The organism is Streptomyces zinciresistens K42 (assembly GCF_000225525.1).
Taxonomy (GTDB): Bacteria; Actinomycetota; Actinomycetes; order Streptomycetales; family Streptomycetaceae; genus Streptomyces; species Streptomyces zinciresistens.
On sequence record NZ_AGBF01000003.1, the window covers coordinates 1 to 57,671 of the forward strand.

Genomic DNA, 57,671 nt, shown 5'->3' on the forward strand with positions numbered 1-57,671 from the left:
GCGCCGGTCGGCGACCCCGAGGGCCGACCCGCGACCGCGCAGGAACTCGCCGCCCAGGGCGCGGCCCTGCGCGCGGAGCGCAAGGCGCGGAACGCCACCCCCTTCAAACTCCTGCTGCGCCGCATCGCGAACATCTTCGTCCCGCTGATCCCCGCCCTGATCGGCTGCGGCATCATCGCGGGCCTCAACGGCCTGCTCGTCAACCTGGGCTGGCTGCCCGCCGTCACCCCCGCGCTCGCCGCCATCGCCTCCGGGTTCATGGCCCTGATCGCCGTGTTCGTCGGCTACAACACCGCGCGGGAGTTCGGCGGCACACCGATCCTCGGCGGCGCCGTCGCCGCCGTCATCGTCTACGCGGGCGTGGCCGAGGTGGAGGCGTTCGGCCGGCCCCTCTCGCCGGGACAGGGCGGTGTGCTCGGCGCCCTCGGCGCGGCATGGCTCGCCGTACGGATCGAGAAGTGGTGCCGCCGCCGGGTCCCCGTCTCCGTCGACGTCCTGGTCACGCCCGCCGTCACCGTGCTGGTGTCCGGACTCGCCACCCTGTTCGGACTGATGTTCCTCGCGGGCGAGGTCTCCACGCGGATCGGTGAGGCCGCCGACTGGCTGCTCGCCAACGGCGGCGCGGGCGCCGGTCTGGTCCTGGGCGCACTGTTCCTGCCGCTGGTCATGCTCGGCCTGCACCAGGCGCTCATCCCCATCCACACGACCCTCATCGAGCAGCAGGGCTACACCGTGCTCCTGCCGATCCTCGCCATGGCGGGCGCGGGCCAGGTCGGCGCGGCCCTCGCCGTCTACGTCCGGCTGCACCGCAACACCTCGATCCGTACGACCATCAGGTCGGCGCTGTGGCCGGGCTTCCTCGGTGTCGGCGAGCCGCTGATCTACGGCGTGTCCCTGCCGCTGGGCCGCCCGTTCCTCACGGCCTGCACGGGCGGCGCGCTCGGCGGCGCGTTCGTCGGATTCTTCAACCAGCTCGGCACCGACGTCGGTTCCACCGCGATCGGCCCCTCCGGCTGGGCCCTCTTCCCCCTCCTGAACGGCGACCACGGCCTCGGGCGCACGGTGGCCGTCTACGCCGCGGGCCTGCTCGTCGGCTACCTCGGCGGCTTCCTCGCCACCTACTGCTTCGGCTTCACCGGCACGATGCTCGCCGAACTCAACGCACCGCCCGCCCCCTCCGCGTCCACCCCGCCGCCCGCCGAGCCGACCCGGCCCCCCGCCGAACCGGCCACCGCCCCGACACGGTGACACGAGCGGAACGCGCACCCCGCGACAGGCGCCCGCCCTGCTCGCGGCGGCCGAACTCCCGCCCCGCCGGCCCGTCGGTGGCCTGACGCCCCGGTCCGGTACCGAGCCCTGCACACGGTGGGCGGGACCACTCCGGTGCGGCGCACGCCCGGCCGGTCGCCGCGGGGCGCGGTTCCGGGGCCGAGCGGCCTGCCGCACGCACCCGCAGGTCCGCCGCGCGCGGCGTCTCTCGACGTTTCGGGTCCCTCGTGGAAGGCTGCTGACCTTGAAACGGCCGACCAGGGCCGGCACGGCGGGCCGGGCGGACCGGCGCGGGCGGAGAGGACGAGTTGATGACCACGGCGATGCGACGCTACGGCTTGAGGTGGAACGACCCCGACGGGGCGTCGCAGGCGTCGGCCGCGCTCTTCGAGAAGCCCGCCGCGATCCGCCGCAAGCGCGCCCTCAAAGCCTCCGGCTGCACCCACGTGAAGGTCGTCGAGGTGCCGCCCGGCGAGATCGTCCACCCCGCCACCTGAGCACCCCGCCCGCGGTGGACCGCCCCGTCCGAACCGGCGCCGGGCCGAGGCCGCGGCGAGGCGGATCGGGGCCCCGGCCCGGTCGCGGCATCACCTCCGCCGAGGGGACGAGGGCGCTCCGCCCGCGGTGCCGCGTCCCGCCCGCCCGCGCCCGCCCTCGGCGGCGCCTGGCCTCCCGTGTCAGCCCTGCCGCGAGTGCACCGGGCTGTTGGCGACCTCCTCCGGGCAGGTGCGGCGGGGGTCGTGCGCACGCCGGTCGCGGCGCCAGTCCACGCAGGCCAGGACCAGGGAGGTCAGCATCCCGGCGAGGGCGGTCCCCAGCGAGACGACGAGGGCGTCCCGGTAGTCGTCGGTGCCCGCGAGGACCATGTAGAAGAGGCCGGGCAGTGCGGCCGTGCCCACCGCGGCGCCGAGCCGCTGGCCCGTCTGCAACGCGCCCCCGGCCGCGCCCGCCATGCGCACGGGAACGTCCCGGAGGGTCATCGTGATGTTGGGCGAGACCACGAAACCACCGCCGACGCCGCCGAGGAACAGGACGGGGGCGGCGAGCCACGGCGCCAGGTCCAGGGGAGCGAGGCGCAGCAGCAGCGCGGCCCCGCCCAGGCCCCCGATCACCCCGGCGAGCCCGCACACGGTCAGCAGGCGTCCGTAGCGGTCCACCAGCCGGCCCGCGACGACGGCGGCGCCCGCGGAGCCGAGGGCGAAGGGCGTGACGGCGAGACCGGACCGCAGGGGCGAGAAGCCGAGGCCGTTCTGGTAGAAGAGCGCGAAGACCAGCCAGACGCCGCTGAAGCCGACGAAGTACAGGGTGCCGACGCCCGCGCCCGTCGCGTAGCCGCGGACCGTCGTGAACAGGCGGGGGTCGAGGAGCGGTCCGGTCCCCCGGGCGACGAGCCGGTACTGCCGGCGGACGAAGACGGCGAGGACCGCGGCGCCGACGAGGAACATCCACCACAGGCGGCCCAGGCCGCCCGCTTCCGCCTGGACCAGCGGGTACATGAGCGCGAGGACGCCGACCCCGAGGAGCAGCACACCGGGCACGTCCACGTGCCTCCGCCCGGTCCGCCGGGTGCGCGGCAGCAGTCTGCGGCCGAGGAGCACGGCGAGGACGCCGATGGGGACGTTGACGTAGAAGATCCAGCGCCAGCCCTGGGTGCCGTCGGCCAGAGCGAGGATCAGGCCGCCGGCCAGCGGGCCGGACGCGGAGGAGATGCCGACCGTCGCCCCGAAGTAGCCGAAGGCGCGCCCGCGTTCGGCGCCGCGGAACAACTGCTGGATGAGCGCGGAGTTCTGGGGCGCCATGAAGCCCGCCGCCAGCCCCTGGGCGAGCCGGGCCGCGACGAGCCAGGTGATGCCGGGCGCGGCACCGCAGGCCGCGCTGAAGACGACGAAGCCGCACAGGGCCGTCAGGAAGATGCGGCGTCGGTCCAGGGCGTCACCGAGCCGTCCGGCGGTGACGAGCGCCAGCGCGAAGGTGAGGCTGTAGCCGGACACGACCCACTGCACCTGCGCGGGGGAGGCGCCCAGGTCGTGCTGGACGGTCGGCAGCGCCACCGCCACGATCGTGACGTCGAGCAGGCTCATGAAGCCCGCCACCAGCGTCACCCACAGCGCCCGCCACCGGCGGGGGTCCGGCTCGTACCCGTCCTCGCGGCCACCGGGGTCCCGGTCGCCCGCCGCCGTCGCTGTCACACGGAGTCCTCTCGCCAGGCCCCGGCCCGACGTGTTCCCCGGCCGCGACGCGCGCACACGCACATCGGCCGGGTGGCCCTCCCGTGCCAGGGACGGGGAGGGCCGCCCCTCCGGCTCGTCGGGCCCGCAACCCCTCAGCCCACGCTCTGCGCTCCTACGACGGACAGCAGCCGCAGCTTCTCGTGGCTCTCACTGCCGGGGACCGCCGTGTAGACGAGCAGCAGATGCGGCCCGTCCGGGTCGAGCAGGGACTGGCAGGTCAGCTCCAGGCGGCCGACACCGGGGTGGACGAAGCGCTTCACCTCGTCGGGGCGGACGCCGACCTCGTGGCGGTCCCAGACCTCGCGGAACTCCTCGCTCCGAGCGAGCAGCAGATCGACGTAGTGGGCCGCGCGGGAGCCGGGTCCGCGCAGCGTGGCCACCCCGCGCAGGCCCGAGACGAACATGCGGCCGAGGAAGGGGTGGTCCTCCGGGGCGTAGAGGCGCCGGGTGGCCGGGTCGGTGAACCAGCGGTAGCCGATGCTCCGGGCCGGGCCCGTCCAGGCGGTCAGGTCCCCGGTGAGCGCGACGCCGAGCGGGGTCTGCCGCAGGGTCTCGCCCAGTTCGGTGACGATCTCCGCGGGGGTGTCGTGCAGCCGGTCGAGAATCCGCAGCAGCCCGGGGCTGATGTGCTCGCTGTCCGCGCCCCGCACGGGCGGGGTGTGCCCCGCCAGCCGGAACAGGTGGTCGCGCTCGTCGAGGCCGAGATGCAGCCCCTGGGCGATGGAGGCGATCATCTGCTCCGACGGCTGCGGGCCGCGTGCTCGTTCCAGACGCGCGTAGTAGTCGGTCGACATGTGGCACAGCGCGGCGACCTCCTCCCGCCGCAGCCCGCTGGTCCGACGCCGCCGGCCCCGCGGAAGCCCGACGTCCTCGGGTTGCAGCGCGGCACGGCGGCGGCGCAGGAACTCCGCCAGTCCGCTCCGGTCGATCACCATGGTCCGCCTCCTTCGAGGCCCATTCCTACCGTCCCTTCCGCCTCGGTATCCACGGACCGCCGATCCCCCCTTCTGCGGGGGTCGCCGCCGCGGCGGCGTCGTCCGTGTTCGGTGCGGGCACCCGGACGCCTGGCGTCAGCCGCAGGGGCGCCGCGGAGGCCCGCCCGGCACGGGTCTGCGCGGTCCGCGCGGGACGGAACGTCGGCCGGGGCCGCCCAGCCCCGGATTCCCGGTCAGCGGATCGGCGGGCCCTGAACGGCGCCGCCGATGCCGGTGACAGTGCAGGCAGGCATCGGCACCGTTCACGGGAGTAGAGACATGGCCCGCACACCCCTCGACCTCACCCTTCCCGACCTGCGCGGACAGCGGGCGCTGGTCACCGGAGCCAGCGACGGGATCGGGCTCGGCACGGCCGTGCGCCTCGCCGCGGCCGGTGCCCGGGTCCTCATGCCGGTCCGCAATCCGCGCAAGGGCGAGGCCGCGCTCGCCGCGATCCGGGAGCGGGTCCCGCACGCGGACGTGTCGCTGCGCACGCTGGATCTGTCCTCGCTCGCCTCCGTGGCGGCGCTGGGCAGGACCCTGCGGGAGGAGGGCCTGCCCCTCCACCTGCTGATCAACAACGCCGGTGTCATGACCCCGCCCGAGCGGCAGACCACCGAGGACGGATTCGAGGTGCAGTTCGGCACCAACCACCTCGGCCACTTCGCCCTGGTGGCCGGTCTGCTGCCGCTTCTGCGGGCCGGTCGGGCGCGCGTCACCTCGCAGATCAGCGTCGCGGCCCGGCGCGGCGCCATCAACTGGGACGATCTGAACTGGGAACGCGGCTATGACGGCATGAAGGCGTACGGCCAGTCGAAAGTCGCCTTCGGCCTCTTCGGACTGGAGCTCAACCGGCGCAGCGAGGAGGGTGGTTGGGGCATCACGAGCAACCTCTCGCACCCCGGGGTGGCTCCCACGAACCTCCTCGCCGCCCGCCCCGAAGTCGGCCGCGACAAGGAGACCACGGGTCGCAAGGTCATCAGGGCCCTGTCCGCCCGGGGCATCCTGCTCGGCACCGTGGACAGCGCCCAGCTCCCCGCCCTGTACGCCGCCACCTCTCCCGACGCCCGCCCCGGCGGTTTCTACGGCCCCGGCGGCCCCGGCCACCTCGGCGGCCCGCCGGCCGAGCAGACGCTCTACCCCAGCCTGCGCGGCACCGAGCAGGCCCGGCGCGTCTGGCGGGTCTCCGAAGAACTCACGGGAGTGCGCCTCGCCGAAGCGCGGGACGCGTGAGCCCGACCCCGGCGGACCGGGAACGTCCGCGCGCCCCGGTCCGGACCGCACCTTTCCGTGGACCCCCGCACCCCCGGCTCCACGGCCGACCTCCTCAGGCCGGGTACGCGTGCGTCTCGGCCGCCTTCAGCGCCGCCCAGACCGTGGCTCCGGGGTGCAGGTCCAGTTCGGCGGCGGCGACCGTGGTGAGGTCGGCGGCCAGGGCGAGTTCGCCGGTGAGGGCGGCGCGGATCTGGTCGCCGTGCGTCTCCAGGCCGGCCACCTCGCAGCGCCACAGGTTGCGGGCGCTGGAGCCGGTCGGGCGGTCGCGGTGCAGGGTGACCGCGCTCGGCGGGAACGCCACGAACACCGGGCCGCCGAGATCCTCCGAGGTCGTGATCGCCGGGCCGGCGTCGAGCCGGACCGTGTGCCCTTCGGCCCGCCCCCGGTAGAGGTTCAGGCCGACCAGGTGCGCGATGTAGTCCGTACGGGGATGGCGGGCGACGTGGGTGGGGCTGCCCTCCTGGACGATGCCGCCGTCCTCGATGACCACGAGTCGGTCCGCGAGGACCATCGCGTCCAGCGGATCGTGCGTGACGAGGACGGCCACCGCCTCGAAGTCGGCCAGATGGCGGCGGAGTTGGGCGCGTACATCGAGCCGGGTACGGGCGTCCAGGGCGGCCAGGGGCTCGTCGAGCAGGAGCAGCCGGGGGCGGGTGGCCAGGGCGCGGGCGAGGGCGACGCGCTGGGCCTGACCGCCGGACAGGCGGCGGGGTTTGGCCCCCGCGTGCGCGGTGAGGTCCATGCGCTCCAGCCACTCGGCGGCCAGCGCGCGGGCCCCGGCCTTGGTGGCGCCGTGGCAGCGCGGCCCGAACGCGACGTTGTCGAGGGCCGTGAGGTGGGGGAAGAGCAGATAGTCCTGGAAGACGACGCCGACCGGGCGGGCCTCGGGAGGCGTACGGTCCAACGCGGCCCCGTCCAGCCGCAGGTGACCGTCCGTCAGCGCGACCAGCCCGGCCAGCGCGCGCAGGGCCGTGGTCTTGCCCGCCCCGTTGGGGCCGAGGAGCGCGACCACGTCACCGGGGGCCGCCGACAGGGTCACGTCCAGGCGGAACGCGCCGCGCTCCACCACCAGCCGGGCGTCGAGTCCCGCGTCCGCGGGCCCGGACCGCGCGTCCTCCCCGCGCACCGGCCCGGGTGCGCGACGGGCGACGGCGCCGCGGGCGGTCTTCTCGGCGTCGGTCATGAGGCGGTCATCCATCGGTCGCGCAGCCCCGCCAGGACCGCGACCGACACGGCCAGCAGGACCAGGCTGAGGGCGATCGCCGCCTCCGGGTCGCTCTGCAGCGCCAGGTACACGGCGAGGGGCATGGTCTGGGTCCGGCCCGGGAAGTTCCCGGCGAAGGTGATGGTCGCGCCGAACTCGCCGAGCGCGCGGGCCCAGGCGAGGACGGCGCCGGCCGCGACGCCGGGCGCGATCAGGGGCAGGGTGACCCGGCGGAACGCGGTGAACCGCGAGGCGCCCAGGGTGGTGGCGGCCTCCTCGTAGCGCGGGTCGGCCGCCCGCAGGGTGCCTTCCACGCTGATGACCAGGAACGGCATCGCGACGAACGCCTCGGCCACCACCACACCCGCGGTCGTGAACGGCAGCGTGATCCCGAACCACGCGTCCAGCCACTGGCCGACGACGCCGTTGCGGCCGAGCGCCATCAGCAGCGCCACGCCCCCGACCACCGGCGGCAGCACCAGGGGGAGTGTGACCAGGGCCCGCACCACCCCCCGCCCGGGGAACTCGACCCGGGCCAGCAGCCAGGCCAGCGGCACGCCGATCACCAGGCTCACCGCGGTCGCCGCCGTCGCGCAGACCAGGGAGAGCCGGAGCGCCTGCCACACCTCGGAACTGGTCAGCAGGTCGGGCATGCTCCGCCAGGGCGCGCGGACCAGCAGCGCCACCAGCGGCAGGACCAGGAACGCCAGGCCGACCAGGGCGGGCAGCAGCAGGGGCAGCGGCGCGCCCCGGCTCCCACCGCTCCCGGGCGCGCGGCGGCGCCGCGGGCCACCGGTCAGGGTGTCCGCGGCGCCCGGCCGGTCCGGGGAGTCCGGGGGCGAGGAGGTCACGGGTTGAGGAACCCGGCCGCGCCGAGGACCTTCTGGCCCTGGGCGGACTGCACCAGCGCGATGAACGCACGGGCGGCGTCGGTGTTCTTCGACTCCTTCAGCAGGGCGATCGGGTAGTCGTTGACGGCGTCGGCGGACTCGGGGAACTTCACGCCCTCCACCTTGTCACCCGCGGCCTTCACATCGGTCTGGTACACGACCGCGGCGTCGGCCTCCTTGAGGACCACCTTGTTCAGGGCGGCCTTGACGTCCTCCTCGTAGGAGACCGGCGTCAGCTTCAGCCTGCTCGCGTCGAGGGCCTTCTGGGCGGCGGCACCGCAGGGCACCGCCTTGTCGCACAGCACGACCTTCAGGTCCGCGGCCGTGAGGTCCTTGAGCGAGGCCACCTTGTCCGGGTTGCCCGGCAGGGTCGCGATCTCCAGCTGGTTGCGCACGAAGGTGGCCGGCGCGCCGGAGGCGCCCCCGGCGTCCGTGACGATCTTCATCGTCTTGGGGCTGGCCGAGGCGAACACGTCCGCCGGGGCGCCGCCGGTGATGCTCGCGGCGAGGGCGTCGCTGCCGCCGAAGCTGAAGGTCACCTTCGTGCCGGGGTTCTTCTTCTCGAACTGCTCGCCCAGCGCCGTGAAGCTCTCCTTCAGCGAGGCCGCCGCGAAGACGGTCACCTCGCCGGAGATCCCGTCCGGTGCGGAGCCCGAGGCGGAGGCGTCCGACGCCCCCGCGGAGCCCGAGTCGGAGGACGAACAGGCGCTCAGGGCCAGCAGCGCCGCGGCGCTCACGCCGATCACCTGCGACATGCGGCGGTTCCGGCGCGCGGTACGGGTCATCACGGGTCCACTCCCTCTTGGTCCTGCTCGATCACACATGGTGTTGCTCGGTGTTGCTCGGTGCTGCCTGGTGCGCGCGGGCACCCGCACCGCGGGTCCTCACGCACCGTCTACGGTCCTCTCACTGCCGGTCCGGCCGGCCCGCCACGGCCTTTCGACGACCACGTTGGTCGACTTGATCACTGCCACCGCCGGAACCCCGGGCTCCAGCCGCAGCTCCTCGGCCGACTCGCGGCTGACCATGGCCACCACCCGGAACGGCCCGGCCTGGATCTCGACCTGCGCCGACACATCGCCGAGCACCAGGTGGGTGACGATGCCGGAGAAGCGGTTGCGGGCCGAGGAGCCGGTGGACGCCCGCTCCGCACGGTGCACCTCGCGGGCGTAGGCCGCCAGGGCCGGCCCGGGGATGATCCGGCGGCCCGTGTCGTCGCGTTCGGCGGCGAGTCTGCCGCCGTCCACCAGGCGCCGCACGGTGTCGGTGCTCACGCCCAGCAGCGCTGCCGCCTCACCGATCCGGTAGGTGTGCACGCGCCGATGATACTGCCGCAAGTGCGAGGGGAAAGTCTTCTGTCGCATTGCATGAGCATGGCCCTGTTTGTGTTTGCATGGCATGTGCGTTTGTACGGGAGCGCTCTTCGGGTACGGTCCCCGGGGAGGTGGTAGCCCGTGAGCCAGTCCCTCGCCGCTGCCCGTACGACCACCGGACCGGCCGCCGAGTTCGTCCTCGGCGGAGATCTGGCCCGGCCCGCCCGGCTGACGGTGCCCGGTCTCCTGCCCTGGCCGCAGCACCGGGCCGAGGTGGCCTTCGAGTGCGCCACCAGCGGAGTCCAGCGCCACACCTTCACCGGGCCGCTGCTGCACGACGTGCTCATGGCCGCGGGCCCCGGCTTCGACGCGGCCCGCCGCAAGGACCGGCTGCGCTTCCTGATCGCCGTACGCGGCGCCGACGGCCACCACGCCCTGCTGTCCTGGGCGGAGATCGACCCCGACTTCGGCCGTGCCCCGGTCCTGCTCGCGGTCACCCTCGACGACACCCCGCTCGACCGGGCCGGCTCCCAGCTCGTGCCGCCCCAGGACCGCTGCGGCGCCCGGTACATCAGCGGCATCGAGGCGATCAGGGTGGACGGCGGATACACGGCGTGGAGCTGACGGGCGGGAACGGGAAGAGGTGCGCGCCGCCGCGCGCCGCCACCGTCGACCAGGGCGAGCCGGGCGCCGTTTCAAGAACTTCAGGACGCTTCCAGCCCCGCGGCGGGCGCCGCCCCGACCGTCGCGACGACCCCCACCTCGCGGAGGCCCGTCCGTGCTGCTGCGCCAGCTGGAATACCTCGTCGCACTCGCCAGGGAACGCCACTTCGCCCGCGCGGCGGCGGCCTGCCACGTCTCCCAGCCGTCGCTGTCCGCAGCCGTCCGGCGGCTCGAACACGAACTGGACGTGTCGATCGTGCGGCGCGGCCGGCGCTACGAGGGACTCACCCCCGAAGGCGAGGTCGTCCTGGCCTGGGCCAGCCGCATCCTCGCCGAACGCGACGCCCTGCAACAGGAGTTGTCCGCCCTCAGAGGCGGTCTGACCGGCACGCTGCGACTGGGCGTCGTCCCCACCGCACTGCCGGTCGCCTCCCTGCTCACCACCCCGTTCTGCCAACGACACCCGCGCGCCGCGGTGACGCTCCGGTCGCTGTCGTCCGAGGAGATCCGGCACGGCCTCGCCGACTTCGGCCTGGACGCGGCGATGACCTACCTGGACGACGGCACGCTGCGCCAGGTGCGCCGCTTCCCGCTGTACGAGGAGCGGTACGTCCTGCTGACCCCCGTCGACGGCCCGCTCGGCGACGGCGCCACGGCGAGCTGGTCCCAGGCCGCCGCGCTGCCGCTGTGCCTGCTCCACTCCCGGATGCGCCACCGGCGCATCATCGACGAGTGCTTCGCCGCCGAGGGCGCGAGGGCCGCCCCGGCCATCGAGTCGGACAGCGTCGCCGGGCTCTACGCGCACCTGCCCGGCGGACGCTGGTCCTGTGTCATCTCCCACGCCTGGCTGCACCTGTTCGGCGTGCCGGAGGGACTGCGGGTGGTGCCGCTGGAGGGCCCCGCGCACGGCCCGCGGGTCGGCCTGGTGGTCGCCCGCACCGAACCCGCCTCCGTCCTGGCCGGCGCCCTGGTCGCGGTGGCCCGCGAAGCAGGGGTCCGCGACGCCCTCGACGAACTGCTCCGCTCCTACCTGGACGGACGCGGCTGATAGAAGCGGTCTATCCCGTCATAGCAAAGAACGCTTTGACCTGGGAGAACGACTCCGAGCATCGTAAAAGGCACCTTCCCGTAAGCCAGTTGAGGAGCCGTGACATGGCCAAGGTGCTCTGCGTCCTGTACGACGACCCCACCGACGGATACCCCACCACGTACGCCCGCGACGACCTCCCCGCCATCGGCCACTACCCCGGCGGACAGAGCACCCCGACCCCCGAGGCCGTCGACTTCACCCCGGGCCACCTCCTCGGCAGCGTCTCCGGCGAACTCGGCCTGCGGAGCTTCCTGGAGAAAGCCGGCCACACCCTCGTCGTCACCTCCGACAAGGACGGCGAGGGGTCGGTCTTCGACCGCGAGCTGCCCGACGCGGACATCGTCATCTCCCAGCCCTTCTGGCCCGCGTACCTCACCCCGCAGCGCATCGCCGCCGCCCGGAACCTCAAGCTCGCCGTCACCGCGGGCATCGGCTCCGACCACGTCGACCTCGACGCCGCGATCGCCCACGGCGTCACGGTCGCGGAGGTGACGTACTGCAACAGCGTCAGCGTCGCCGAGCACGTGGTGATGATGACGCTGTCCCTGGTGCGCAACTACCTGCCGTCCCACCGGGTGGTGCTGGACGGCGGCTGGAACATCGCGGACTGCGTGGCCCGTTCGTACGACCTGGAGGGCATGCACGTCGGAACCGTCGCCGCCGGGCGCATCGGACTCGCGGTCCTGCGCCGCCTCGCGCCCTTCGATGTGAAGCTGCACTACACCGACCGCCACCGGCTGCCGCAGGACGTCGAGCGCGAACTCGGACTGACCTGGCACGAGAGCGCCGCCGACATGGTCCCGCACTGCGACGTCGTCACCGTCAACGCCCCCCTGCACCCCGAGACCGAGGGCCTGTTCGGGGACGAGCTGCTGGCGACGATGAAGCGCGGGGCCTACCTCATCAACACCGCCCGCGCGAGGATCGTCGACCGGGACGCCGTCGACCGGGCCCTGCGCGGCGGCCGGCTGGCGGGTTACGCGGGCGACGTCTGGTTCCCGCAGCCCGCCCCCGCCGACCACCCGTGGCGCGGTATGCCGCACCACGGCATGACCCCGCACATCTCCGGCTCCTCCCTGTCGGCGCAGGCCCGTTACGCCGCAGGCACCCGGGAGATCCTGGAGTCGTTCTTCGCCGGACGCCCGCTGCGCGAGGAGTACCTGATCGTGGACGGCGGCGCCCTGGCGGGAACGGGCGCGCGCTCGTACTCGGTCACGAAGTGACCGGCCCGTCCCCCCGGCCATGACCGGCGGAGGCCACCCCCGGACCGCCCGGAGTCCGCTCGGCGGGCGCCCCCGCGGACCCCGTCCGGGCGGTGGCCTCCCCTTCCGGGCCCATCCGGCCGTCGCGGCGGGCGACGGCCGCCGTCGCAGGAGGAACACATGCTCAGCAAGCGGGAAGCCGCCGACGCCGTACGCCTGGCCAAGGTCCGCACGGACGTCACCTGGGGGAGCGCGGGACGCCAGCCCCGACCATTTGCTTGGCCAGCCACATAATCCGTGCTACTTTTATGTGGCTGGCCAAGTAAATGGTCGGCGCAGCGCACCGACCCGAGGAGAGCACCCTCATGAAGGCCATCGTTTTCGACGCGTTCGGCGGCACCGAAGTCCTGCACGAGGCGGAGATCGCCGTCCCGCAGCCCGGCCCCGGCCAGGTCCGCGTCCGCGTGCACGCCGTCGGCGTCAACCCCGTGGACGGCAAGATCCGCTCCGGCACCATGGAGGCCATCTTCCCCACCACGCTGCCGGCCGTGCCCGGCGGGGAGATCGCCGGCGTCGTCGACGCCGTCGGCGAGGGCGTCGACCACCTCAAGGCGGGCGACGAGGTCCTGGGCTGGTCCGACACCGGTTCCTACGCCCAGTACGCCCTGGCCTCCGCCGTCGTCCTCGCCCCCAAGCCCGCGGACCTCGACTGGGCACACGCCGCCGCCCTGCCCGTGGCGAGCGACGGCGCCGAACGGGTGCTCGACCTGCTCGGCGTCAGCGAGGGCGAGACGCTGCTGATCCACGGCGCGTCCGGCGCGCTGGGCACCATCGCCGTCCAACTGGCCGTCGCCCGCGGCGCCCGCGTCCTCGGCACCGCCGGCCCGGCCAACCAGGAGTACGTCACCTCCCTCGGAGCCACCGCCCTCGTCTACGGGGACAACCTGGTCGAGCGGGTCCGCGCGCTCGCCCCCGAAGGGGTGGACGCCGTCTTCGACGCCGCCGGCAAGGGCGCGCTGGAGGACTCCCTCACCCTGCGCGGCGGCACCGACCGGATCGTCACCACCGCCGACTTCCGCGCCGCCGAACTCGGCATCGTCTTCGCCCAGGGCCCCCAGCGCCGCTCCGCCGCCCGCCTCGCCGAACTGGCCCGGCAGGCCGCGGACGGCACCCTGGTCACCACCATCAGCGCCACCTACCCCCTCGCCGAGGCGGCCAAGGCGCAGCAGGCGAGCGACGCGGGCCACAACCGGGGCAAGATCGTCCTCACCGTCGTGTGACGTGCGCGATGCCGTCGTCCGACGCCCGTGACGAAGGAGTGACCATGCCCGACACCACCCCGCCGGAACCGCCGAGAGCGGCGGGAGGAGGACCGCTGAGCTACGCCGTCTTCCAGCTCGCCCGCACCCACCGCGGCCATGCCGCCGCCATGCTCCGCGCCATGAACCTGCACCCCGGCCAGGAACTGCTCCTGATGCAGCTCTACGACCGCGACGGCCGGACCCAGGCCGAACTCCTGGAGCGGGTCGGCCTCGACCACTCCACCGTCTCCAAGTCGCTGCGCCGTATGCAGGAGGCCGGGCTGCTCACCCGGGAACCGGCGCCGCACGACCGGCGCGTCATGGTGGTCCACCTCACCGAGGCCGGGCGCGCCCTGCGCGAGCCCATCACCGACATGTGGCGCACCCTGGAGGAGATCTCCGTACGCGATCTGACGCCCGAGCAGATCGAGACGTTCACCGCGTGCGCATACGTGATCGAGGAATCCGTCAGGAGGCACGCACGGTAGGCACCGGGCTCATCCGCCCGGCCCTCGTTCGCCGGGCCGGCCCGACCGCGCCCACCCCGCGCACGGCGGGGGCACCCCGCCCGCCCCCGCCGCCCGCGCGACAGCCCACTCCGCGAAAGCCGCGGCACCGCTCCCGACCGGCCGCACCGCCGGCGCGGTGGCGGAGCGCCCGCGCGGCGCAGCCCACGTGCCGCGGCGGGACCGCCCGGCGTCAGGCGCCGTCGCAGGTGCCTACCGGCGCGCAGAACCAGCTGACCGCCGCGTCGGCCATGGCGACCTCGTCCTCCCGGCCGTCGTCGTCGCGGCCGTACACCGCCACCGCGTAGAGCGTGCCGTCCGACGCCGCGAAACGCGTGTCGACGACATGCCAGGTGCCGATGTCGGGCTCGCCCCGGATCGAGTCGACCAGGTACTCCAGCCGCTCCGCGCCGAGACCTCCCGCGCCGAAGGACTGCCGGCCCAACTCCCGGAAGCTGGCGGCCTTCGGCGTGCCGGGCGACAGGAACAGATCGAACGACTCCTGCGGGGTCGACTCGGCCACCTGGAACACCTGGATGCGCCGCCGGCCGTCCGGGCTGCGGTAGTTCACGATGTCCATGCCGTACTTGGACGACAGGGTGGTCCGCCCCCAGCCCGCGGGCACGGCCGCCCGGAACCCCTCGGGGTCGTCGAACGACTCGTAGCCGGACGGTGGCCGGGCGGCGGTCGGAGAGGGCGAGGGCGTCTCCTGCGGGACCTCCTCGGTGAGCGACTCCGGCGTCGGCGGCTGCTCCGGGCCGGTGGGGGTCACGGACTCCGCCGCCTGGTCCTGTCCGGCGTGGTCGTCGCCGTCACCGGTCGTCCGCGTCAGCACCAGACCCGCGGTGACCCCGATCACGACGGCCGCGCCCACCACCGCCGCCCAGACGCGCCGCCGGTCGAACCGGGCGGCCGTCGCAGTGGACGGCTGGTCCGCCGGGGGCCAGGACGGACCGGTGACCCACGGCGCCGGGGGCGGCGGCGGAACCGGCGGGGGAGCGGCGGCAGTTGACGGCTGCGCGGCGGCGGGCGGCTCGGTCCCCGGTGGCCCGGAGGCCGGGGGCCGGACGTCCTCGCCGCTGTGCGACGTGACCAGCGTCGGGGCGTGGTCGGGCCGGCCCGGTGGCGGCGGAGTGGTGCGCGCCTCCTCCCGGGTGCCCTCCTCCCAGCGCTGGGTCTCCTCGTTCCAGTACTGCTGTCCCCCGTTCATGGTGTACTCCTCACCTGCCCAGCAGCCCTGCCACGGAACTCGCCACGACCCCCGCCGACGCCAGCAGGCTCACCAGGGCCTCGGAGTCGGTGAGCAGCTGGCGCAGCCGCCGCAGCCTGCTCTCGCCGACCGCGCCGGTACGGGTGATCTCGTCCTCGGCGCCCGCCAGTTCGGCGTCGAGCGCGCGGGTCTGCTCGTCCTCCCGCACGCGCGTCAGATCGGCGCGCAGTTCGCGTACCGCCTTCAGCAGCTCCTCCGCGGCCGCGCCCGCCGCACCGGCACCGGTGCCGTGGTGGCTCTCGGCGTGCGCGTGGCTGCCGATCGCGAAGGTGCTGTGCGCGACGTCGCCGATGCGGACGTCGGGCTCATCCGTTGCCATCGCTGTCGCCCCCTCTCTGATGACGCGGCCCGGAGCCGCTGTGCGTGGTGGAGTGGTGGTGCGGGGTGCCCGGACCGGTCCCGGAGGACGCGCGGGCATGGGAGCCGACGGCGAACGTGCTGCCCGCCACGGAGTCGATGTGCACCCCGCCCCTACTGATGTTGACCACCTTCTGCACGAACTCGCCGGTCTGGTAACCGTGATCGGCCAGCGCCGTGCGCACCCCGTTCGCGATGCGGTCCTGCACGCTCCTGAGGTAGCGGTCGACGTCCATCTGCTGGAAGAGCGACCCGGACCGGGCCGCGGCCAGCTCGCGCACCGAGACCGCGGGGCCGTCGGGCAGCGCGTTGGCGTAGCCGCCGGCGAGCAACTGCCAGCCGTACGCGGCCCCGTGGCCCAGGGTGGCCAGGGAGCGGATCGAGGCGCCCGGCACCTGGCCGACCGCCCAGGTGGCCCTGCCGAACAAGTTGTTGCTGCGGAACCGGTGGGCGGTGCGGTCGGCGTCCTTGAAGTCCGCGCGGATCGGCTGCAGTACATGCGGGGCGATCTCCAGCATCAGCATGCGGCCCTGGGTGTGGATCCGCACGTAGACGGTCACCACCAACTCCTCCTCCCAGCCGCCCACACGGACCCGCAGGAAGTGCCGCCGCTTCTCGGCGCCCTCCTCCACGGCCCGAGCCCGGTGCTCCTCGAACGCCTCCTCGCGGTACGGGGCGTCCTCACGGCGCCCGAGCCCCTCGGCGGGCAGGAAGACGCACTCGTCGACCTCCAGCCAGCGCAGCCGGTCGCGTACGGCGTGCCCGGCGTACTCCGAGGGCAGCCGCAGCCCCTCGACCAGGGGGCGGACGGCGTCCAGGATCGTCCGGTTGCTCATCGGCCGGACCTTCCTCACCCCGTCGGGCCGCAGCTCGACGGCCAGCACCCAGGTGTCGTAGGCCGCACCGGCCCCGCAGAACGGGCGCGCCCCGTGGTACATGATGAGCGGCGCGCGCTGCTCCAGCCGGATGCGCTCCTTCAGCCGCTGGAACCGCCGGCTCTCCGTGTTCTCCGCGGGGTCCGCGGCGGCGTCCGCGAACCGCTCGGGTGAGAGCTCGGCGCCCAGGGCGCGGGCGAACTGGCTGCGCTGGGCGCCCGTGCAGACGGCGACGCCCACGAAGAGCACCAGCGCGAGCCACGCCTGGAGCGGCTCGACCGTGCCGTCACCGCCGACCATCTGCGACAGGCCGGGCAGCAGCCCCTCGAAGAAGCCCCAGAAGCCCGGGGAGCCGCCCGAGGAGTACGACTGGCAGTAGCCGGCGGCGTCGTACGCCTCGCAGACGGGTTCGGACGAGGCGGAGTCGGCGTCGGAGAACGCGAAGACGACCGTGGCGGCCAGGAAGAGAGCGAACACGATCCGGCCGAGCCAGCGGATGGCGAACGCCGCGAGTCGCCGCGCGAACGGCGGCCCGTCGCCGTCGCCCCGGACCGCGGCCCCCATGGCCAGGAGCAGGCTGGGCAGGAGGTAGCCCACGAGCAGGAAGTCGGTCGCGAACAGGCCCACCACCCACAGCCCCACGATCGCGCCGGCCCAGCCCAGCTCCAGGCGCCGGGCCCGCAGGGCGTGCGCGAGGACGCGGGCGGCGTCGTACCCGAGCGAGGGCGCCGCGATCCGCTGGTCGTTGAGGTCCAGCTCCTCGACGACCCGGTCCCGGTAGGCGGCGTCGAGATAGGCGCCGGCGCACAGCAGGCGGCTGGCCTCGCTGGCATGCGGCGCGACGGGCGGCGGAGTCGACGGCATGGGCTCGGCCGCCCCCGCGGACGGTGGCCGTGACGGCACACTGGCGGTACTCACAGCATCTCCCCCGATGTGTGAACTGAATTGCTCTCAAAGACAACTGAGAAACCATCAGCATAGGGGGCCGGGATGACGGCGGAGCCGCGTTTCAAACAACCACCCGGTCACGCACAGACGTTCCATACGGACTCCGGCGGACGACCACAACCGGCCCTGCGGTCCGGCTGGACCACCACCGGACCGGGGAGCGGCCCGACCGCGACGAGCGGGAGTGCCGGACGGCTGCCGGGGCGGCCGGATGGCTCGCGGGCCGGGGCCCGGCCGTGTCAGAGGGAACCGAGCGTGCCGGTCAGAGCGGCGGTGACGAGTTCGGTGCGGGACCGTTTTCCGGTTCGGGCGAACAGCCGGGACAGCCGCCGGGAGACCGCGTCCTCATTGAGGCGCAGGACGGTGGCGATCTGGCGGTTGGTGAGCTGTTCGGCGAGCAGGGCGGTCAGGAGGTGGTCGTTCTCGGCGGTGGCCTGCCGGCGGCCGGGGACGGTGAGTCCGGCCTCTCGCATCGCGGTCCGTGTGTGAAAGCGCCACAGCGTGGCACCGGTCAGGCCGAACAGTTCGTACGCCTCGTTGAGCAGTGCGGGCGGGCCGGCGCCCGTCTCGGCGGCGGCCACCAGGGTGGTTGCCGTCTCGAAGGGAAGGCCCCGGGCGCGCGCGAGCTCCACGGCCTCGCGCAGATCGCGGCGGGCCGGGTCGGGCGCGTCATGTCGCAGGGCGCAGGCCGAGGCCAGCAGGTGCCGCAGGCGGGACCGCTCGCTGCCCGTCCGCCTGGTGATCCGCTCCAGGTGTTGCAGGCAGGCCATCGCCTCGGCGGTGCGCCCCGCCCGGCCCGCCACCTCCGCCAGCAGGGCCCACAGGTCGTCCGTGCCGTAGATCTGGTCGTGCGCCTGTGCCCTGTCCAGTCCGCCGCGCAGTGTCCGCCCGGCACCGTCCAGGTCGCCGAGGGCCATGAGCACTTCCGCTTCCGATGCGTGCAGCGCGCACTGCGGCGGGCTTCCCCCGGGACCGCGCAGGCCCTCCAGCAGCTGGAGAGCGCTGGTGATGCGTCCTCGGGCCAGCAGGATGCCCGCCGTCCACGCGGGCAGCGGCGAGTTGTCCGACACCGGGGTCAACCGGACCTCGTTGACGGCCATCAGACGGCGGGCCGATTCCAGTGCCTGGTCCCACCGGCCCGTGAGGTGGTTGAAGAGGAACTGGCTGAGCGGGGGCAGCACCTGCACGCTCAGGCCGGTCGTCTCCAGCAGGGTTGTGGCCGCCTTGAGGTCGTAGCCGGTGAGCAGGTTGTCGAACATGCCGGCGACCAGCGAGTACATCTTGCCAGGGGGCAGCTCCGGGGCTTCCCGCATGGCGAGTTCGCGCCGGTAGGACTCCGGTCGGCCCATCGCCAGTTCAGCCATGGCGCTGAAACGGGCGGGTGCCGCGCGTGCGCCCGGACCGGTGTTCCACACCGCCTCGGTCCGTGCGAGCAGTTCCGCCGCCTCCGGCCACCGCGACAGATGGCACAGAGCAAGGGCCCGGCCGGTCACCTTGGCCAGGTCGGGCACCGGCAGCTCGTCCCACCAACGGGTCGTTGCGAGTCGGGACATCGTGGCCCAGTCCCGTGCGTTGGCCGTGACCGCCACGACGAGGCAGGCTGCCTCCTGCAGGTCGAGTGCGGTCAGCTTCGGTCCGGGGTTGCGCAGCAGGGACTCCCCGACGGTACGGCCGGTCCGGTAGTCGCACGTCAGATAGGCGGCCGTGGCGTGCCACTTCAGGACCAGGTCGCGGTCGCTGGGCTGCTCGATCAGGTCGGCGGCGGCCTTGAGCCACCGGAGCACCGCATGGTCGTCGGTACCGGGCGGCATCCGCTGGGCGGCGTCCGTCAGTTCGGCCACCGCGCGGTCACGGTCGACCAGGCTGCCCGCGTCCGTGATCCGGTCCGCCCGGTAGACCAACGCGTCCTTCTCCCCGAGCAGGACCGGCGGCGGGGCGACGGCCTCTCCGGCGCTCTCCGCGTCCGCGTGCGCCCAGAGGACGCCGACGGCCGCGGCGGACAGCCGGCTGCGCTCCATCGGCCGCAGCCGCTGCCGGACGGTGTGCGCCGTCAGCGGAAGACGGAAGGTCCAGCCCGCTACCGTGGCGTCGTCCGGGCAGGTCAGCTCGTCGACGATCCCCGCCCCGATCAGGCCGCGCACGCCGTCGCAGACGGCGTCGGCGGACAAGCCGGTCCAGGTCGCGGTCAGCTCCAGGGCCGGTCGGCCGAGCGGCCACAGGACGCTCAGCGCCGCGGCCACCGCACGACACGGCTCACCCAGCGCGTCCAGCGCCGAGACGAACCGGTCGTCGTCCGGCAGAACGGGCACCGGCGCCCTCGCGCCGATGAAGGCGTGGCGCTCGGCGACCCGGATCTCGCCGCGCCTGGCCCATCCGGTGATCAGAGCCTCGACCGCCCCCGGGACACCGCGGGCCAACTCGTCCGTCCGCCGGGTCAGGACGGCGTCGGGCGCCGCCTGCAGCCACCCCGCCACCACCGCGGCAGTGGTCTCCGGTGCCAGCCGGGGCAGCACCACCGTGCGGGCCCCTTCGGAACCGGCCAACTCGTCGACGGTCCCGGGCACCCCCGCACAGCCCGGTGTCCGGCCCCGCCCGGCCTTCCGCCCGGGGAGTGAGGTGCCCACGCCGACGGCGTCAGGGCCGCCCGCCGCCGTGCCGTCCGCGCCCGGTCCGACGTTCCGCACCGCCGACACCACCAGGCGGACATCGGCCGAGAGCGGCGAGACGTCGATCCCGCCCAGCAGGGCCAGGGAGTCGGCGTCGGCATGCTGGGCGTCATCGACCAGGACGGTCACCGGCGCGGAACGGGCCAGGGCGGCGCGGAGCAGGGTGTCCATGGCCGTCCCGTCACGCCGGTCGACGGCGGACCGCGCCCGAGCGACCAGCCCCGCGGCCGGCCGCAGGCGTTCCTCGGCGGACGGGTGCTCTTCGAGCACCGTGACGAGTTGCAGCGCCAGCAGCAGAGGCCGTGCACGGTCGCCCGGAACGCAGTCCACGGCAGCCGTGGCGGTCCCCTGTGCGCGCAGCCGCGCGCCGACCGCCTTGAGGAACGTGGTGCGGCCCACGCCGCGTTCGCCCCGCACGAGCACCAGGCGCGGGCCGGCAGGAGCGCTCAGGCAGTCGTGGACCTCTTCCGACTCACGCGCGCGGCCGAGCAGGCAGTCGTCGGTGCGGTCCACGCGCGCGGCCGTACCCCAGCTGAACAGTTCGTTGTTGCCCGACCACGAAGCCACGGTGCAGTGCATCCTCTTGTTCATCGGTTTGCCCAGGTGGGCTGTGAACATGGGCGTCTCCGGCGGCCCCCGCTGCGGGGGCCGGCTCGCTGACTTTATGAGCGGCGCCGTGGAACGACCACGTCTTCTACGTCAACTTTGCGTTACAGGAGGGGTATTCATCCCTTCCCCGGTCAACGCAGATCATCCGGGAGCCGTCTTCCTTCCGGGTTGGTCAAACGAGCGAGGTGGCATCGTGCAGCAGAGTCATGGAACGGTCATCGGCAGGAACGACGATGTCCGCGAAGTAGCCGATGCCCTGTGCGCCACGGGTGACGCGGCACGTGTCCTGCTCATCACCGCCGAGGCCGGGATGGGCAAGACCGCCGTGGTGGAGCAGGCGAGACGTGCGGCGATCCAGGACGGCGCCGTGGTTCTGCGGCTCGGCTGGAAGGACGAGGACGCCGATGACACGCCCGACGAGATCGTCATCGACTCCGGCTGCGGCCTGTTCGTCGAGGACCCCGGCGGCTGCCTGCCGCCTCTCACCACGGCCCGCCGGGTACGGCTGCGCGCCGCCGCGCGGGAAGGACAGGTGACCGGGCTGTCCGCCTTCTCCGAGGCACTGACCGAGACGTCCCGCCAGACCCCGTTCGCGCTGATCGTCGACGGCGTCGAGCGCATGCCGCGAAGCAGCGTCGAAGCACTGGTGCTGCTGTTGCGGGTCTGCCGCCCGCGCGGCGTACCCGTGGTGCTGGCCGGCCGGCCGCAGCCCGCGGCGGACCCCGGCCGCGCCCGGCTGACGGCCGCGGCCGACCGGATTCTCCGACTGCCGCCACTGCACGCGGCCGACGTCGCCACGCTCGTCCGCGTCAACATCGCCAGGCGGTTCGGCCGCCCGGCCGAACCCGCGCTCGCGGACGCCGTCTCACGGGCGCTGGGCACACTGACGGGCAACCCGCGGGCCGTGCTGTCGGTGCTCCACACACTGGACGAGCGGGACCTGCTGGAACTCGACGGCCAGCTGTGCCTCACGCTTGCCGAGAAGCATCTGCGGCTGACCGCGGGGCTGGCCGAACGCCTCGTGTTCGGTGAGCCCCACGCGCCTGCGGGCTTCGAGATCGTCCGCGCGGCGATCGTCGCCGCCCATGGACTGGACCACGCCGAAGTCCGCGTCGACGACGTGTCCCGGCTGACGCCGGCGGCCGACGCCCAGCACATCGAGCGCACACTGGACCGGCTGGTCGCGGACCGGATACTGGCCATCGACCAGCAGGGCCGCCTGTCCTTCGCCGTCCCGGCGCTCGCGGCCGCCTTACGGACCCTGCCCGGCCGCAGCGGCGTGCGGGACCTTCACGCGCGGCTCGTCACGCCGGTGGTGGACCGGCTCGGAGCCGAAGCCGCCGGCGGTGGCTACCCGGGGCTGGCCGACCACGTCGCAGCCGCCGGGCCGCACCTGGACGACGCCCTCGCCGTGCCGCTGCTGCTGGCCGCGGCCCGGGAGGACGCCAGGATCAACTGGCGAAGACCTGCCCGCGCCTACGCTGCGGCCCTTCGCCGGCTCGCGCCGCAGGACGGGCGCACACGCGGCGTGCTGACCGAGGCGAGCAGTCTGGGCCTGCGGTACGGCGACACCGGCGGGCTTCTGGCGCTCGGCGAGCCGCTGCTCGCCTGCCTGGACCTGCGGCACTCCGGCACCACCGAGGACACCACCGAGGACGCCGAGGACGCCGCCGAGGACGCCGCCGAGGACGTCACCGAGGACGTCACCGAGGACGCCACCGGGACACCGGCGGACCTCCAGGCCGTTGCCGGCGCCTGGGTGTGGGCGGCCGTTCACGAACACCGCTCCCCGTACGCCGACGACACCGACCCCCGCTACCGTGAGGCGCTGGAACGGCTTCCCACCGCGACCGGACTGGCAGCGCTCGGCGGCCTCTACGGCATCGGCCCGGTGACGCTCCGCCCGGCACTCACCGCGAACCCCGCCCCGGACACCGGGCCCCGACCCGGCTCCGCGCCGTTGCCCTCGCCCGCCGAACTGCACCTGATGACCGCCGCGGTGGGCAGCGACACCGAGCTGCGCCGGGCACTCCAGGGCCTGCCCCCCGGCACGATCGACGAGGGGGCCCTGGACTCGCTGCGCAACGCCGCCGCCTACGCGGACCTGGCCGGCGCTCTCACCGCCGTCCTCGGCGACCGGTACACCGCGGCACCCGAAAGCGTCGCCGCCCAGTACCGGGGCATGATGCGCGACTACCTGGCGGGGGACTGGGACGCCGCGCTGGTCGGCGCCCGCCGCATCGAGGTGCGCAGCCGGACCCACGGCGCGGCGGGCGTCCCCCACCTGGCGCGGGCGCTGGCCGCGGAAATCCACTGCACGCGCGGGGACTTCGCACGTGCCCAGGCGTGGCTCGCCCTGATACCCGACACCCTCACCCATCCGCTGGCGGCGCGGGCACGGCTGGCCGTCCGGTACTGGTCGGGAGAGAAGGAGGCGCTGGAAGGGGCCTGGCACGACGTGCGGCAGGCACGAAAGAGCGGCCTGCTCGCCGGTGTCGAGCGTGTGCTGCTGCGCATCCTGTCGCTCGCCGCCCTCGCGGACATGACGCAGACGGTCCAGCGGGCCCTGGAGGAACTGGAAACCCTGCACGAGGAGGCGGCCTCCCCCATGACCCGCGAGGTCCTCCTCATCGCACGCGGCGTCGCACACCACGACGTGGACGGCGCACTGACCGCCGACCGCATGCTCACGAGCCGAGGCGACGTCTACCTGAGCGTCATCTCCAGCCTCTGCCTCGCGTACCTCACCGACGACCCCCGCGCATGGCTGACCGAGGCCATGCGCAAGGCCCACAACCTCGCCCTCGGCCGGCCCTTCCGCACCATCGTGAACCGGATCGCACAGCTGCGCGACATCCCGGTACCGAGACTCCGCCAACCCGACGACAAGCTGACCGAACTCGACATCAGGCTGGCACGCATGGTCAGCGACGGCGCGACCAACCGGCAGATCGCCGCAGAACTCGCCTGCAGCCCCAAGACCGTGGAGCAGCGCCTGACACGACTGTTCCAGCGCACCGGCTGCCGCTCCCGGACAGAGCTCACCGCGGCCTGGCTGAACGGAACCCTCACCCGGCCCACCCCGGGGTGAGTGCACCCGCGCGCAGGGGTCAACAGCTCCCGCCTTTTGTCTAAGGAATTTCACAGAACGCGCCCGCAGGGCCCTTTCGGCGCGCAATCGGGTCGACGGCGAAGCTAGCATCGAGATCGAGCCAGCCGGTGTAGCGGCCGACGACCTCAACGCGTGGATCGTGAATCGATGGAGGAGTCGTGGCCGACGCCCTGCACCCCCCTGTGTCACTGCCTACCCAGCGGAGCTGCCCCTTCGATCCTCCGGATGGCTACAGCCCGCTGCGCGAGCGGGAGCGGATAACACGCATGAGTTATCCGGGCGGCACGCCCGGGTGGCTCGTCACCCGCTATGCCGAAGCGAAGGAACTGCTCGTCCACAAGAGCTTCAGCGCGCGCCAGGAAGGGATCATCTCTCCCGTCCCCACGGAGTTGGCGTACGACGGACCGGCCGCTCCGGGCGCTTTCGCGAAGACGGACGACCCGGTCCACAGCAAGTATCGCAAGCTCATCACCGGCTTTTTCACGGTCCGGCGCACGCGTCAACTCGCCCCCATGATCGAGCGAATCGTCCACGAGCAACTCGACGACCTGGAAAAGGCCGGGCCGGGCGCCGACCTGGTGGAGGTCTTCACCGAGTCCGTTCCCTCGCGGGTCATGTGCGAGATGATCGGCGTCCCCGAATCGGAGCGGAAGAGCCTCCAGCGTCATGTGGAGACCACCGGCCGGCTCTCCGCCACCGTTCCCGAGGCGCTCGCCGCCGTGTCCGCGATGAGCGGGTTCCTGGCCCGCTTCGTCCCCGCCCGGATGGACGACCCCCGGGACGACGTCCTCGGGGACCTCATCCGCGGCGGGCAGCTCACCGAGCAAGAACTCATGGGCATGACCGCCACGTTGATCACCGGGGCCTTCGACACCACGGGCAACATGCTCGCCATGGGCGTCTACGCCCTGCTCGAGCACCCCGGTGAACTGGCCAAGCTCAAGGAGGACCCGGAGCTCATGGGGGCTGCCGTCGAGGAACTCCTCCGCTTCCTCACCATCTCCCACCTCGGGGCCAGCCGGTGGGCGCTCGAAGACGTCGAGTTCGCCGGCCGGACCGTCAGGAAGGGCGAGGTGGTCACTGTCGCCCTCCCCGCCGTCAACCGCGACCCCGAGCGCTACGAGAACCCCGATCAGCTGGACATCGGCCGTACCGACCACGGGCACCTGGGGCTCGGCCACGGCGTCCACCAGTGTCTCGGCCAGCATCTGGCCCGCACGATCCTGCGCGTCGGCTACGAGGCCCTGTTCGACAGGTTCCCCACGCTGCGACTGGCCGTACCGGCCGACGAGATCCCGATGCGGGACGACTTCGTGCACTACGGCCCCGGATCGCTTCCCGTCACCTGGGAGGACTGATCGAGACGCGCCAGCGGTGAACGCGACGGGCGGTGGGAGGTTCTCCCGCCGTCCGTCACCGTCATGCAAGAGGGCCCATGAGACGTAGACATGCCGGCCCATCCCGAACAACCAGGCAGGACTGAGAACCGATGAGGATCACCGCCAACCGTGAGGTGTGCTGTTCGGCGGGCCAGTGCACGCTGATCGCGCCCGACCTGTTCGACCAGAGCGACGAGGACGGCTCCGTCGTTCTGCTCGACGCGCAGCCCGGCGCCGGACGGCTGGACGTTCTGCGCGAGATCGTGTCCCGTTGCCCGAGCGGTGCGATCCGCCTCGAAGAAGACCCTGGCGCGTGAAAGCAGTACGCGAGATCTCGGGGCGCGAATACCGGCGGAGAATGCCGCCGTGGCAAGGATCACACGGATGGTGAAGCGCCGCTGAAACCGAATCCCCGGGAAACACGTCCGGGGTGCTCGCCATGCCTGACCAGATTTCTAGGGTTTCCCTTACGGAACCAGAGCTAACGTGGCCGGTGTCCGTCTGGCAATGCGTGTGTTGATGACTTTCAGGGCCGTTGCGCTCTTCCAGCGAACGACGCGTTAAGTGTGGAGTTTCTCATGCCTGCTACACCCAACCAGAACAAGGCCGTTGAAGCGCTGCGTAAGTCGTTCAAGGAAATCGAGCGGCTCCGGCGTCAGAACCGCCAGATGATCAGTTCGGCCACCGAGCCCATCGCCATTATCGGTATGGCCTGCCGATTTCCGGGTGGAGTGAATTCCCCCGAGGAGCTGTGGCGCCTGGTCGCCGACGGAACGGACGCCATCTCACCCTTCCCGACGAACCGCGGCTGGGACGTGGAGGGGATCTACAATCCGGACCCGGAGCATCCGGGCACCAGTTACGTTCGCGAAGGCGGCTTCCTCCACGACGCGGACCGCTTCGACTCCGCGTTCTTCGGCATCGCGCCCCGCGAGGCCCTCGCCATGGACCCGCAGCAGCGACTGCTGCTGGAGACCTCGTGGGAGGTGCTCGAACGGGCGGGCATCGACCCCGTCTCATTGCGCGGCAGCCAGACAGGCGTGTTCATCGGCGCCATGCACACCACTTACGCCTCCGAGGCCGCACGGATTCCGGACGAGATCGAGCCGTACCTCCACAACGGTGCCACCACCAGCATCGCCTCGGGCCGTCTCTCCTACACCTTCGGTTTCGAAGGCCCGGCGCTGACCATGGACACCGCCTGCTCATCCGCGTTGGTCGCCCTGCACCTGGCCGCGCAGTCGCTGCGTCAGGGCGAGTGCTCCATGGCGCTGGTCGGCGGCGCGACGGTCATGGTGAGCCCCAAGGGCTTCGCCACCTTCAGCCGCCAGCGCGGACTGGCCGCCGACGGCCGGTGCAAGGCGTTCGCCGACGCTGCCGACGGCACCGCGTGGTCCGAGGGTGTCGGTGTGCTGCTGGTGGAGCGGCTGTCCGACGCGCGCCGCAACGGGCACCGGATCCTGGCGGTGGTGCGCGGCTCCGCGGTGAACCAGGACGGCGCGAGCAACGGCCTGACCGCCCCCAACGGCCCCTCGCAGCGCAGGGTGATCCGGCAGGCCCTGGAGAACTGCGAGCTGGCCCCCGGCCAGATCGACGCGGTCGAGGCGCACGGTACGGGCACGACGCTGGGCGACCCGATCGAGGCGCAGGCGCTGCTCGCGACGTACGGGCAGGAGCGGCCGGAGGGACGGCCGCTGTGGCTGGGCTCGCTGAAGTCGAACCTCGGCCACGCGCAGGCGGCGGCGGGTGTTGCCGGTGTCATCAAGATGGTGATGGCCATGCGGAACGGCGTCCTGCCGAAGACACTGCATGTCGACGCTCCGTCGAGCCACGTGGACTGGTCCGAGGGCGAGATCGAGCTGCTGACCGAGTCCAGGCCGTGGCCGGAGACGGGAGAGCCGCGCAGGGCCGGAGTGTCCTCGTTCGGCGTGAGCGGGACGAACGCGCACGTGATCCTGGAGCAGGCGCCGGCGGTTGAGCCGGCCGAGGCCGGGGAGCCCGCCGACGGCGGCGTCGCGGGTCCGGTGGCCTGGGTGGTGTCGGGCAAGAGCGATACCGCGCTGCTGGCGCAGGCGGGCCGCCTGCGGGAGTTCGTGGCGGAGCGCCCGGAGCTGGGCGCCGCCGATGTGGCGCTCTCCCTGGCGACGACCAGGTCCGCGTTCGAGCAGCGGGCCGTGGTGACCGGGACCAGTCGTGAGGAGCTCCTGGAGCGCCTGGATGCGGTGGTCGACGGGACGAAGCTCCCCGGTGTGATCTGGGGGAAGGACGCCGAAGCACCGGGCCGTTCGGTGTTCGTGTTCCCGGGTCAGGGGGCGCAGTGGCTCGGTATGGGTGTGGGGTTGCTGGAGTCTTCGCCGGTGTTCGCGGAGTCGGTGGGTGAGTGTGAGTCGGCTCTGTCGGTGTATGTGGACTGGTCGTTGACGGATGTGTTGCGGGGTGTGGAGGGTGCTCCGGGGTTTGACCGGGTGGATGTGGTGCAGCCGGTGCTGTTCGCGGTGATGGTGTCGTTGGCGCGGTTGTGGCGTTCGGTGGGTGTGGAGCCGGATGCGGTGATGGGTCACAGTCAGGGTGAGATCGCTGCGGCGTGTGTGGCGGGTGCGCTGTCGCTGGAGGACGCGGCGAGGGTGGTGGCCTTGCGGTCGCAGGCGATCGCGGCGGGCCTTGCGGGTCGTGGCGGCATGGTGTCGGTGGGCCTGCCGGTGGATGTGGCCAGGGAGCGTATCGCCGCGTGGGGCGGGGCGATCTCGGTGGCGGCGGTGAATGGTCCGGGTTCGGTTGTGGTGTCGGGTGATGCGGGTGCGCTGGATGAGCTGGTGGTGCTGCTGGAGGGTGAGGGGGTGCGGGTTCGCCGGGTTCCGGTGGACTATGCCTCGCACTCGGTGCATGTGGAGGAGATCCGCGGCGAGTTGCTGAAGGTCCTGGCGGGCATCGCGCCGCGCCCGTCGCAGGTGCCGTTCTACTCCACCGTGTCGGGTGAGCTGGTGGACACGGCGGGTCTGGACGCCGAGTACTGGTACACGAATCTGCGGCAGACGGTCGAGCTGGAGGCCACGACCCGCCTCCTGCTCGATGAGGGCCACACCGTGTTCATAGAGGTGAGCCCGCATCCGGTACTGACCCTGCCGGTGCAGCAGACCGTGGAGGCCGCCGACGCCCAGGCGGTGGTCGTCGGCACGCTGCGGCGGGACGAGGGCGGACCCGAGCGGTTCCTCACCTCCGCAGCCGAGCTTCATGTCAGCGGGGCAAGCGTCGACTGGCCGAAGGTCTTCGCCGGACACGGCGCCCGCCGCAGCGAATTGCCGACCTACGCCTTCCAGCGGGAGCGCTTCTGGCTCGACGCGTCCGCGGGTGTGGGCGACGTGGGTTCGGTGGGGTTGGGCTCGCTGGGACACCCGTTGTTGGGTGCTGTGGTGTCGTTGGCCAGCGGCGGCGGAGTGCTGCTGAGCGGGCGGCTGTCATTGGCCACCCACGAGTGGCTGGCGGATCACGCCGTGCACGGGGTGATGCTGCTGCCCGGGACGGCGTTCGTGGAGCTGGTGGTACGGGCCGGCGACCAGGTCGGCTGCGGCCGGGTCGCGGAACTGATCCTGGAAGCGCCGCTCATCGTGCCCGAGAAGGGCGGGGTGCACCTTCAGGTCGAGGTGGGCGAGGCGGACGCTTCGGGCCACCGCGAGGTGAGCGTGTTCTCGCGGGACGAAGCGGAGGGCGAGGGTGCCGCCTGGACGCGGCACGCCCACGGTCTGCTGGGTTCGGCCGCGCCCGGCTCCGAGGCCCGGTTCGACTTCGGTGTATGGCCGCCGACAGGGGCCGAGCCGGTCGACGTGTCGGGTGAGTATGCGCGGGCGGCGGAGAACGGACTGGAGTACGGGCCGGTTTTCCAAGGGCTGAAGCGTGCGTGGCGGCGTGACGGCGAGGTGTTCGCGGAGGTCGAGCTCCCGGCGGGAGAGCGGGAGAGGGCAGGCCAGTTCGGTCTGCATCCGGCGCTGTTCGACGCGGCGCTGCACGCCATGGGTGTGAGCGGGGGCTTCGCGGGTGGCTCCGGCAGCCTGCTGCCGTTCTCCTGGCGCGGGTTCGCTCTGGAGGCGGTGGGCGCGACATCGCTGCGCGTACGACTGGCTCCGGCGGGCGCTGGATCGGACGCGGTGTCGGTGCTGGTGGGGGATGACTCGGGGCGCGAGGTGGCGTCGGTCGAGTCGTTGGTGTTGCGTCCGGTGGACGCGGATCGGCTGAACGCTGTGCGGGGGGCGGCGCGGGACGCGCTGTTCCGCGTGGAGTGGGTGGATGCGCCCGCGTTTGACGTGGCGGGCGAGGCGGCGCCGCGGACTGAGGTCATGCGGGTGGCCTCCGCTGGTGCGGATGTGGTCGGTGAGGTGCATGAGCGGGTCCTCGGGGTCCTGGAGCGGGTGCGGGCGTGGGTGGCGGACGAGGATCTCGCGGGTGAGCCGCTGGTGGTGGTGACCCAGGGCGCTGTCGACGCGGGCGACGGTGTGGTGGATCTGGCGGGGGCTGCGGTGTGGGGTCTGGTGCGGTCCGCGCAGGCGGAGAGTCCCGGGCGTCTGGTGTTGGTGGACACCGATGACGTGGAGGGGGTCGAGGGTGTCCTTCCCGGGGTGTTGGGGCTGGGGGAGGAGCAGGTGGTGGTGCGGTCGGGTGTGGTGCGGGTGCCGCGTCTGGGCCGGTCGGTTGTTTTGGGTGATGCTCCGGAGTCGGGGGTGTTCGGTTCGGGTGCGGTGCTGGTGACGGGTGGTACGGGGGTGCTGGGGGGTTTGGTGGCCCGGCATCTGGTGGTCCGGTATGGGGTCAGGAAGCTGGTGCTGCTGTCCCGGCGTGGTGTGGAGGCCGGGGGCGCGGCGGAGTTGCGGGCGGGGTTGGAGGCCGTGGGCGCCGAGGTGGTGTTCGTGGCCTGTGATGCTGCGGATCGTGGGGCTCTGTCCGGGGTGTTGTCGGGGTTGCCGGAGGGCTTCGGTCTGAGTGGTGTGGTGCATGCGGCGGGTGTGTTGGACGACGGGCTGCTGTCGTCGTTGACCCGTGAGCGGGTCGAGCCGGTGCTGCGGGCGAAGGTGGACGCGGCGTGGAATCTGCACGAGTTGACCGAGGGGATGGGTCTGTCGGCGTTCGTGCTGTTCTCTTCGGCTGCCGGGGTGCTGGGTGGTGCCGGGCAGGGCAGTTACGCGGCGGCGAACGTGTTCCTGGACGGTCTGGCGTCGTGGCGGCGGGCCCGGGGGCTGCCGGGTGTGTCGATGGCGTGGGGTCTGTGGGCCGAGGCCAGCGGCATGACCGGACACCTCGGCGAGGAAGACGTCCGGAGAATATCCCGTTCGGGCCTGCTGCCCCTGACCACGGACGAGGGGCTTGAGCTGTTCGACGCCGCGCTGCTGTCGGACGCGGTGGTCCCCGTTCTCTTCCGGCTGGACCTCTCCGCGCTGCGCGCGCAGGGCGCCGAACTCCCCGCCCTCTTCCGCAACGTCGTACCGGGGATGACGGTCCGGCGCGTCGCGGGCGCCGCAGACGCGGGCGTGGACGACACCGCCGCCCGCCTGCGGCGGCGACTGGCCGGCATGTCCGAGGAGGACCAGGAGCAGTTCCTGCTCGAAGAGCTGATCCGCGTCCAGGTCGCAGCCGCCCTGGGACACGCGAAGTCGGACACCGTCGAGGTCGGGCGGCCCTTCAAGGAACTGGGCTTCGACTCGCTCACCGCCGTCGAACTGCGCAACCGTCTGAGCGCGGAAACGGGTCTGCGCCTCCCGGCCACGCTCGTCTTCGACTACCCGAACCCGACCGTACTGGCCGGCTATCTGCGCGCGAAGATCCTCGGGGCCCGGAGCACGGCCACCGCGGCACCGGCGGCGGCCGGGTCCTCCGACGCCCCGTCACGCACGAACGACGACCCGATCGCCATCGTCGGCATGAGCTGCCGCTTCCCCGGTGGCGTGCGGACGCCCGAAGAGCTGTGGCAGCTGGTGATGGAGGGCACCGACGCCACGTCGTCGCTCCCCTCCAACCGCGGCTGGGACCTTGAGTCGACCTACGACCCCGACCCTTCGCGCGAGGGCACCTACTACGCCCGCAACGGTGGCTTCCTCTACGAGGCGGACCGGTTCGACCCGGCGTTCTTCGGCATCTCACCGCGTGAGGCGCTCTCGATGGACCCGCAGCAGAGGCTGCTGCTGGAGACGTCGTGGGAGGCGTTCGAGCGGGCCGGCATCGCCCCCGAGACGGCGAAGGGAAGCCGGACCGGCGTCTTCGTCGGTGTGGTGTACAACGACTACGGCACCCGGCTGCAAGGGCACGCTCCGGAAGGCTTCGAGGGCTACCTCGGCACCGGCAGCGCGGGCAGCGTGGCGTCCGGCCGGATCTCCTACACCCTGGGTCTGGAAGGTCCCGCCGTGACGGTCGACACGGCGTGTTCGTCGTCGCTGGTGGCGCTGCACCTGGCGGTCCAGGCGCTGCGCCAGGGCGAGTGCGACATGGCGCTGGCCGGCGGCGCGACGGTGATGTCCACACAGGCCGGGCTGATCGACTTCAGCCGTCAGCGCGCGCTGTCCGCGGACGGCAGGTGCAAGGCGTTCAGCAACGGCGCCGACGGATTCGGATTCGCCGAGGGAGTCGGGCTCCTGCTCGTGGAGCGGCTGTCGGACGCCCGGCGCAACGGCCACGAGGTGCTGGCCCTCGTCCGGGGCTCGGCCATCAACCAGGACGGCGCGTCCAACGGCCTGACCGCCCCCAACGGACCGTCGCAGCAGCGGGTGATCCGCGCGGCGCTCCAGACCGCCCGCCTGGCGGGCGCCGACGTGGACGCGGTGGAGGCACACGGCACGGGTACGTCGCTGGGCGATCCGATCGAGGCGCAGGCCCTGCTGGCCACCTACGGCCAGGAACGGCCGGAGGACCAGCCGCTGTGGCTGGGCTCCATCAAGTCCAACATCGGCCATTCGCAGGCGGCGGCGGGTGTGGCCGGTGTCATCAAGATGGTGATGGCGATGCGGCACGGTGTGCTGCCGAAGACGCTGCACATCGACGAACCGTCGCAGCACGTGGACTGGACGGCGGGCGACATCGAGCTGCTTACCGAGGCCACGGCCTGGCCGGAGACCGGGCGTCCCCGGCGTGCGGGTGTGTCGTCCTTCGGCGTGAGCGGCACGAACGCGCACGCGGTTCTGGAGGAGGCTCCCGCTGTCGAGGTGGTCGGGGAGGCCGCTGTCGAGGTGGTGGGTGGTCCGGTGGCGTGGGTGGTGTCGGGTCGTAGTGCGGCTGGTTTGCGGGCGCAGGCGGGCCGGTTGCGGGAGTTCGTGGTGGGGCGGCCGGAGCTGGGTGTTGCCGATGTGGCGTTTTCGCTGGCGGCGTCGAGGTCGGTGTTCGAGCACCGTGGGGTGGTGACGGGGGCCGGTCGTGAGGAGTTGGTGGAGCGGCTGGGTGTGCTGGCCGGGGGTGAGGTGGCCTCGGGTGTGACCTGTGGTGCGGCGGATGTGCGGGGGCGTTCGGTGTTCGTGTTCCCGGGTCAGGGGGCGCAGTGGCTCGGTATGGGTGTGGGGTTGCTGGAGTCTTCGCCGGTGTTCGCGGAGTCGGTGGGTGAGTGTGAGTCGGCTCTGTCGGTGTATGTGGACTGGTCGTTGACGGATGTGCTGCGGGGTGTGGAGGGTGCTCCGGGTTTTGACCGGGTGGATGTGGTGCAGCCGGTGCTGTTCGCGGTGATGGTGTCGCTGGCGCGGTTGTGGCGTTCGGTGGGTGTCGAGCCGGATGCGGTGATGGGTCACAGTCAGGGGGAGATCGCTGCGGCGTGTGTGGCGGGTGCGCTGTCGTTGGAGGACGCGGCGAGGGTGGTGGCCTTGCGGTCGCAGGCGATCGCGGCGGGCCTTGCGGGTCGTGGCGGCATGGTGTCGGTCGGCTTGCCGGTGGATGTGGCCAGGGAGCGTATCGCCGCGTGGGGCGGGGCGATCTCGGTGGCGGCGGTGAATGGGCCGGGTTCGGTTGTGGTGTCGGGTGATGCGGGTGCGCTGGATGAGCTGGTGGTGCTGCTGGAGGGTGAGGGGGTGCGGGTTCGCCGGGTTCCGGTGGACTATGCCTCGCATTCGGCGCATGTGGAGGAGATCCGCGGCGAGTTGCTGAAGGTCCTGGCGGACATCGCACCGCGCCCGTCGCAGGTGCCGTTCTACTCCACCGTGACCGGTGAGCTGGTGGACACGGCGGGTCTGGACGCCGAGTACTGGTACACGAATCTGCGGCAGACCGTCGAGCTGGAGGCCACGACCCGTGCTCTGCTCGGCAGTGGTCATTCCACCTTCGTCGAGGTGAGTCCGCATCCGGTGCTCACGCTTCCGGTGCAGCAGACCGTGGAGGCCGCCGACGCGCAGGCGGTGGTCGTGGGCACGCTGCGGCGCGACGAGGGCGGTCTGGAGCGGTTCCTCACCTCCGCCGCCGAGCTTCATGTCCATGGGGCCGACGTCGACTGGCGGAAGGTGTTCGCCGGACACGGCGCCCGCCGGACCGACCTGCCGACCTACGCCTTCCAGCGGCAGCGGTACTGGCTGGACGCCCTCTCCGCCGCCGAGGCGGCGGCCGGGGGCGACGGCTTGAGCACGGACGCCGTGGACGCGCGCTTCTGGGAGGCCGTCGAGCGCGAGGACCTGGAGGCGCTCGCGAGGACGTTGGAGGTGGCGGACGAGGAGCAGCAGTCGTCGCTGACGGCCTTGCTCCCGGCCCTCTCGTCCTGGCGCCGTCAGCGGCGCGAGCAGAACACGGTGGACGGCTGGCGTTACCAGGCGGTCTGGAAGCCCCTGGCGTCCGCGTCCGAGGCGGCCCTCTCGGGCACCTGGCTCGTGGCCGTTCCGGAAGCCTGCGACGGCGATGCTCTGGTCGCCGCCGTGCTGGACGGGCTGGCCGGGCACAGTGCGCAGGTGATCCGCATGGTCGTCGGGGCGACGGACGGCCGCGAGGCGATCACCGAGCGGCTGCGTGCGGCGCTGGAGGGCGAGGCGCTGGAGCCGTCGGAGGTGGCGGGTGTGTTCTCGCTGCTGGGGCTGGACGAGGCGGCGCATGAGTCCTTCGCGGTCGTCCCGGCCGGGCTGGCGGCGACCGTGGGCCTGGTCCAGGGACTGGGCGACGCGGGCGTGGTGGCTCCGCTGTGGTGCGGCACCCGAGGCGCGGTGTCCGTGGGGCGCTCGGACCGGCTGGTGAGCCCGGTGCAGGCCATGGTGTGGGGCCTGGGGCGGATCGTGGGGGCGGAGTACCCCCAGCGCTGGGGCGGTGTCGTGGACCTGCCCGGGACGCTGGACGAGCGCGCGGTGGCGCGGCTGGTCGGAATGCTCGCCCGTGGGGAGACCGAGGACCAGGTCGCGGTGCGTGGTTCGGGTGTGTTCGCCAAGAGGTTGGTGCGGGCCGGTACTTCTGAGGCCGGGAAGCCCGGTGGCTGGCGTGCGAGTGGTTCGGTGCTGGTGACCGGTGGCACGGGTGCGCTGGGTGGTCATGTCGCGCGGTGGCTGGCGCGTACGGGTGCCGAGCACCTGGTGCTGACCAGCCGCCGGGGTATGGAGGCCGAGGGCGCCGCGGAGTTGAAGGCGGAACTGGAAGGACTCGGCGCCCGGGTGACGGTGGCGGCGTGCGACGCGGCCGACCGCGAGGCGCTGGCCGCGGTGCTGCACGGCGTTCCGGGGGAGTTGCCGCTGACTGCCGTGGTGCATACGGCGGGCGTGCTCGACGACGGCGTATTGGACGCGCTGACGGTGTCGCGGGCGGCCGGGGTGCTGCGTCCCAAGGTGGACGCGGCGCGCAATCTGCACGAGCTGACCGCAGGGACGGATCTGTCGGCGTTCGTGCTGTTCTCCTCGGCGGCCGGGACGCTGGGCGGTCCGGGTCAGGGCAGCTACGCGGCGGGTAACGCGTACCTCGACGCGCTGGCGTTGCAGCGGCGGGCGGACGGCCTTCCGGCCACGTCCGTCGCCTGGGGCGCCTGGGCCGGAGACGGCCTGGTCACGCGCGAGGTCGGTGAGCAGATGACCCGATCCGGGATGCCGGGCATGTCCCCCGAGCTGGCGATCTCGGCGCTGCAGCAGGCGTTGGATCTCGACGAGACGTTCCTCGCGGTCGCGGACATCGACTGGACGCGCTTCGCAGCGGACTCCGTCGGCACTCCCCTCCTCCGCGAGCTGCGGAGAGCGGGGAGCGCCGGCGGGGAGAAGCAGTCCACGGCCGGCAGCGCCGGTCCCGGACGGGCGGAACTGCACGACCGGCTGGCAGGCATGCCCCGGGAGAAGCGCGAAGCGGCGCTGCGGGACCTGGTACGCGCCCAGGCCGCCGATGTCCTCGCGCACGACGGCGCGGACGCGGTCGCTTCCGACCGCGCCTTCCGCGACCTCGGCTTCGACTCGCTGACCGCCGTCGAGCTGCGCAACCGCATCGGTGCGGCGACCGGGCTGCGCCTGCCGGTCAGCCTGGTCTTCGACCACCCCACGCCCACGGTGCTGGCGCGGTTCCTGCACGGCGAGATGTTCGGCACCGAGGAAGGCGCGGTCGCCCCGACCACGCCCGCTCGCTCGGACTCGTTCGACGAGCCCATCGCGATCGTGGCGATGAGCTGCCGGTTCCCGGGCGGTGTGCGGACTCCCGAGCAGCTGTGGGACGTGGTGAACGCCGGGGTCGACACGATCTCCGGCTTCCCCGACGACCGTGGCTGGGACCTTGAGGGGCTCTACGACCCGGACCCCGACAAGCCGGGCAAGACCTACGCCCGCACCGGCGGATTCCTGGACGACGTCTCCGACTTCGACCCGGACTTCTTCGGCATCTCGCGGCGTGAGGCCCTGGCCATGGACCCGCAGCAGCGGCTGCTGCTCGAGACGTCCTGGGAGGCGATCGAGCGCGCCGGCATCGACCCGGCGGCGCTGCGCGGAAGCCAGGCGGGCGTCTTCATCGGCTCGAACTACCAGGACTACGGTGGGCGGGCCGTCAGCGCGCCGGACGGTGTGCAGGGCTACCTCGGACTCGGCAGCGCGTCGAGCGTCGCCTCCGGCCGCCTCTCCTACACCTTCGGGTTCGAGGGCCCGGCCGTGACGGTGGACACCGCCTGCTCGTCGTCGCTGGTCGCGCTGCACCTGGCCTGCCAGTCGCTGCGCCAGGGCGAGTGCGACATGGCGCTGGCCGGCGGTGTGACGATCATGGCTACGCCGGGCACGTTCGTCGAGTTCAGCGCCCAGCGCGTGCTGTCGCCGGACGGCCGGTGCAAGGCGTTCTCCGCCGGGGCCGACGGCACGGGCTGGTCCGAGGGCGTGGGCCTGCTGCTGGTGGAGCGGCTGTCGGACGCCCGGCGCAAGGGCCACCAGGTGCTGGCCGTCGTCCGGGGTTCGGCGATCAACCAGGACGGCGCGTCCAACGGTCTGACGGCGCCCAACGGGCCGTCGCAGCAGCGGGTGATCGGCAAGGCCCTCGAGAACGCGGGCCTGTCGGCCGCCGAGGTGGACGCGGTGGAGGCGCACGGCACGGGTACGTCGCTGGGCGACCCGATCGAGGCGCAGGCACTGCTGGCCACCTACGGCCAGGGCCGCGCGCAGGACCGGCCGCTGTGGCTGGGCTCCGTCAAGTCGAACATCGGGCACACGCAGGCGGCGGCGGGCGTGGCAGGGGTCATCAAGATGGTGATGGCCATGCGGGAGGGCGTGCTGCCGAAGACCCTCCACGCGGACGAGCCCTCGCCGCACATCGACTGGACCGGCGGCGCCGTGTCCCTGTTGCACGAGCCGACCCCGTGGCCGCAGACGGACCGTCCGCGCCGGGCGGCCGTGTCGTCCTTCGGGATCAGCGGCACCAACGCCCACACGATCATCGAGGCGGCCGACGCCGTCGAGCCGCCGTCGCCGGAAACGGGCGGCGGGTCGACCGGCCCGGCGGCTGGCGTCGCCGTGGTTCCCTGGCTGCTCTCCGGCGGCAGCCCCGATGCGCTGAGCGCCCAGGCCGGGCGACTGCGCGAGTTCGCCAGTGTGCGTACCGCGCGCGCCGTTGGCGTCGCCGACATCGGCTATTCGCTGGCGACGACACGTTCCGCTCTGCGCTGTCGCGCGGTCGTGGTCGCCGAGGAGCCCGCGCAGTTCCTGTCCGGACTCGACGCGCTGGCCGAGGGCAGGAACGCGGCCACGCTGATCCAGGGCGTGGCGCGGGCCGAGCACAAGTCGGCGTTCCTGTTCTCGGGTCAGGGTGCGCAGCGTCCGGGTATGGGGCGGGAGTTGTACGAGGCGTTCCCGGTGTTCGCCCAGGCGCTGGACGAGGTGTGCGCGCATCTGGACGTGCTGCTGGACCGTCCGCTGAAGGACGTGATGTTCGCGGCGGAAGGCAGTGCGGACGCCGAGCTGCTGGACCGGACGGCGTTCACGCAACCCGCCCTGTTCGCGGTCGAGGTGGCGTTGTTCCGGTTGCTGGAGCACTGGGGTGTCACCCCGGACGTGCTGATCGGCCATTCGGTGGGCGAGATCACCGCCGCCCACGTCGCCGGGGTGTTCTCGCTGGAGGACGCGTGCACGCTGATCGCCGCCCGCGGCCGGCTGATGCAGGCGCTGCCCGGGGGCGGCGCGATGGTCGCCGTACAGGCGTCCGAGGAGGAGATCTCCGGATCGCTCGCCGGCCGCGAGGCCGAGGTGAGCGTCGCCGCCGTCAACGGCCCGACGGCCGTGGTCATCGCGGGCGACGAGGCCGCCGTGCTGGAGATCGCCGGGCAGTGGGCGGAGCGGGGCCGCAAGACCCGCCGCCTGCGCGTCAGCCACGCCTTCCACTCGCCCCGTATGGACGCGATGTCGGACGACTTCCGCAAGGTCGTCGAGGGGCTGTCGTTCGCTCCGCCGACCCTCTCCCTGGTCTCCAACGTCACGGGCGGGCCGGCGGACGCGGACGAGGTGTGCTCGCCGGAGTACTGGGTGCGGCATGTGCGGGAGGCGGTGCGCTTCGCGGACGGGGTGCGCGCCCTGGAGAACCTGGGCGTGACGGCGTTCGTGGAGGTGGGCCCGGAAGGTGTGCTCACCGCGATGGCGCAGGACTGCCTGACGACCGGGGAGCCCGACGGCGGGCCCGCCCCCACGCTCGTACCCGTTCTGCGCAGGGACCGGCCCGAGATCCGCGCGCTGACCACGGCGCTGGCCGAACTCCACGTCCACGGCGTCACGGTGAGTTGGGAGGCGGTGTTCGCCGGGCGTGGCGCCCGGCGGGTGGAGCTGCCCACCTACGCCTTCCAACGGCAGCGCTACTGGCTCGAATCGGCACCGGCCGCCGGCGGAGACGTGACGTCGGCGGGGCTGGACTCGCCCGACCACCCGCTCCTCGGCGCCGCCGTCGCCCTGGCCGGCACCGACTCGTATCTGTTCACCGGCCGCCTGTCCGTCTCCTCCCAGCCGTGGCTGGCCGACCACGCCTTCGCGGACACCGTCCTCTTCCCCGGCACGGCCTTCGTGGAGCTGGCTCTGCGCGCGGCCGAGCAGGTGGGCTACGAGCGGCTGGACGAGCTGACGATCGAGACGCCGCTGGTCCTGCCCGCACGGGGCGCGGTCCAGACCCAGCTCACCGTGGGCGAGCCGGACGACTCCGGAGCGCGTTCGCTCAACCTGTACTCCAGGCCCGAGGACGCCCAGCCGGACGCCCCCTGGACCCGCCACACGACCGGGCTGCTCACCAGCGGTCCGTCCAGCACGGCACCGGAGTCCGTGGCCGCCGACTTCGCCGTGTGGCCGCCCGCGGAGGCGAAGCCGATCGACGTGGCGGACCTCTACGACCGGTTCCTCGACGTCGGCTTCGCCTACGGTCCGGCCTTCCAGGGGCTCCGCGCCGCGTGGCGCCGCGGCGACGAGATCTTCGCCGAGGTCGACCTGCCCGAGCCGCAGGAAGCGGAGGCCGCGCGGTACGGCCTCCACCCGGCGTTGCTCGACGCCTCGCTGCACACCGTCGCGTTCAAGCCCTCCGGCACCGACGGCAGCACCCTGCCGTTCTCGTGGAACGGCGTGACCCTCCACACCGGCGGCGCGTCCGCGCTGCGCGTACGGCTCGCGAGCGTCGGCGAGGACACCGTCTCCCTGTACGCCACCGACACCACCGGCGCGCTCGTCGCCTCGGTCGACTCCCTCGTGCTGCGGCCCGTGACCCCGGAGCAGGTCGACTCCGCCCGGCTGCACGAGTCGCTGTACCGGGTCGAGTGGGTGCCGACCGTCCCGGACACCTCCCGCACCGCGCACGACGTGGCGGCCGGGCGCTGGGCGCTCGTCGGACCCGACCAGGCCGAGGTGACCGGCGTCCTGGAAGCGTCCGCCGCCGCCGTGGACACCTATCCGGACCTTCCGGCCCTGGCCGAGGCCATCGCCGCGGGCGCCCCCGCACCCGACGCCGTCCTGGCCGCGAGCGTGTCCGGCAGCCGCCGGACACAGGACCTGGCCGAGGCGGTGCGCGAAGTCGGCCACCATGCCCTCGACCTGCTCAAGAGCTGGCTGGCCGACGACCGCCTCGGCGCCTCCCGCCTGGTGTTCCTCACCCGGGGAGCCGTCGCCGCGGGCGACGACGCCGATGTGGCCGACCCCGCCGGCGCGGCCGTCTGGGGCCTGGTCCGCGCGGCCCAGTCCGAGAACCCCGGCCGGTTCGTGCTGGCCGACCTGGACGGCGGGGAAGACTCGACGCGGCTGCTTCCGGTGGCGCTCACCGCCGACGAACCGCAGATCGCGATCCGCAACGGCACAGCGCTGGTCGGCAGGCTCGCCCGGGTGGCGGCGCCCGCCGGCGCGCCCGGACAGACCACGGTGACCGGCGGCGTCACCTGGGATCCGCGGGGCACCGTCCTGGTCACCGGGGCGGCCTCCGGCCTCGGAGGCAAGGTCGCCCGGCACCTCGTCGGCGAGCACGGCGTCCGCCACCTCGTGCTGGCCAGCCGCCGCGGCCTCGCCGCGCACGGCGCGGCCGAACTGCGGACCGAGCTGGCGGACCTCGGCGCCCACGCCGTGGTCGCCGCCTGCGACACCGCCGACCGCGCATCCCTGGCCGCGCTCCTGGCCTCCCTCCCGGACGCACACCCGCTCACCGCGGTCATTCACACCGCCGGAGTGCTGGACGACGGCGTCGTCGAAGCCCTCACCCCCGAACGGTTCGACCGCGTACTGCGGCCCAAGGTCGACGCGGTGCTCAACCTGCACGCCCTGACCGCCGGCCTCGATCTGTCCGCGTTCGTGCTCTTCTCCTCGCTCTCCGGAACGCTCGGCGGCACGGGCCAGGCCAACTACGCGGCCGCCAACGCCTTCCTGGACGCGTTCGCTCACCGCCGCAGGGCCGAGGGCCTGCCCGCCCAGTCACTCGCCTGGGGACTGTGGGAGGAGCGCAGCGGCATGACCGGCAAGCTGGACGAGACCCACATGCGCCGCCTCGCCCGTGAAGGCGTGACCCCCATGTCCACCGGGGAGGCCCTGGCCCTGTTCGACGCCGCTCGCGGCATCGACGCGGCCAACCTGGTCCCGGCACGGCTCGACGCCTCGGCGTGGCGAGCCCAGCGCGGACCGGTCCCGGCGCTGCTGCGGGGCATCATCCGGACCACGCCCCGGCGCGGCCCCGCGAAGACGTCCCCCAGCGACTCCGGCGCCGGCTCCGCCGAACTGCGCCGCCGTATCGGCTCGATGAAGCCCGCCGCACGGCAGCAGGCGCTCCTGGAGCTGGTGGCGGAGCACGCGGCCATGGCGCTCGGCCACGACAGCCCCCGCATGATCGCCCCCGACCGCGGATTCCTCGAACTCGGCTTCGACTCGCTGACCGCTGTCGCACTGCGCAACCAGCTGGGCGCGGTGACCGGCCTCCGGCTGCCCGCCACCCTGCTGTTCGACTACACCTCGGCCAGGGCGCTGGCCGGGTATCTGGCGGAGGAACTCGTCACGGGAGAGTCCCACGCATCGGTGGTGCTGCCGGTCCTGTCGGAGCTGGAGAAGCTGGAGAGCTCCTTCGCCGAGGTGGTGGCGGACGAAGCCGCACGGGCGCGCCTCACCTCACGCCTGGAACAGGTACTCGCGAAGCTGACCGCGGGGCAGCAGGGGCAGACGGCGAACGGTGAGGCCACCGCCCCCGAGAAGTTCGAGTCGGCGACCGACGACGAGATCTTCGACTTCCTCGACGACGAGCTCGGAACGTCGTGACCGGAACGCACCGCGTCCCCGGAAATTACCGGCCGAAGGCTTCAACCCCCTGTCCCGGGGTTTTCCGAAGGAGTGACAAGAGGCAGTGAGCGAGACCAAGCTGCGGGATTACCTCAAGCGCGCGACGGCCAGTCTGCACGAGACGCGTCAAGAGCTGCGGGAACTCAAGGACAGGGACACCGAACCCATCGCGATCGTCGGGATGGGGTGCAGGTATCCGGGCGGAGTGCAGTCGCCGGAAGACCTGTGGGAACTGGTCGCCACGGGTACCGACGCCGTCTCCGCCTTCCCCGTGGACCGGGGATGGGACGAGGACCTGTACGACCCCGACCCCGAGAAGCCGGGCAAGAGCTACACGCGTGAGGGCGGGTTCCTGCACGACGCGAACGGCTTCGACGCCTCGTTCTTCGGCATGAGCCCGCGTGAGGCGCTGGCGACCGATCCGCAGCAGCGGCTGCTGCTGGAGACGTCGTGGGAGGCCCTCGAACGGGCGGGCATCGACCCGGCGTCCGTGCGCGGCAGCCGGACAGGCGTGTTCGTCGGTGTGATGTACAACGACTACGGCTCCCGCATCCAGTCGATACCCGAGGGCCTCGAAGGCCACCTGGGCAACGGCAGCGCGGGAAGCGTCGCGTCCGGCCGCATCTCGTACACCTTCGGCTTCGAAGGTCCCGCGGTGACCGTGGACACGGCGTGCTCCTCCTCGCTCGTGGCGCTGCAACTGGCCGTGCAGGCGCTGCGCAAGGACGACTGCTCGCTGGCACTCGCCGGCGGCGTGGCCATGATGGCGACACCAGGCGTGTTCGTCGAGTTCAGCCGGCTGCGCGGCCTCGCCGTGGACGGGCGCTGCAAGTCGTTCTCGAACGCGGCCGACGGGACCGGATGGTCCGAGGGCGCCGGTGTGCTGCTCCTGGAGCGGCTGTCCGACGCGCGGCGCAACGGACACCGGGTGCTGGCCGTGGTGCGGGGCGCCGCCGTCAACCAGGACGGGGCGAGCAGTCGGCTGACGGCGCCGAACGGCCCCTCGCAGCAGCGGGTCATCCGCGACGCCCTGCGGAACGCGGGCCTGTCGGCGGCGGACGTGGACGCGGTGGAGGCGCACGGCACGGGTACGCCGCTGGGCGACCCGATCGAGGCGCAGGCGCTGCTGGCCACCTACGGCAAGGAGCGGCCCGGGGCGGACCGGCCGCTGTGGCTGGGGTCGTTCAAGTCGAACGTGGGCCACACGCAGGCGGCGGCGGGTGTGGCCGGTGTCATCAAGATGGTGATGGCGATGCGCCACGGTGTGCTGCCGAAGACCCTTCACGTGGAGGAGCCGTCGGCGCACGTGGACTGGTCGGCGGGGGCGGTGTCGCTGCTGACCGAGGCGAAGCCGTGGCCGGAGACGGGCGAGCCGCGCAGGGCCGGTGTGTCGTCCTTCGGCGTGAGCGGCACGAACGCCCACGTGATCCTGGAGCAGGCTCCGGAGGCGGAGCCGACCGAGGTCGCCGCTGCTGAGGTGGTGGGTGGTCCGGTGGCGTGGGTGGTGTCGGGTCGTAGTGCGGCTGGTTTGCGGGCGCAGGCGGGCCGGTTGCGGGAGTTCGTGGTGGGGCGGCCGGAGCTGGGTGTTGCCGATGTGGCGCTCTCCCTGGCGACGACCAGGTCCGCGTTCGAGCAGCGGGCCGTGGTGACCGGGACCAGTCGTGAGGAGCTCCTGGAGCGCCTGGATGCGGTGGTCGACGGGACGAAGCTCCCCGGTGTGATCTGGGGGAAGGACGCCGAAGCACCGGGCCGTTCGGTGTTCGTGTTCCCGGGTCAGGGGGCGCAGTGGCTCGGTATGGGTGTGGGGTTGCTGGAGTCTTCGCCGGTGTTCGCGGAGTCGGTGGGTGAGTGTGAGTCGGCTCTGTCGGTGTATGTGGACTGGTCGTTGACGGATGTGTTGCGGGGTGTGGAGGGTGCTCCGGGGTTTGACCGGGTGGATGTGGTGCAGCCGGTGCTGTTCGCGGTGATGGTGTCGTTGGCGCGGTTGTGGCGTTCGGTGGGTGTGGAGCCGGATGCGGTGATGGGTCACAGTCAGGGGGAGATCGCTGCGGCGTGTGTGGCGGGTGCGCTGTCGTTGGAGGACGCGGCGAGGGTGGTGGCCTTGCGGTCGCAGGCGATCGCGGCGGGCCTTGCGGGTCGTGGCGGCATGGTGTCGGTGGGCCTGCCGGTGGATGTGGCCAGGGAGCGTATCGCCGCGTGGGGCGGGGCGATCTCGGTGGCGGCGGTGAATGGGCCGGGTTCGGTTGTGGTGTCGGGTGATGCGGGTGCGCTGGATGAGCTGGTGGTGCTGCTGGAGGGTGAGGGGGTGCGGGTTCGCCGGGTTCCGGTGGACTATGCCTCGCATTCGGCGCATGTGGAGGAGATCCGCGGCGAGTTGCTGAAGGTCCTGGCGGACATCGCGCCGCGCCCGTCGCAGGTGCCGTTCTACTCCACCGTGACCGGTGAGCTGGTGGACACGGCGGGTCTGGACGCCGAGTACTGGTACACGAATCTGCGGCAGACGGTGGAGTTGGAGGCGACGACCCGTGCCCTGCTCGGCAGTGGTCATGGCGTGTTCGTCGAGGTGAGTCCGCATCCGGTGCTCACGCTTCCGGTGCAGCAGACGGTGGAGGCCGCCGACGCGCAGGCGGTGGTCGTGGGCACGCTGCGGCGCGACGAGGGCGGTCTGGAGCGGTTCCTCACCTCCGCCGCCGAGGCGTTCACCCAGGGCGTCCAGGTGGATTGGGCCGCCATACAGGAGGAGCGCGGTGGCCGCCGCGTCGAGCTGCCGACCTACGCCTTCCAGCGCGAGCGTTACTGGCTCAAGGCTCCCGCGGGCGCGGGCGACGCGGGATCGGTCGGTCTGGGTTCGCTGGGGCATCCGCTGCTCGGTGCGGTGGTGTCGATGGCGAGTGGCGGCGGGGTCCTGCTGAGCGGGCGGCTGTCACTGGCCACCCACGAGTGGCTGGCGGATCACGCCGTGCACGGGGTCGTTCTGCTGCCGGGCACGGCGTTCGTGGAGTTGGCGGTACAGGCGGGCGACCAGGTCGGCTGCGGCCGGGTCGCGGAACTGATCCTGGAAGCGCCGCTCATCGTGCCCGAGAAGGGCGGGGTGCACCTTCAGGTCGAGGTGGGCGAGGCGGACGCTTCGGGCCACCGCGAGGTGAGCGTGTTCTCACGGGACGAAGCGGAGGCAGCGGGCGCGGTGTGGGTGCGCCACGCCCGTGGGGCGCTCGCGCCGGCCGCGGGTGCTGAGGCGACCCCCTTCGACTTCGGGGCGTGGCCTCCGCCGGGGGCCGAGGTCGCGGACGTGTCGGGGCAGTACGCGCGGGCAGCGCAGAACGGGTTGCGGTACGGGCCCGTTTTCCAGGGGCTGAAACGTGCGTGGCGGCGTGGCGACGAGGTGTTCGCGGAGGTCTCCCTTCCGGACGGGGAGCGGGAAGGGGCCGGTGAGTTCGGTCTGCACCCGGCCCTGTTCGACGCGGCGTTGCACGCGATGGGTGTGAGCGAGGCTCTGGCGGACGGTTCGGGCGCCCTGCTGCCGTTCTCCTGGCGCGGATTCTCGCTCGGGGCCGTCGGCGCGTCCTCGCTGCGGGTGAGGCTGGCTCCGGTGACGGGCAGCGGTTCCGGCGCGGTGTCGGTGGTGGTGGGGGACGAGTCCGGGCGCGTGGTGGCCTCGGTGGAGTCCTTGGCGCTGCGGCCGGTTGAGGCCGACCGGTTGAAGATCGCGGGCGGGGCGGCGCGGGATGCGCTGTTCCGCGTGGAGTGGGTGGATGCGCCCGCGTTTGACGCGGCGGGCGAGGCGGCGCCGCGGACTGAGGTCATGCGGGTGGCCTCCGCTGGTGCGGATGTGGTCGGTGAGGTGCATGAGCGGGTCCTCGGGGTCCTGGAGCGGGTGCGGGCGTGGGTGGCGGACGAGGATCTCGCGGGTGAGCCGCTGGTGGTGGTGACCCAGGGCGCTGTCGACGCGGGCGAGGGTGTGGTGGATCTGGCGGGGGCTGCGGTGTGGGGTCTGGTGCGGTCCGCGCAGGCGGAGAGTCCCGGGCGTCTGGTGTTGGTGGACACCGATGACGTGGAGGGGGTTGAGGGTGTCCTTCCCGGGGTGTTGGGGCTGGGGGAGGAGCAGGTGGTGGTGCGGTCGGGTGTGGTGCGGGTGCCGCGTCTGGGCCGGTCGGTGGCTTCGGGTGATGCTCGGGAGTCGGGGGTGTTCGGTTCGGGTGCGGTGCTGGTGACGGGTGGTACGGGGGTGCTGGGTGGTTTGGTGGCCCGGCATCTGGTGGTCCGGTATGGGGTCAGGAAGCTGGTGCTGCTGTCCCGGCGTGGTGTGGGGGCCGGGGGTGCGGCGGAGTTGCGGGCGGGGTTGGAGGCCGTGGGCGCCGAGGTGGTGTTCGTGGCCTGTGATGCTGCGGATCGTGGGGCTCTGTCCGGGGTGTTGTCGGGGTTGCCGGAGGGCTTCGGTCTGAGTGGTGTGGTGCATGCGGCGGGTGTGCTGGACGACGGGCTGCTGTCGTCGTTGACCCGTGAGCGGGTCGAGCCGGTGCTGCGGGCGAAGGTGGACGCGGCGTGGAATCTGCACGAGTTGACCGAGGGGATGGGTCTGTCGGCGTTCGTGCTGTTCTCTTCGGCTGCCGGGGTGCTGGGTGGTGCCGGGCAGAGCAGTTACGCGGCGGCGAACGTGTTCCTGGACGGTCTGGCGTCGTGGCGGCGGGCCCGGGGGCTGCCGGGTGTGTCGATGGCGTGGGGTCTGTGGGCCGAGGCCAGCGGCATGACCGGACACCTCGGTGCGCAGGACCTGCTGCGGGTGTCGCGTTCGGGTCTGGTGCCGCTCTCCTCCGAGGAAGGGCTCGAACTGTTCGATGCCGCGCTGGCGTCGGACGAAAGCGTGCCGGTCCCGCTGCGGCTGGACCTCCCCGCGCTGCGCGCGCAGGGCGCCGAACTCCCCGCCCTCTTCCGCAACGTCGTACCCCGGGTGACGACGCGCCGCACCGCGCGATCGCAGCAGACCGCGAGTCTTCCCGACGAACTGCACCGGCGCCTCGCGGGTCTCCCGCAGAAGGCGCAGGACGAGATGCTGGGGGAACTGGTCCGCGTTCAGACCGCGGCGGCCCTCGGCCACGCCACCCCCGAGACGGTGAACACGCGTCAGCCGTTCAAGGAACTCGGCTTCGACTCCCTGATGGCCGTCGACCTGAGGAACCGGCTCACCGCGGAGACCGGCCTGCGACTGTCCGCCACCCTGGTCTTCGACTATCCGACCCCGGTGGCACTCGTCGGCCACCTGCGCGAGGCGATCCTCGGCGAACACGGTGCCACCGCCTCGCCGGGCGCGGGTGTGGTGGCCGCGGCAGGCACACCGGTCGACGGCGACCCCATCGTGATCGTGAGCATGAGCTGCCGTCTTCCGGGCGGGGTGCGCACGCCGGAGGAACTGTGGCACCTGGTGGCGACGGGCACCGACGCGGTGTCCGGGTTTCCGGCCAACCGTGGGTGGGACCTCGACGGGATGTACGACCCGGATCCCGACCGGGAGGGCACGTACTACGTCCGCAACGGCGGATTCCTGCACGACGCCGACCAGTTCGACCCGGCGTTCTTCGGGATCTCGCCGCGTGAGGCGCTGTCGATGGACCCGCAGCAGCGGCTGCTGCTGGAGACGTCGTGGGAGGCGTTCGAGCGGGCCGGCATCGATCCGGTGGCCAACCGGGGCAGCCGATCCGGTGTGTTCGTCGGTGTCATGTACAACGACTACGCCACCCGTCTGTACGGGAACGCTCCGGAAGGCTTCGAGGGCTCCCTCGGCACCGGCAGCGCGGGCAGTGTCGCGTCCGGGCGCATCTCGTACACCCTGGGTCTTGAGGGGCCCGCGGTGACCGTGGACACGGCGTGCTCGTCGTCGCTGGTGGCGCTGCACATGGCGGCCCAGGCACTGCGCCAGGGCGAGTGCGATCTGGCGCTGGCCGGCGGCGTCACGGTGATGTCGTCGCCGGGTGTGTTCGTGGAGTTCAGCCGTCAGCGGGGGCTGTCCGTAGACGGCCGGTGCAAGCCGTTCTCCAACGCGGCGGACGGCACGGGCTGGGCCGAGGGCGTGGGGATGCTGCTCCTGGAGCGGCTGTCGGACGCCCGGCGCAACGGTCACCCGGTGCTGGCGGTGGTCCGAGGCTCGGCGATCAACCAGGACGGCGCGAGCAACGGCCTGACCGCCCCCAACGGCCCGTCGCAGCAACGCGTGATCCGTCAGGCGCTGGCGAGCGCCGGCCTGTCGGCGGCCGACGTGGACGCGGTGGAGGCGCACGGTACCGGTACGACGCTGGGCGATCCGATCGAGGCGCAGGCAGTGCTGGCGACGTACGGCCAAGGGCGCCCCGAGGGACGGCCGTTGCTGATGGGCTCGGTGAAGTCGAACATCGGCCATCCGCAGGCGGCAGCCGGTGTGACGGGTGTGATCAAGATGGTGATGGCGATGCGCCACGGTGTGCTGCCGAAGACGCTGCATCTTGACGAACCGTCGAAGGAGGTGGACTGGTCGGCGGGCGAGGTGCGGCTGCTGGCGGAAGCCGTGAAGTGGCCGGAGACGGGCCGGCCGCGTCGGGCCGCCGTGTCGTCGTTCGGCGTGAGCGGGACGAACGCGCACACCGTCCTGGAGCAGGCTCCGGAGGGCGAGGCGGCCGGGACCGCCGCACCCGAGGCGGCCTCGGGCCCGGTGGCGTGGGTGGTGTCGGGCCGCGGCCCGGCCGGGCTGCGGGCGCAGGCCGGGCGGCTGCGGGAGTTCGTGACGGCCCGTCCGGAGCTGGCAGTTCCGGATGTGGCGCTGTCGCTGGCGACGACCAGGTCCTCGTTCGAGCATCGGGGCGTGGTGACCGGGGCCGATCGCGAGGAACTCCTGGCTCGGCTGGGCGCGCTCGCCGGGAACGAGGCCGGCCCCGGCGTCACGCGCGGTGTGGCGGACGCCCGGGGCCGTTCGGTGTTCGTCTTCCCCGGCCAGGGCGCGCAGTGGAGGGGCATGGCGGTGGGGTTGCTGGACTCCTCGCCGGTGTTCGCGGAGGCGATGGCTGAGTGTGAGTCGGCCCTGTCGGTGTACGTGGACTGGTCGTTGACGGATGTGCTTCGGGGCGCGGAGGGTGCTCCCGGTTTCGACCGGGAGGATGTCGTTCAGCCCGTGCTGTTCGCGGTGATGGTGTCGCTGGCGCGGTTGTGGCGTTCGGTGGGTGTCGAGCCCGATGCGGTGATGGGCCACAGCCAGGGTGAGATCGCTGCGGCGTGTGTGGCGGGTGCGCTGTCGCTGGAGGACGCGGCCAAGGTGGTCACCTTGCGGTCCCAGGCGATCGCGGCCGGCCTTGCGGGCCGTGGCGGCATGGTGTCGGTCGGCCTGCCGCTGGACGCGGCCAGGGAACGTATCGCCGCCTGGGACGGCGCGCTCTCCGTCGCGGCGGTGAACGGCCCGGGTTCGGTCGTGGTGTCGGGTGGCCCGGAGGTGCTGGACGAGCTGGTGGCACAGCTGGAGGGCGAGGCGATCCGGGTCCGCCGGGTTCTGATCGACTACCCCTCGCACTCCGTACACGTGGAGGCGATCCGCGAGGAGCTGCTGAAGGTCCTGGCGGACATCGAGCCGCGGTCCTCCCAGGTGCCGTTCTACTCCACGGTGACCGGCGAACTGCTGGACACCGCCGCCCTGGACGCCGAGTACTGGTACCGCAACCTCCGGCAGACGGTCCAGCTGGAGGCCGCCACCCGCGCCCTCCTCGACAGCGGGCACGGTGTCTTCATCGAGGCGAGCCCGCACCCTGTCCTGATGCTGCCGTTGCAGCAGACCGTGGAGGCCGCCGGGGCGCCGGCGGTGGTCGTCGGCACGCTGCGGCGTGACGAGGGCGGCCTGGAGCAGTTCCTGACCTCCGCCTCCGAACTCCACGTCAGCGGGGCCGACGTCGACTGGCGGAGGGTGTTCGAGGGCCGTGGTGCCCGTCGGGTCGATCTGCCGACCTACGCCTTCCAGCGCCAGCGGTACTGGCTGGACGCGCCGGTCGGTGAGGCGCCCGCCGGCGGGGCGGGGCCGGGCGCGGACAGTGTGGACGCGCGGTTCTGGGAGGCCGTCGAGCGCGAGGACCTGGAGTCGCTGGTCCGCACGCTGGAGGTGGACGACGAGGAGCAGCAGTCGTCCTTGACCGCGTTGCTTCCGGCGCTGTCGTCGTGGCGTCGTCAGCGGCGTGAGCGGAGCACGGTGGACGGCTGGCGCTACAGCGTCGCCTGGACCCCCGTGGCGTCCGCCGCCGACGCCGCGCTCACCGGTACCTGGCTGGTCGTCGTCCCCCGGATCTGCGGTGACGAGGCGTTGCCCGCCTCCGTGGTGGACGGTGTGGCCTTGCGTGGCGCGCGGGTGGTCCGTGTCGTCGCCGACGCGGCCGACGGCCGTGAGGCGATGGCGGAGCGGCTGCGTGCGGCGCTCAAGGAGGCGGGAACGGACCCGGCAGCCGTGTCGGGCGTGTTCTCGCTGCTGGGGCTGGACGAGTCGGCGCACGGATCGTTCGAGGCGGTCCCGGCCGGGCTGGCGGCGACGGTGGGCCTGGTCCAGGGGCTGGGCGACGCCGGTGTGCAGGCCCCGCTGTGGTGCGGGACGCGGGGCGCGGTGTCGGTCGGACGCTCCGAACGGCTGGCGAGCCCGACCCAGGCGATGGTCTGGGGGCTGGGGCGGATCATGGAAGTGGAGTACTCCCGGCGCTGGGGCGGGCTGGTCGACCTGCCCGAGACCGTGGACAGCCGTGCGGTGGACCGTCTGGCCGCGGTACTGGCCGGTGCGGAGGCCGAGAACCAGGTCGCGATACGCGGTTCCGGGGTGTTCGCCCAGCGGCTGGTGCGGGCCCCGGCGCCGGAGAACCCGACCCGGGACGGCTGGCGGCCCACCGGTTCGGTGCTGGTCACCGGCGGTACCGGTGCGCTGGGCGCACATGTGGCGCGGTGGCTGGCGCGTACGGGTGCCGAACACCTGGTGCTGACCAGCCGCCGGGGAATGCAGGCCGAGGGCGCCGCCGAGCTGAAGGCGGAGCTGGAGGCCACGGGCGCCTGGGTGACGGTGGCGGCGTGTGACGTGGCGGACCGTGAGGCGCTGGCGGCGGTGCTGGAGGGGATTCCCGGGCAGTCGCCGTTGAGCGCGGTGGTGCATACCGCGGGTGTCCTCGACGACGGTGTGATCGATGCGCTGACGGTTGAGCGGGTGGCCGGTGTGCTGCGTCCGAAGGCGGACGCGGCGCGGAATCTGCACGAGCTGACCGCCGGGACGGATCTGTCGGCGTTCGTGCTGTTCTCCTCGGCTGCGGGCACGATAGGCGGGCCGGGCCAGGGGAGTTACGCGGCGGGCAACGCGTTCCTGGACGCGCTGGCGTGGCAGCGGCGGGCGGACGGTCTTGCGGCATCGTCCATCGCCTGGGGCGCCTGGGCCGGGAGCGGCATGGCCGTCGACGGGGATCTCGACGAGCAGATGAAGCGGAGCGGTGTCGCTCCGATGGACCCGGAACTGGCGATCTCCGCGCTCCAGCGTGTTCTTGACCTGGACGAGACCCACGCCCTCGTGGTCGATGCCGCATGGGAGCGCTTCGGGGGGGAGCTGGGTGGCGCCAGGCCGGTTCCACTGCTGAGCGAGCTGACGAGGAGGCGGCGGTCGGACGCGGCGTCGGAGCCCTCGGACCCGGCACCGGGCGAGTCGGCCGCGGCGGAGCTGCGTGCCGAACTGGAGGGGCTCTCCCCGGCGAAGCGCCGGCGTTCCCTGCGCAAGCTGGTCCGCCAGCACGTCGCCGCGGTCCTGGTGCATGCGACTCCCGAGGCCGTCGAGAGCGACCAGTCGTTCAGGGAGCTGGGTTTCGACTCGCTGACGGCCGTTCAGCTCCGGAACCGACTGAGCGCGATCACCGGTCTGGAACTGCCGACCACGCTGGCATTCGACTACCCGAACCTCACCGTACTGGCCGAGCACCTGGAGACGAACATGTTTCCGCAGGCCGATGGGGCTGAGCCGAAGGACCCGGAGGAGGACCGGATTCGCGAGGCGCTGGCCTCGGTTCCGTTCGCGCGGTTCCGTGAGGCCGGGCTGATGGACGCCCTACTGGACCTTGCCCGGATCTCGGAGAGCGGTTCTGAGCCGGCGCCCCAAGAAGGAACGAACAGCGCGGTCGACGCGATGGACGTCGACGACCTCGTCCAGAGGGCACTGGGCGGCGCGGACCTCTGATGCTTTTGGAAGTGTGGAGCTACTGATGGCTATGTCCTCCGAGAGAGTGGTCGAAGCGCTGCGCGCTTCCTTGCGGGAAAACGACCGCCTCAAGCTACAGAACCAGCGCCTGGTCGCGGCGTCGCGTGAGCCCCTTGCCATTGTCGGGATGAGCTGCCGCTTCCCCGGAGGCGTGCACACCCCGGAGCAGCTGTGGCAACTCGTCGTCGACGGCGGCGACGCCATCTCAGGGTTTCCGACGAACCGCGGCTGGGACGTCGAGGGGCTGTACCACCCGGACCCCGACAATCCGGGGACGAGTTACGCCCGCGAGGGCGGCTTCTGCCACGAGGCCGACGAGTTCGACCCGCAGTTCTTCGGGATATCCCCCCGTGAGGCCGTGGCGACCGACCCGCAGCAGCGGCTGGTGCTCGAAGCGTCATGGGAGGCGTTCGAACGAACCGGCATCGACCCGCTGTCTCTGCGCGGCAAGCCGGTCGGGGTCTTCGTCGGCACGAACGGCCAGGACTACTCGACTCACCTTCTCGAGGCGGGAGATGGGCTGGAGGGCTATCTGACGGGCAGCGCGGTCAGCGTGGTGTCGGGGCGCATCTCCTACACCTTGGGTCTTGAGGGGCCCGCGGTGTCGGTGGACACGGCCTGTTCGGCATCGCTGGTGGCGCTGCACATGGCCATGCAGGCACTGCGCCAGGGCGAGTGCGATCTGGCGCTGGCCGGCGGTGTGTCGGTGATGTCGACGCCGGGCGCGTTCGTGGAGTTCAGCCGGCAACGGGGGCTCGCCCCCGACGGCCGGTGCAAGCCGTTCGCGAACGCGGCGGACGGCACCGGCTGGTCCGAGGGCGTCGGCATGCTCCTCGTGGAACGTCTGTCGGACGCGCGCAGGAACGGCCATCCGGTGCTGGCGATCGTTCGGGGTTCGGCGATCAACCAGGACGGCGCGTCCAACGGCCTGACCGCCCCCAACGGCCCGTCGCAGCAGCGGGTGATCCGGCAGGCGCTGGCGAACGCGGGGCTGTCGGCGTCGGACGTGGACGCGGTGGAGGCGCACGGCACGGGCACCACGCTGGGCGACCCGATCGAGGCGCAGGCGCTGCTGGCGACGTACGGCAGGGAGCGGTCGGCGGACAGCCCGCTGTGGCTGGGTGCCATCAAGTCGAACATCGGCCATACCCAGGCCGCCGCCGGAGTCGCGGGCGTCATCAAGATGGTGATGGCGATGCGGCACGGTGTGCTGCCGAAGACGCTGCACGTGGACGAGCCGTCGCGGCAGGTGGACTGGTCCGCGGGCGAGGTGCGGCTGCTGACCGAGACCACCGCGTGGCCGGAGACGGGCCGACCGCGCCGCGCGGGCATCTCCTCCTTCGGGGTGAGCGGCACCAACGCGCACACCATCATCGAGCAGGCTCCGGAAGCCGACCGCGACGCACCGGCCGCGACGGTGGCCCCCGAGGCGGACCGGGCCGAGCGGCCCGCCGCCCTGCCCTGGCTGCTGTCCGGCAAGAGCGCGGAGGCGCTCGCCGCCCAGGCCGGCCGGCTCCACGCCCATCTGAGCGCCCACGCGGAGCCGGCGCCTGCGGACGTCGGCTTCTCGCTGGCCACGACCCGATCGGCGTTCGAGCACCGTGCGGCCGTGGTCGCCGGGGACCGGGACGACTTCCTGCGCGGCCTGAAGGCTCTGGCCGCCGGCGAGAACGCGGCTCAGGTCATTCGGGGCACGGCACGGGTCGAGGACACCCTCGCGTTCCTGTTCACCGGCCAGGGTGCGCAGCGTCCGGGCATGGGGCGGGAGTTGTACGAGGCGTTCCCGGTGTTCGCCCAGGCGCTGGACGGGGTGTGCGCGCATCTGGACGTGCTGCTCGACCGCCCGCTGCGCGAGGTGATGTTCGCGGCGGAAGGCAGCGCGGACGCGGAACTGCTGGACCGGACGGCGTTCACGCAACCCGCGCTGTTCGCCGTCGAGGTGGCGCTGTTCCGGCTGCTGGAGCACTTCGGCGTCACCCCGGACGTGGTGATCGGCCACTCCGTCGGTGAGATCGCGGCGGCCCATGTGGCGGGGGTGTTCTCGCTGGAGGACGCGTGCACGCTGATCGCCGCCCGCGGCCGGCTGATGCAGGCGCTGCCCGAGGGCGGCGCGATGGTCGCAGTGCAGGCGTCGCAGGAGGAGATCGCGCCGTCGCTGGCCGGCCGTGAGGCCGAGGTGAGCGTCGCCGCCGTCAACGGCCCGGCCTCCGTGGTCATCGCCGGCGACGAGCCCGCCGTCCTGGAGATCGCCGCGCAGTGGGCGGAGCGGGGCCGCAAGACCCGCCGCCTGCGCGTCAGCCACGCCTTCCACTCCCCGCGTATGGACGCCATGCTGGACGACTTCCGCAAGGTCGTCGAGGGGCTCTCGTTCGCCGCGCCCTCCATCGACCTGGTCTCCAACGTGACCGGCGGGTCGGCCTCGGACGCCGAGGTGTGTGCACCGGAGTACTGGGTGCGCCATGTGCGCCAGGCCGTGCGCTTCGCCGACGGCGTTCGCTCCCTTGCGGCCCAGGGCGTGACCACCTTCCTGGAGGTGGGTCCCGACGGTGTGCTCTCGGCGATGGCACAGGACTGCCTGTCGGACCGGCCCGGGACCGCCTCGGCGCCCGTGATCGTGCCGGGGCTGCGCAAGGACCGCCCGGAGGTCACAGCCCTGACCACGGCGCTGGCCAGCCTGCACGTTCACGGGTCCGCCGTCGACTGGGCCCCGGCCTTCGACGGTCTCGGGGCCCGCAGGGTCGACCTGCCGACCTACGCCTTCCAGCGTCGGCGCTACTGGGCCGAGAAGTCCGCCGACGCGGCCGGTGCCGACGCCGGCGTCCGCCACGAGGTGGACGCGCGGTTCTGGCAGGCCGTGGAGCGGGCGGACCTCGTGTCCCTCGCCAGGACGCTGGACGTCGAGGACCAGGCGTCGCTGGGCGCGGTGCTGCCCGCCCTGTCGGCATACCGGCGCGGCAGCCGCGACCGGTCGACGATCGACGGCTGGCGCTACCGGGTGTCGTGGAAGCCGGTGCCGGACCCGGCCGAGGGGCCGTTGTCGGGGACGTGGCTGGTGGTGGTTCCGGCGGCCCGTGCCGGCGACGAGCCGGTCTCGGGGGTCGTCGCCGGGCTTGAGCGGCATGGCGCGGGTGTGGTGTCGCTCGTGCTGGACGAGCGGGACCTGGACGCGGGCAGCCTGGCGGGGCGGCTGCGTGAGGTGGCCGGGCAGACGCCTGAGCTGGGTGGTGTCCTGTCGCTGCTCGCCCTGGACGAGGAGCCCTGCCCGGGGCATCCGGCACTGTCGGGTGGTGGTGCGCGCAGCCTGGTGCTGGCGCAGGCGATGGTCGAGGCGGATGTTCCGGCCCGGTTGTGGTGCGGTACGCGCGGCGCGGTGTCGGTGGGGCGCTCGGACCGGCTGACCGGCGCCGTGCAGTCGCAGGTCTGGGGTCTGGGACGGGTCGTGGCGCTGGAACACCCCGCGGTGTGGGGTGGCCTGGTGGATCTGCCCGAGTCGCTGGACGAGCGCGGCGCGGCGCGGCTGGCCGGTGTGCTGTCCGCCGGGAAGGGCGAGGACCAGGTCGCGATCCGTGGCTCGGGGGTGTTCGCCAGGCGGCTGGTGCGGGCTGACGCGAGTGGGGGAGCGGAGCGGCCGTGGCGCGCACGTGGCACCGTGCTGGTGACCGGCGGCACCGGCGCGCTGGGCGGCCAGGTGGCCCGTTGGCTGGCGCGCAGCGGTGCCCGGCATCTGGTGCTGACCAGCCGACGCGGCCCCGACGCGCCGGGCGCCGCCGAACTGCGCGACGAGCTTGAGGCGCTGGGCGCGAGGGTGACCGTGGCGGCCTGCGACGTGACGGACCGCGACGCGTTGGCCGCCGTCCTCGCCGACGTTCCGGAGGAGTTTCCGCTCAGCGCGGTGTTCCACGCGGCGGGTGTCGAGCAGGCCGCCGCGCTTGTGGGGATGAGCCTGGCGGACGCGGCGGCGGTGGTGTCCGCGAAGACCGCGGGGGCCGCGCACCTCGACGAACTGCTGGGCGACCGGGAACTCGACGCGTTCGTCGTCTTCTCGTCGATCGCCGGTGTGTGGGGCAGTGGTGGCCAGGCCGCGTACAGCGCCGCCAACGCCTGTCTGGACGCGCTGGCGCAGGACCGCCGGGCCCGGGGCCTGGCCGGCACCGCCGTGGCCTGGGGCCCCTGGGCCGAGGGCGGTATGGCGGCCGCGGAGGGTGTGGAGAGGGAACTCGCCCGTCGCGGCCTGCGCGTCATGGCTCCGGCGCTGGCCATCGCCGCCTTGCAGGGCGCGATCGAGGGCGGCGACACCGCGGTGACCGTCGCCGACATGGACTGGGAGCGGTTCGCCCCCGCCTTCACCCTGGAGCGGCCGAGCTCGTTGATCGGCGACCTCCCCGAGGTCGCGAAGGCGCTGGAGGCCGCGGGCGCGCCCGGCGGGGCGGCTGCCTCGGCGGGCCTGCGGGAGCGGCTGGCGGGGCTCACCGAGGCCGAGACCGACCGGGCCCTGCTCGATCTGGTGCGGGGCCACGTGGCCGCGGTCCTCGGGTTCACCGGCGGGGAGACGGTCGACGCCGGGCGGGCCTTCAAGGAGCTGGGCTTCGACTCGCTCACGGCGGTGGAGCTCCGCAACCGGCTGAACGCGGAGACCGGGCTGGCGCTTTCGGCGACGCTGGTCTTCGACTACCCGAACGCGTCGGTCCTGGCGGACCACCTGCGTGCCGAGGTGCTGGGCACGCGGGGTGCGGTGGCCGCCCCGGTGGCGGTGGCGGCCCGGGTCGACGACGATCCGATCGCGATCGTCGGCATGAGCTGCCGCTTCCCGGGCGGGGTGCACAGCCCGGAGGATCTGTGGGACCTCGTGGCCGGCGGCAGCGACGCGATCTCCGAATTCCCGTCCGACCGCGGCTGGGACGTGGAGGGGATGTACGACCCGGACCCCGAGCGCTCGGGCACGTTCTACGCGCGCGAGGGCGGCTTCCTGCACGAGGCGGGCGAGTTCGACGCGGACTTCTTCGGGATCTCGCCGCGCGAGGCCCTCGCCATGGACCCGCAGCAGCGGCTGCTGCTGGAGACCTCGTGGGAGGTCTTCGAGCGCGCCGGTATCGCGCCCACGTCCGTACGCGGCAACCAGATCGGCGTGTTCGTGGGCGCCGCCACCTCGGGCTACGGGTCCGGCGCCGACGACGACCTGGAAGGACAGCTGCTGACCGGCAACGCGACCTCGGTCGTGTCCGGTCGTATCTCCTACACCTTGGGCCTTGAGGGGCCCGCGCTGACGGTGGACACCGCGTGTTCGTCGTCGCTGGTCGCGCTGCACCAGGCCGCGCAGGCGCTGCGCCAGGGCGAGTGCTCCATGGCGCTCGCCGGCGGTGTGACCGTGCTGGCCACGCCGGCGGCCTTCGTGGAGTTCAGCCGCCAGCGGGGACTGTCGCCCGACGGCCGCTGCAAGCCGTTCGCGGACGCCGCCGACGGCACCGGGTGGTCCGAGGGCGTGGGCATGCTGCTGGTGGAGCGGCTGTCCGACGCCGAGCGCAACGGCCACCGGGTGCTGGCGCTCGTGCGCGGCTCGGCGGTGAACCAGGACGGTGCGTCCAACGGTCTGACGGCGCCCAACGGCCCCTCGCAGCAGCGGGTGATCCGGCAGGCGCTGGCGAACGCCCGCCTGTCGGCCGCCGAGGTGGACGCGGTGGAGGCCCACGGCACCGGCACCATGCTCGGCGACCCGATCGAGGCGCAGGCGCTGCTCGCCACGTACGGCCAGGAGCGGCCGGAGGGCCGCCCGTTGTGGCTGGGCGCGCTGAAGTCGAACATCGGTCACACGCAGGCCGCCGCCGGTGTCGCCGGGATCATCAAGATGGTGATGGCGATGCGGCACGGTGTGCTGCCGCAGACGCTGCATGTGGACGAGCCGTCGCGGGAGGTGGACTGGTCGGCGGGTGAGGTGCGGCTGCTGACCGAGACCACCGCGTGGCCGGAGACCGGTCAGCCGCGCCGGGCCGGTGTGTCGGCGTTCGGCGTGAGCGGCACCAACGCGCACACCATCATCGAGCAGGCCCCGGTGTACGAGGAGGCGGTGCGGAACGACGCTCCCGCCGAGGACCACGGCGTCCTTGCCTGGGCGCTCTCCGGCCGCAGCCCGCAAGCCCTGCGCGCCCAGGCCGAACGGCTGAGGTCGCGTCTGA

At 72.9% G+C, this 57,671-nt stretch carries 24 protein-coding genes (1 of these 24 running past the window's edge); 14 read left to right on the forward strand and 10 right to left on the reverse strand.

All coding sequences use genetic code 11. From position 1 onward, the window contains the following. Nucleotides 1-1,248 (forward strand): PTS transporter subunit EIIC (locus SZN_RS02130; protein WP_007491041.1); only part of this gene is annotated, 1,248 nt, incomplete at its 5' end. A 332-nt stretch (nucleotides 1,249-1,580) separates the two neighbouring features. Next, nucleotides 1,581-1,766: a hypothetical protein gene (locus tag SZN_RS02135; protein ID WP_007491043.1), complete on the forward strand. Its 186-nt coding sequence runs from the start codon at nucleotides 1,581-1,583 to the stop codon at nucleotides 1,764-1,766. A gap of 180 nt (nucleotides 1,767-1,946) precedes the next feature. Here SZN_RS02135 and SZN_RS02140 read toward each other — a convergent pair whose 3' ends face one another. Together SZN_RS02140 and SZN_RS02145 are read right to left on the reverse strand one after the other, a co-directional pair. Continuing rightward, nucleotides 1,947-3,458, reverse strand: coding sequence for an MFS transporter (locus tag SZN_RS02140; RefSeq protein WP_007491045.1), 1,512 nt, complete (start codon nucleotides 3,456-3,458; stop codon nucleotides 1,947-1,949). 134 nt (nucleotides 3,459-3,592) lie between these two features. Then, entirely contained in the window at nucleotides 3,593-4,435 is an 843-nt protein-coding gene (locus SZN_RS02145) for a helix-turn-helix transcriptional regulator (protein ID WP_208865747.1), read from the reverse strand. A 318-nt stretch (nucleotides 4,436-4,753) separates the two neighbouring features. Between SZN_RS02145 and SZN_RS02150 the strand changes: the two genes are divergently transcribed. Then, nucleotides 4,754-5,707: an SDR family oxidoreductase gene (locus SZN_RS02150; protein WP_007491048.1), complete on the forward strand. Its 954-nt coding sequence runs from the start codon at nucleotides 4,754-4,756 to the stop codon at nucleotides 5,705-5,707. Between the two features lie 94 nt (nucleotides 5,708-5,801). Here the strand turns inward: SZN_RS02150 and SZN_RS02155 are convergent, their stop codons facing one another. The 4 genes from SZN_RS02155 to SZN_RS02170 form a co-directional block, all read right to left on the reverse strand. Beyond that, nucleotides 5,802-6,932, reverse strand: a complete 1,131-nt coding sequence (locus tag SZN_RS02155; protein ID WP_007491051.1) for an ABC transporter ATP-binding protein — start codon at nucleotides 6,930-6,932, stop codon at nucleotides 5,802-5,804. Further along, nucleotides 6,929-7,804 (reverse strand): molybdate ABC transporter permease subunit, encoded by an 876-nt coding sequence (gene modB, locus SZN_RS02160; protein WP_007491053.1) that lies wholly within the window; start codon nucleotides 7,802-7,804, stop codon nucleotides 6,929-6,931. The genes SZN_RS02155 and modB overlap by 4 nt, the downstream gene beginning before the upstream one ends. Next, nucleotides 7,801-8,628: a molybdate ABC transporter substrate-binding protein gene (gene modA, locus SZN_RS02165; RefSeq protein WP_007491056.1), complete on the reverse strand. Its 828-nt coding sequence runs from the start codon at nucleotides 8,626-8,628 to the stop codon at nucleotides 7,801-7,803. Before modA ends, modB begins: the two co-directional genes overlap by 4 nt. Nucleotides 8,629-8,727: 99 nt before the next feature. Beyond that, entirely contained in the window at nucleotides 8,728-9,159 is a 432-nt protein-coding gene (locus tag SZN_RS02170; protein ID WP_007491058.1) for a TOBE domain-containing protein, read from the reverse strand. 138 nt (nucleotides 9,160-9,297) lie between these two features. On the opposite strand from SZN_RS02170, the gene SZN_RS02175 reads away from it, so the two are divergent. From SZN_RS02175 to SZN_RS02195, 5 genes are all read left to right on the forward strand, one after another. Continuing rightward, complete coding sequence (locus SZN_RS02175; protein WP_007491060.1) at nucleotides 9,298-9,780, forward strand: molybdopterin-binding protein; 483 nt, start codon at nucleotides 9,298-9,300, stop codon at nucleotides 9,778-9,780. A 154-nt stretch (nucleotides 9,781-9,934) separates the two neighbouring features. Further along, a complete protein-coding gene (locus SZN_RS02180) occupies nucleotides 9,935-10,867 on the forward strand; it encodes a LysR family transcriptional regulator (RefSeq protein ID WP_007491061.1) in 933 nt (310 codons plus the stop codon). 104 nt (nucleotides 10,868-10,971) lie between these two features. Then, complete coding sequence (locus SZN_RS02185; RefSeq protein ID WP_007491062.1) at nucleotides 10,972-12,132, forward strand: NAD-dependent formate dehydrogenase; 1,161 nt, start codon at nucleotides 10,972-10,974, stop codon at nucleotides 12,130-12,132. Nucleotides 12,133-12,476: 344 nt separating this feature from the next. Continuing rightward, nucleotides 12,477-13,391 carry an NADP-dependent oxidoreductase gene (locus SZN_RS02190; protein WP_007491063.1) on the forward strand — a complete coding sequence of 305 codons (915 nt, stop codon included), beginning with the start codon at nucleotides 12,477-12,479 and terminating at the stop codon, nucleotides 13,389-13,391. A gap of 44 nt (nucleotides 13,392-13,435) precedes the next feature. Continuing rightward, the gene (locus tag SZN_RS02195; protein ID WP_007491064.1) at nucleotides 13,436-13,900 is read left to right on the forward strand and encodes a MarR family winged helix-turn-helix transcriptional regulator; all 465 of its coding nucleotides are present in this window, start codon (nucleotides 13,436-13,438) and stop codon (nucleotides 13,898-13,900) included. Between the two features lie 211 nt (nucleotides 13,901-14,111). Here SZN_RS02195 and SZN_RS39625 read toward each other — a convergent pair whose 3' ends face one another. The 4 genes from SZN_RS39625 to SZN_RS02215 all read right to left on the reverse strand — a co-directional run bounded on the left by SZN_RS39625 (nucleotide 14,112) and on the right by SZN_RS02215 (nucleotide 20,652). Then, complete coding sequence (locus tag SZN_RS39625; protein WP_007491065.1) at nucleotides 14,112-15,128, reverse strand: hypothetical protein; 1,017 nt, start codon at nucleotides 15,126-15,128, stop codon at nucleotides 14,112-14,114. A gap of 10 nt (nucleotides 15,129-15,138) precedes the next feature. Then, nucleotides 15,139-15,507, reverse strand: coding sequence for a hypothetical protein (locus SZN_RS02205; RefSeq protein ID WP_007491066.1), 369 nt, complete (start codon nucleotides 15,505-15,507; stop codon nucleotides 15,139-15,141). Next, nucleotides 15,494-17,338: a hypothetical protein gene (locus SZN_RS02210; protein WP_425274399.1), complete on the reverse strand. Its 1,845-nt coding sequence runs from the start codon at nucleotides 17,336-17,338 to the stop codon at nucleotides 15,494-15,496. Before SZN_RS02210 ends, SZN_RS02205 begins: the two co-directional genes overlap by 14 nt. Nucleotides 17,339-17,607: 269 nt before the next feature. Then, nucleotides 17,608-20,652, reverse strand: a complete 3,045-nt coding sequence (locus tag SZN_RS02215; protein ID WP_007491069.1) for an AAA family ATPase — start codon at nucleotides 20,650-20,652, stop codon at nucleotides 17,608-17,610. A 184-nt stretch (nucleotides 20,653-20,836) separates the two neighbouring features. On the opposite strand from SZN_RS02215, the gene SZN_RS02220 reads away from it, so the two are divergent. The 6 genes from SZN_RS02220 to SZN_RS02245 all read left to right on the forward strand — a co-directional run. Further along, nucleotides 20,837-23,734 carry a helix-turn-helix transcriptional regulator gene (locus SZN_RS02220; protein WP_007491070.1) on the forward strand — a complete coding sequence of 966 codons (2,898 nt, stop codon included), beginning with the start codon at nucleotides 20,837-20,839 and terminating at the stop codon, nucleotides 23,732-23,734. 287 nt (nucleotides 23,735-24,021) lie between these two features. After that, nucleotides 24,022-25,113, forward strand: coding sequence for a cytochrome P450 (locus SZN_RS02225; protein WP_007491073.1), 1,092 nt, complete (start codon nucleotides 24,022-24,024; stop codon nucleotides 25,111-25,113). Nucleotides 25,114-25,244: 131 nt separating this feature from the next. Next, a complete protein-coding gene (locus SZN_RS02230) occupies nucleotides 25,245-25,451 on the forward strand; it encodes a ferredoxin (protein WP_007491075.1) in 207 nt (68 codons plus the stop codon). Nucleotides 25,452-25,712: 261 nt separating this feature from the next. Beyond that, a complete protein-coding gene (locus SZN_RS02235) occupies nucleotides 25,713-41,264 on the forward strand; it encodes a type I polyketide synthase (protein ID WP_078508383.1) in 15,552 nt (5,183 codons plus the stop codon). An 85-nt stretch (nucleotides 41,265-41,349) separates the two neighbouring features. After that, nucleotides 41,350-51,480, forward strand: coding sequence for a type I polyketide synthase (locus SZN_RS02240; RefSeq protein WP_007491078.1), 10,131 nt, complete (start codon nucleotides 41,350-41,352; stop codon nucleotides 51,478-51,480). A 31-nt stretch (nucleotides 51,481-51,511) separates the two neighbouring features. After that, nucleotides 51,512-57,671, forward strand: partial view of a type I polyketide synthase gene (locus SZN_RS02245; RefSeq protein ID WP_425274400.1) — the 5' portion only. Its footprint extends 8,078 nt past the window's final position; the window shows 6,160 of its 14,238 coding nt (coding positions 1-6,160); the start codon lies at nucleotides 51,512-51,514; its stop codon lies off the right edge, out of view.

Coding starts and splice junctions, on each gene's coding strand:
- SZN_RS02225 (WP_007491073.1), top strand. CDS start 24,022: ATGAGTTATCCGGGCGGCACGCCCGGGTGGCTCGTCACCCGCTATGCC.
- modA (WP_007491056.1), bottom strand. CDS start 8,628: ATGACCCGTACCGCGCGCCGGAACCGCCGCATGTCGCAGGTGATCGGC.
- SZN_RS02145 (WP_208865747.1), bottom strand. CDS start 4,435: ATGGTGATCGACCGGAGCGGACTGGCGGAGTTCCTGCGCCGCCGCCGT.
- SZN_RS02155 (WP_007491051.1), bottom strand. CDS start 6,932: ATGACCGACGCCGAGAAGACCGCCCGCGGCGCCGTCGCCCGTCGCGCA.
- SZN_RS02205 (WP_007491066.1), bottom strand. CDS start 15,507: ATGGCAACGGATGAGCCCGACGTCCGCATCGGCGACGTCGCGCACAGC.
- SZN_RS02150 (WP_007491048.1), top strand. CDS start 4,754: ATGGCCCGCACACCCCTCGACCTCACCCTTCCCGACCTGCGCGGACAG.
- SZN_RS02190 (WP_007491063.1), top strand. CDS start 12,477: ATGAAGGCCATCGTTTTCGACGCGTTCGGCGGCACCGAAGTCCTGCAC.
- SZN_RS02185 (WP_007491062.1), top strand. CDS start 10,972: ATGGCCAAGGTGCTCTGCGTCCTGTACGACGACCCCACCGACGGATAC.
- SZN_RS02230 (WP_007491075.1), top strand. CDS start 25,245: ATGAGGATCACCGCCAACCGTGAGGTGTGCTGTTCGGCGGGCCAGTGC.
- SZN_RS02235 (WP_078508383.1), top strand. CDS start 25,713: ATGCCTGCTACACCCAACCAGAACAAGGCCGTTGAAGCGCTGCGTAAG.
- SZN_RS02215 (WP_007491069.1), bottom strand. CDS start 20,652: ATGTTCACAGCCCACCTGGGCAAACCGATGAACAAGAGGATGCACTGC.
- SZN_RS02135 (WP_007491043.1), top strand. CDS start 1,581: ATGACCACGGCGATGCGACGCTACGGCTTGAGGTGGAACGACCCCGAC.
- SZN_RS02195 (WP_007491064.1), top strand. CDS start 13,436: ATGCCCGACACCACCCCGCCGGAACCGCCGAGAGCGGCGGGAGGAGGA.
- SZN_RS39625 (WP_007491065.1), bottom strand. CDS start 15,128: ATGAACGGGGGACAGCAGTACTGGAACGAGGAGACCCAGCGCTGGGAG.